The sequence below is a fragment of the Acetobacter malorum genome, assembly GCF_001580615.1.
Taxonomy (GTDB): domain Bacteria; phylum Pseudomonadota; class Alphaproteobacteria; order Acetobacterales; family Acetobacteraceae; genus Acetobacter; species Acetobacter malorum.
The window spans coordinates 345,098-385,480 of record NZ_LHZC01000057.1; the positions used below are offsets into that span (position 1 = coordinate 345,098).

General features: G+C 61.0%; 33 protein-coding genes (1 of these 33 running past the window's edge). 12 read left to right on the top strand and 21 right to left on the bottom strand.

Going from position 1 to position 40,383, the window contains the following annotated elements; translation table 11 throughout:
- Positions 1 to 493: the end of a tRNA (adenosine(37)-N6)-threonylcarbamoyltransferase complex transferase subunit TsaD gene (gene tsaD / locus AD930_RS17105; protein ID WP_061507138.1), read on the top strand. Its footprint begins 620 nt before the window's first position; only the last 493 of its 1,113 coding nucleotides appear in the window; the start codon falls outside the window, past its left edge; the stop codon is at positions 491 to 493.
- Entirely contained in the window at positions 490 to 1,311 is an 822-nt protein-coding gene (locus AD930_RS17110; RefSeq protein WP_061507139.1) for a 23S rRNA (adenine(2030)-N(6))-methyltransferase RlmJ, read from the top strand. The genes tsaD and AD930_RS17110 overlap by 4 nt, the downstream gene beginning before the upstream one ends.
- An 84-nt stretch (positions 1,312 to 1,395) precedes the next feature.
- Here AD930_RS17110 and AD930_RS17115 read toward each other — a convergent pair whose 3' ends face one another.
- The 3 genes from AD930_RS17115 to AD930_RS17125 are packed head-to-tail and all read right to left on the bottom strand — an operon-like array spanning position 1,396 to position 5,885.
- A complete protein-coding gene (locus tag AD930_RS17115) occupies positions 1,396 to 2,124 on the bottom strand; it encodes a MarC family protein (protein WP_043553238.1) in 729 nt (242 codons plus the stop codon).
- A gap of 47 nt (positions 2,125 to 2,171) precedes the next feature.
- Entirely contained in the window at positions 2,172 to 4,208 is a 2,037-nt protein-coding gene (locus AD930_RS17120) for a lysylphosphatidylglycerol synthase domain-containing protein (protein WP_244150645.1), read from the bottom strand.
- A gap of 54 nt (positions 4,209 to 4,262) precedes the next feature.
- Positions 4,263 to 5,885, bottom strand: a complete 1,623-nt coding sequence (locus AD930_RS17125) for a lysine--tRNA ligase (protein WP_043553235.1) — start codon at positions 5,883 to 5,885, stop codon at positions 4,263 to 4,265.
- Positions 5,886 to 6,050: 165 nt separating this feature from the next.
- Here AD930_RS17125 and AD930_RS17130 point away from each other — a divergent pair, with 165 nt between their 5' ends.
- A complete protein-coding gene (locus AD930_RS17130) occupies positions 6,051 to 6,806 on the top strand; it encodes a competence/damage-inducible protein A (RefSeq protein WP_043552116.1) in 756 nt (251 codons plus the stop codon).
- A 27-nt stretch (positions 6,807 to 6,833) separates the two neighbouring features.
- Here the strand turns inward: AD930_RS17130 and AD930_RS17135 are convergent, their stop codons facing one another.
- From AD930_RS17135 to AD930_RS17145, 3 genes are read right to left on the bottom strand one after another with little or no spacing between them, the layout of a single operon-like run.
- On the bottom strand, positions 6,834 to 7,790 hold the full coding sequence (locus AD930_RS17135; RefSeq protein ID WP_043552115.1) for an acetyl-CoA carboxylase carboxyltransferase subunit alpha: 957 nt from the start codon (positions 7,788 to 7,790) through the stop codon (positions 6,834 to 6,836).
- 59 nt (positions 7,791 to 7,849) lie between these two features.
- Entirely contained in the window at positions 7,850 to 8,788 is a 939-nt protein-coding gene (locus AD930_RS17140) for a tyrosine recombinase (protein ID WP_264820979.1), read from the bottom strand.
- Positions 8,785 to 9,174 (bottom strand): hypothetical protein, encoded by a 390-nt coding sequence (locus tag AD930_RS17145; RefSeq protein ID WP_082781976.1) that lies wholly within the window; start codon positions 9,172 to 9,174, stop codon positions 8,785 to 8,787. The genes AD930_RS17140 and AD930_RS17145 overlap by 4 nt, the downstream gene beginning before the upstream one ends.
- A gap of 64 nt (positions 9,175 to 9,238) precedes the next feature.
- Here AD930_RS17145 and aroB point away from each other — a divergent pair, with 64 nt between their 5' ends.
- The 6 genes from aroB to AD930_RS17175 all read left to right on the top strand — a co-directional run bounded on the left by aroB (position 9,239) and on the right by AD930_RS17175 (position 17,579).
- Positions 9,239 to 10,972: a 3-dehydroquinate synthase gene (aroB, locus tag AD930_RS17150; protein WP_081894525.1), complete on the top strand. Its 1,734-nt coding sequence runs from the start codon at positions 9,239 to 9,241 to the stop codon at positions 10,970 to 10,972.
- 339 nt (positions 10,973 to 11,311) lie between these two features.
- Positions 11,312 to 12,454, top strand: a complete 1,143-nt coding sequence (locus AD930_RS17155; RefSeq protein WP_043553226.1) for an OmpA family protein — start codon at positions 11,312 to 11,314, stop codon at positions 12,452 to 12,454.
- Positions 12,455 to 12,544: 90 nt separating this feature from the next.
- Complete coding sequence (locus AD930_RS17160; RefSeq protein WP_082781968.1) at positions 12,545 to 13,084, top strand: GtrA family protein; 540 nt, start codon at positions 12,545 to 12,547, stop codon at positions 13,082 to 13,084.
- A gap of 168 nt (positions 13,085 to 13,252) precedes the next feature.
- Entirely contained in the window at positions 13,253 to 15,898 is a 2,646-nt protein-coding gene (alaS, locus tag AD930_RS17165) for an alanine--tRNA ligase (RefSeq protein WP_061507140.1), read from the top strand.
- Positions 15,899 to 15,979: 81 nt separating this feature from the next.
- Positions 15,980 to 16,669, top strand: a complete 690-nt coding sequence (locus AD930_RS17170) for a phosphatidylserine decarboxylase (RefSeq protein ID WP_061507141.1) — start codon at positions 15,980 to 15,982, stop codon at positions 16,667 to 16,669.
- Between the two features lie 4 nt (positions 16,670 to 16,673).
- A complete protein-coding gene (locus AD930_RS17175; protein ID WP_061507142.1) occupies positions 16,674 to 17,579 on the top strand; it encodes a CDP-alcohol phosphatidyltransferase family protein in 906 nt (301 codons plus the stop codon).
- Here AD930_RS17175 and AD930_RS17180 read toward each other — a convergent pair.
- From AD930_RS17180 to AD930_RS17210, 7 genes are read right to left on the bottom strand one after another with little or no spacing between them, the layout of a single operon-like run.
- Positions 17,546 to 18,058: an NADH-quinone oxidoreductase subunit B family protein gene (locus AD930_RS17180; RefSeq protein WP_043552111.1), complete on the bottom strand. Its 513-nt coding sequence runs from the start codon at positions 18,056 to 18,058 to the stop codon at positions 17,546 to 17,548. The genes AD930_RS17175 and AD930_RS17180 overlap by 34 nt on opposite strands.
- 27 nt (positions 18,059 to 18,085) lie before the next feature.
- Positions 18,086 to 19,585, bottom strand: a complete 1,500-nt coding sequence (locus AD930_RS17185; protein ID WP_061507143.1) for an NADH-quinone oxidoreductase subunit D-related protein — start codon at positions 19,583 to 19,585, stop codon at positions 18,086 to 18,088.
- The gene (locus AD930_RS17190) at positions 19,585 to 20,706 is read right to left on the bottom strand and encodes a hypothetical protein (RefSeq protein WP_061507144.1); all 1,122 of its coding nucleotides are present in this window, start codon (positions 20,704 to 20,706) and stop codon (positions 19,585 to 19,587) included. The genes AD930_RS17185 and AD930_RS17190 overlap by 1 nt, the downstream gene beginning before the upstream one ends.
- The gene (locus AD930_RS17195; RefSeq protein ID WP_061507145.1) at positions 20,703 to 21,917 is read right to left on the bottom strand and encodes a hypothetical protein; all 1,215 of its coding nucleotides are present in this window, start codon (positions 21,915 to 21,917) and stop codon (positions 20,703 to 20,705) included. Before AD930_RS17195 ends, AD930_RS17190 begins: the two co-directional genes overlap by 4 nt.
- Positions 21,914 to 22,924 carry a hypothetical protein gene (locus AD930_RS17200; RefSeq protein WP_061507146.1) on the bottom strand — a complete coding sequence of 337 codons (1,011 nt, stop codon included), beginning with the start codon at positions 22,922 to 22,924 and terminating at the stop codon, positions 21,914 to 21,916. The genes AD930_RS17195 and AD930_RS17200 overlap by 4 nt, the downstream gene beginning before the upstream one ends.
- On the bottom strand, positions 22,921 to 24,726 hold the full coding sequence (locus tag AD930_RS17205) for a hypothetical protein (RefSeq protein ID WP_156477184.1): 1,806 nt from the start codon (positions 24,724 to 24,726) through the stop codon (positions 22,921 to 22,923). Before AD930_RS17205 ends, AD930_RS17200 begins: the two co-directional genes overlap by 4 nt.
- Before the next feature lie 42 nt (positions 24,727 to 24,768).
- Positions 24,769 to 25,569, bottom strand: coding sequence for a class I SAM-dependent methyltransferase (locus AD930_RS17210; protein WP_061507148.1), 801 nt, complete (start codon positions 25,567 to 25,569; stop codon positions 24,769 to 24,771).
- An 84-nt stretch (positions 25,570 to 25,653) separates the two neighbouring features.
- On the opposite strand from AD930_RS17210, the gene gloB reads away from it, so the two are divergent.
- Positions 25,654 to 26,379, top strand: coding sequence for a hydroxyacylglutathione hydrolase (gene gloB / locus AD930_RS17215; protein ID WP_061507149.1), 726 nt, complete (start codon positions 25,654 to 25,656; stop codon positions 26,377 to 26,379).
- Positions 26,380 to 26,451: 72 nt separating this feature from the next.
- Here gloB and AD930_RS17220 read toward each other — a convergent pair whose 3' ends face one another.
- From AD930_RS17220 to AD930_RS17230, 3 genes are all read right to left on the bottom strand, one after another.
- Complete coding sequence (locus AD930_RS17220; RefSeq protein ID WP_061507150.1) at positions 26,452 to 27,717, bottom strand: DUF2125 domain-containing protein; 1,266 nt, start codon at positions 27,715 to 27,717, stop codon at positions 26,452 to 26,454.
- A 57-nt stretch (positions 27,718 to 27,774) separates the two neighbouring features.
- Entirely contained in the window at positions 27,775 to 28,464 is a 690-nt protein-coding gene (locus AD930_RS17225; protein WP_061507151.1) for a class I SAM-dependent methyltransferase, read from the bottom strand.
- A 421-nt stretch (positions 28,465 to 28,885) separates the two neighbouring features.
- The gene (locus AD930_RS17230; protein ID WP_061507192.1) at positions 28,886 to 29,626 is read right to left on the bottom strand and encodes a lysophospholipid acyltransferase family protein; all 741 of its coding nucleotides are present in this window, start codon (positions 29,624 to 29,626) and stop codon (positions 28,886 to 28,888) included.
- Positions 29,627 to 29,801: 175 nt separating this feature from the next.
- On the opposite strand from AD930_RS17230, the gene ahcY reads away from it, so the two are divergent.
- Both ahcY and AD930_RS17240 read left to right on the top strand, forming a co-directional pair.
- Positions 29,802 to 31,091, top strand: coding sequence for an adenosylhomocysteinase (ahcY, locus tag AD930_RS17235; protein ID WP_043552099.1), 1,290 nt, complete (start codon positions 29,802 to 29,804; stop codon positions 31,089 to 31,091).
- A 240-nt stretch (positions 31,092 to 31,331) separates the two neighbouring features.
- Positions 31,332 to 31,730: a DUF3597 domain-containing protein gene (locus AD930_RS17240; protein WP_043552098.1), complete on the top strand. Its 399-nt coding sequence runs from the start codon at positions 31,332 to 31,334 to the stop codon at positions 31,728 to 31,730.
- Between the two features lie 103 nt (positions 31,731 to 31,833).
- On the opposite strand, the gene AD930_RS17245 is transcribed toward AD930_RS17240, so the two are convergent.
- The 5 genes from AD930_RS17245 to zapE form a co-directional block, all read right to left on the bottom strand.
- A complete protein-coding gene (locus AD930_RS17245; protein ID WP_061507152.1) occupies positions 31,834 to 32,850 on the bottom strand; it encodes a L,D-transpeptidase in 1,017 nt (338 codons plus the stop codon).
- 65 nt (positions 32,851 to 32,915) lie between these two features.
- On the bottom strand, positions 32,916 to 34,658 hold the full coding sequence (gene lpdA / locus AD930_RS17250) for a dihydrolipoyl dehydrogenase (RefSeq protein WP_061507153.1): 1,743 nt from the start codon (positions 34,656 to 34,658) through the stop codon (positions 32,916 to 32,918).
- A gap of 79 nt (positions 34,659 to 34,737) precedes the next feature.
- Positions 34,738 to 35,982 (bottom strand): 2-oxoglutarate dehydrogenase complex dihydrolipoyllysine-residue succinyltransferase, encoded by a 1,245-nt coding sequence (odhB, locus tag AD930_RS17255; RefSeq protein ID WP_061507154.1) that lies wholly within the window; start codon positions 35,980 to 35,982, stop codon positions 34,738 to 34,740.
- 114 nt (positions 35,983 to 36,096) lie between these two features.
- Positions 36,097 to 38,991 (bottom strand): 2-oxoglutarate dehydrogenase E1 component, encoded by a 2,895-nt coding sequence (locus AD930_RS17260; protein WP_061507155.1) that lies wholly within the window; start codon positions 38,989 to 38,991, stop codon positions 36,097 to 36,099.
- Between the two features lie 218 nt (positions 38,992 to 39,209).
- Positions 39,210 to 40,383 (bottom strand): cell division protein ZapE (gene zapE / locus AD930_RS17265; RefSeq protein WP_061507156.1); only part of this gene is annotated, 1,174 nt, incomplete at its 5' end.

Below are 40,383 nucleotides of genomic sequence, written 5' to 3' on the forward strand. Positions count from 1 at the left end.
GAAGGCCATCCCCCTGCCCCGCCCGCTAATGGGCCGCGCAGGGTGTGACTTCTCCTTCTCCGGCCTGAAGACCGCGCTCTCGCAAAAACTGGCCCCGTATGGGCTGGACCCCTTGCCCCACCAGTTTGCAGCAGACCTCGCGGCCTCCTTCCAGCAGGCTGTGGCGGATGTTGTGGCGGACCGGGTGAGCAACGCCCTGAAAATGATGCCCGAAGCCGGTCTGCTGGTCGCAGCAGGCGGTGTAGCCGCCAACAGCGTGCTGCGCGCCCGGCTGGAAGAGGTTGCCGCTAGTGCTGGCCTGCGCTTTGCCGCCCCGCCCCTGCGCCTGTGCACGGATAACGCTGTGATGGTCGGCTGGGCTGCTCTTGAAACCTGTCGGGAAGCTGCTGACCTCGGCCTGCCTCAGCCGGATGACAGCACCGTCCGCCCTCGCCCGCGCTGGCCGCTTGAAGACATGGCCGCCCGCTTTACCCCCCAAGAGAGTGTTGTATGAACTATCGCCACGCCTTCCACGCCGGAAACTTTGCAGACTGCATGAAGCACGCGCTTCTGGTCACGCTACTCGGCCATTTTCTGCGCAAACCCAGCCCGTTCATGGTGCTGGATACACATGCGGGCATTGGCCGGTATGATCTGACCAGCGAGGAAGCCGAGAAAACGCAGGAATGGAAAGAGGGCATCGGCCTGCTGGCTGAGGAAGGACCGGACAGCCCCCTCGCTCCCTGGCTGGATCTGGTCAAAAAAGCAGGATGCCCGCGCTATTACCCCGGCTCCCCGGTGCTGACATCCATGATGCTGCGCCCGCAGGATGAGCTGATTTGCTGCGAGAAACACCCCGACGATAAGCGCAAGCTCTACGGCCTGTTTACCCGCACCCCGAATGTGTTTGTGCATGAGCGTGATGGGTATGAAGCCCTTCGTGCCCTGCTACCGCCCAAAACCGCCAAACGCGGTCTGGTGCTGATTGACCCGCCGTTTGAAGAACCCGGGGAATTCGACCGGCTGCTTGAAGCCGTCCACACCATCCGCGCACGCTTCCCCACGGGCATGATTGCCATCTGGTACCCCATCAAGCATCGCACCCCCATTCGGGCCTTTTATACGGCCTTGCAGGATGCCGGTGTGCCCGATGTTCTGGCTACTGAACTGCTGATGCGCAAACCTGTGGACCCGGACCGGCTGAATGGCGCGGGGCTGATCGTCATCAAACCGCCTTACGGCTTTGCGGAACAGGCCACGGCCCAGCTTAACCGCCTGGAAACTCTGCTGCATGCGCAAGACGCCACAGTGACGCAGATTACGGCGGAATAAACCCGCCTGAAAGCCGCACAGAAAAAAGGGCAGTGCAACACAGTGTGTCGCCTGCCCTTCCAAAGACTACCCAAGAAAAATGCCTTAGCCAGCGGCTTTGATGTGCTGCCAGATGTCCACCACAAAGCCCTGCACACCGGCCGCCAGAATCTGCACACCAATGCAGAGCAGCACGAGGGCGGCCATCCGGCTGACAATACGGGTGCCTGTAACCCCCAGCATGGAAACCAGTCTTTCCGAGCCGGAATAGGCCAGCCAGACAATCAGCACCACGCAGACTGCTGCAATGGTAATGCCGCCTTCATACGCCAGAAAGGACGCCCCCGGCGGGCAGCCTGAGCCCAGCGCAATGGCGACGGCAATCGTCCCCGGCCCCACGGTAAACGGCATAGCCAGCGGGAAGAAGGCTGAGTCAGACCAGTTGGGAGACATGACGGTCTTGCCGCCCTGCAACGCCTGCTTTTCCTTCTGCGCTTCAATGCTTTCCGGGCTTTGCAGCAGGTCCCACGCGCGCACGGCTACTACGGTGCCACCTGCCACGCGCAGGGCGTTGACGGTCACACCGAAGAACACCAGCACCTTGCTGCCAAACCAGATGGACACCACCATCAGCGCAAAGGAATAGAACGCCACCAGCCGGGCCAGTGCGAAGATTTCCTTCTGCGAGCGGCCTGCCGTTGCCTGCGCAAAAATCAGCGAGGCCCCAAGTGGGTTGACGATGGAAAACAGGGCGGGAAATGCCAGCAGGAAGGAGGTTGTCGCCACACGGGCGGCCCCTCCGCTAAATAACGAGGCAGTAAAATCAGCCGACATGCGCGTATCCAGCAAAACCGGCCTCTTACGAAGCCCTGCATAAAACCTTATTGCCCGGCAGACGCCGGAGAATCCATTCTGCCGCCCTTATAGGTGGCAAAAAACTTGGATGCGAGAGCAATATCGTTCGCCGGATAGCAGAAATGTAGCCCTGTGCCATCGTCCATTGGCCAGACACTCAGGCCAATATCATCATAAATCCGCAAAAACGGTGTCCCGACCTGCCAGAACACGGGTTTCAGGCCGTCCTGTAAGGCCAGATCCCGCATACGCCAGATGGCGGACACACAATCTTCCTGCGCCCCGGCCGGGTCACCCAGCCCGACAAGAAAGGCCCCGCTCTGGCGGACCGGGATTACGGCCTCACCGCCCTCACCGGCCACAAAGCCTTCCGGCTTAAGGTCCTCGATGGTGGGCATGGCGTGATCGAGCGTGAGGTAATGCGCGCAGGCGTCCGCATCCCACTCCTTCACCGCAATACGGCCCGGCCACATCAGGCGGCCAATCACCAGCAGCGCCATCAGTACGGCCAGTGCAATGGTCCAGCGGGCAGCGCCTGAGGCCGGGAAGATGAACACCATCTGCCACCAGCTTCCGGCACCGTGCCGATTGGCCAGCGCAATCACGCACCCAAACAGCAGCAGCAGGCAGAGCAGCGTGGAGGTGGAAAGCGGCTCACTCAACAGGCGGGCGTGGCGGTAATAGCAAGCCCGGAACGGTGCGACCAAAAAGGCTGAAAGCCCCAGCATGACCGGCACAATCACCGTATTCCCACGCAGGAAGGTGAGGATGGCTGCCGTCACCAGCAGTGCCAGCGTGCCGCGCCATGCAAGCGTTACGCGCTGTGAAAGGCCGATCCCCAGACCAATTAGCGCAACACCCATGAGCGAGAGCAGATAGTTGCTCACAGACCCGGCGGCAGAAAACAGTCCCGCCTGCACCACACCAAACTTGGGCACAGGGTCCAGCAGCACAAGGCAAATGAGCATCAGGCCACAGAGTGAGACCGTGCCCGTTGCTACCGCCACGGAAAAATCGGCTTCACTTTCCCGCACTACCTGACTGGGGCGGGTCCGCACAGTTGTGGGGGTTTTCTGCTTCCGGCTCTTCTTTTCCGCCAGCGCAGCATCGCCCCGCAAGAACAGCTCATGCCCCGCGAACATGATCCCGGCCATGAAGAGCGGGATGATGTAGTAAAACAACCGGAAAATCAGCACGACGCCGAGGATTTGCGGTGCAGGCATATACGGCCCAAGGGCCAGCAGCATGGCACCATCAAACACGCCCAGACCACCCGGCACACTGGCAATCAGCCCGGCGGTGTAGGAGGCGATATAAATGGCCAGAAAAGAGCCGTAATCCACGCCAATACCGGGCGGCAGCAGCACATAGGCAATGCCCGCCGTCGCCGCTACGTCCGCCGCCGCGACCACCGTCTGCATCACGGCCATCCGTGGAGATGGCAGATCCACCGTCCATTTCCGGAAGGTAAAGGTGCGAACCTTGAAGGCCATGCCGATATAGCCCAGCACAGCAGCCCACAGCAGCACACCAATAACGGCCAGCACCCGGCTCGGCACGTGACTGCCCGCCATAGGGATAACCTGCGGTTCCCACACCAGCACGCCGCCAATTAGCACGGCGGCCCCCAACAGATAGGTCGCGGAACAGAAGGCGATAATCTGGGCTATAGCAAAGGAGCTGACCCCCCAGTTGCGATACAGCCGATACCGCACCGCAGCACCAGAAACAGCCGAAAACCCAAGGTTATGTGACAACACATAAGAGCAGAACGCCGCAAACGCCGTGCGGCGGAAGGAGATCTGCCTGTAGCCAACCTGTATGACGGCCAGCCGGTCATAAAACGACAGGATAAAGTACGAGAAAAACGTACAGGCCACACCCAGCCAAAGCTGACGGCCCGGAATGGCCATCATCGCCTGCTTGATGTCCGCAAGGCGCAGATGACGCAGCTCATGCTGCACCACCCCGATCGCGGCCACCATCAGCAGCAGCCCGATCAGGTGTGGCAGATGCTTAAGCCATCGCTTCCACCCCGGCCCTTCCGGCTGGTGCTTAGGCATCTGTCCTTGTGGTGATGACGACATGTTCTTCACCATGGAGACAAGATCCCGCGCTTACGCCTGAGACTCTCGCAGCAGAGCAGCCTCAATCAGAGCAACGGTTTCCGCCACCCCATACAGAGCCACAAAGCCACCAAAGCGCGGGCCTTCCTTCTGGCCCAGAAGCACTTCATACAAACAGCCAAACCAGCTGCGCAGCGGTTCAAACGCGTGGCGCTTGCCAATTTCGAACACAAGATTCTGCAGGGTTGCGGCGTCGGAAGCCTCGCCTTCATACCCACGCAGGGATTCGGCAAGGTCCACCAGAGCCGCACGTTCCTTGTCCGTCGGGGCGCGGAAGGTTTTGGCCGGACGCACGAAGTCCGCATAATAGGCAATCGCGTGGCTGACGAGGTTGGCCAGCATCGGGTGACTGTCCGGAGAAACGGACGGATCATACCGGCGGATAAAGCCCCACAGCACTTCCGGCGTTTCCGCATTGGCCACACTGGCCAGATTGAGCAGCATGCCAAACGGCACCGGGCTGCCAGCATCCGTCGGGATATGGCCTTTATGGATAAACCAGGCCGGGTTGGCCTTCAGGTCCACGCTCTCGCTATCGGCTGCCTGCAGCGCCTTGGCTTTTTCCACATGCGTCAGATAGTCATCCGCCGTTTTGGGGATCACATCAAAGAACAGGCGTTTGGCGCGCTGCGGCTGGTTGAACATGAACTGGCCGAGGCTTTCCTGCGGCGCATAGCGCAGCCATTCCTCAACCGAGAGGCCGTTGCCCTTGGATTTGGAAATCTTCTGGCCGTTTTCATCCAGAAACAGCTCATAGGTCAGGCCAGCCGGAGCCGTGCCACCCAGAATACGGCAGATGCGGCCAGACAGACGGACGCTGTCGATCAGGTCCTTGCCGGACATTTCATAATCGACGCCCAGAGCATACCAGCGCATGGCCCAGTCGGCCTTCCACTGCATCTTGGCGTGGCCGCCCGTTACCGGTGTTTCAAACGTCTCACCATCCGCATCGGTCCAGCGGACCGTGCCCGCTGCGGCGTCAATGGCGTCCATTTTCACCTGCATCACCTCACCCGTGCGCGGGTGCAGCGGCAGAACCGGAGAATAGGTGGCCCGACGGTCCGGCCCGAGCGTGGGCAGAATGACCGCCAGAATTTCATCATGCACTTCCAGCACCCGCTTCAGCGCGGCATCAAACCGGCCCGACGTATAGTAGGTGGTGGAAGAGGCAAATTCATACTCAAAGCCGAAGCTGTCGAGAAAGCTGCACAGGCGCGCGTTGTTGTGCGCTGCAAACGACTCGTGCGTGCCAAACGGGTCCGGCACGCGGGAGAGCGGCTGGCCGATATATTTTTCCAGCAGTTCCCGGTTCGGCACATTGTCCGGCACCTTGCGCAGGGCATCCATATCATCCGAGAAGGCCAGCAGGCGCGTCGGGCGGCCTGTCAGCGCCGTATAGGCCTGACGCACCCAGGACGTACGCGCCACTTCCCCAAACGTGCCAATGTGCGGCAGGCCGGACGGGCCGTAGCCGGTTTCCAGCAGCGCAGGGCTTGCCGCCGTGTCCGGTTTGGCAGCCGTGCGGGCATCCACATGCTCGGCAAGTTTTCGCGCTTCCTCAAAAGGCCAGGCGCGGGGAAGAATGGGTTCGGGGTTTGAGCGGTTCTCGGACATGGTGCGGAAGCTATGAACTGCACCGCTCCCGGTCAATCCAAAAACACGCACGGCCTTGCTCTCTTACAGAGTTATGAGGCCATTGACCGCAGGCAAACGCGGCCTCATTTTTCCAAAAGCCGCTTGCTCCCATCCAAGGGACCACGCTGAAAGGACCGGTTTTTCATGCGTCGCACCGCAGCCCTCATTCTGATTGGTAATGAGATTCTCTCCGGTCGCACCCGAGACGACAACATCCAGTTTCTGGCCACGCGGCTTGGAGAACTGGGCATTCCCCTGCGGGAAATCCGCGTTATTCCCGATATTCGTGAAACGATTGTTGAAACGGTGACGGAACTCCGCGCCAGATTTGATGAGGTTTTCACCACCGGCGGCATTGGCCCCACGCATGATGATATTACCGCACCATGCATGGCCGAGGCGTTTGGCGTGCCGTGGGAATTCCATCCAGCCACGTTCAAGCTGCTGGAAGATTTTTTTGGTGCGGAAAAATTCAATGCCGCCCGCCAGCGTATGGCGAAACTGCCGCGTGGGGCCACCCCCATCCCCAATTCCGTCTCCGTGGCACCCGGCTTTACCATCGGCAATGTGCATGTGATGGCCGGGGTGCCCCGCATCATGCGATCCATGTTTGAGGCTCTGGCCCCTTCCCTGAAACAGGGCGCGCCGGTCTTCTCCCGCACATGGTACACGCCGTCCCTTTATGAAGGCACTCTGGCCGAAGGCTTGGAGGCGATTCAGGACAAGTTCCCGGATCTGGATCTCGGGTCCTACCCTTTCCATCGTGAGGATGGCCGTCGGGGCGTGGCCCTAGTCGCCAAAGGGCAGGACAAGGCCGAGGTCGAAGCGGCGGCTCAGGCCATTTATGATCTGCTCAAAGAAAAGGGCGGCGCTCCCGTAGAAGGGGAACCACCGCCCTGAAACCTTAAAGCGTTAAGGCCTGTCCGTTCAGGACAGGTTTTCACGCCCCATGGCGAGGAACTTCTCGCGCCGCAGTTCCTTCAGCCGCGCCGGAGCCAGCGGCGTGAGGGTCTGCAATTCTTCCGCCAGCGCATCATGCACGGAGGCCATCGCCGCTTTCGGGTCGCGCTGCGCGCCGCCCACCGGCTCGGGGATAATCCGGTCAATCAGCCCAAGGCGGGACAGATCCTGCGCCGTCAGCCGCAGCGTTTCAGCTGCTGTGCTGGCCTGCTTAGGGTCACGCCACAGGATGGACGCACAGGCTTCTGGCGAAATGACGGAGTAGATGGCGTTTTCCAGCATCATCACCCGGTCACCCGCACCCAGAGCCACCGCCCCACCGGACCCGCCTTCACCAATCACGGTGGCAATCAGCGGCACCGGGGCTTCCAGACAGACTTCAATAGAGCGGGCAATGGCTTCGGCCTGACCGCGCTGCTCGGCATCAATACCGGGCCATGCGCCTGCGGTGTCGATAAAGGTGAGAATCGGCAGGTTGAAGCGGCCTGCCAACTTCATCAGCCGCTGGGCCTTCCGGTAACCTTCCGGGCGGGCCATGCCAAAATTGTGGGCCAGACGGGTTTCAAGGTCGGAACCACGTTCCGTGCCAATCACCACCACAGGCTGACCATCAAAGCGGCCCATGCCGCCAATAATGGCTTTATCATCCGCATACAGCCGATCCCCCGCCAGCGGCGTGAATTCGGTCAGCAAGGCGTTGATATAGTCCTGCGTGTGCGGGCGCTGCGCGTGGCGCGCCACCTGCACCTTCTGCCAGGGTGTGAGCTTGGCATAAATGGCACGAAGATGCTTCTCCGCCTTATCTGAAAGGCGGGCCGTTTCTTCGGCGATATTGACCCCGTCGGGGTCGGTCATTTGCCGCAGCTCGTCGATCTTGTTTTCAAGTTCGGCGACGGGCTTCTCGAAATCCAGGAACTGACGCATGGGCAAGCGGATAGCACAGCCACGCGTAAAACCAAGCCACTTCGTGCATGCCGCGTCGTTTAACCTGTTTTTTCGGTCTGCCCGGTGCGCTCTGCGGCCAGCGGATGGTAAGACTCCACGGCCTGTTTCAGCCGCTCTGTCTGCACATGCGTATAGATTTGTGTGGTGGCGATATCCGCGTGCCCCAGCAGCATTTGCAAGGCCCGCAGGTCCGCCCCGTGCGCCAGCAAGTGCGTTGCAAAGGAGTGGCGCAGCACATGCGGGGAAAGCCGCGCCGGGTCCAGCCCGGCCTGCAGGCCGACTTCATAAAGAATTTTATCAAAAGCCTGCCGGGTCAGCGGTCTTTTCGGGTCACGCCCCGGAAACAGATAGGGGCTGGCTTTGGGGGCATCCTGCGCCAGCAAGGCCTGCGCGGCCTCTCGCGCACTGTCCGACAAGGGCACCAGCCGTTCCCGGCCGCCCTTCCCTCGCACCACCAGCATCTGCCGCTCGCCTGCCAGCGCCTCGCGCGGCAGAGAGAGCAATTCTGAAATACGCAGGCCGGACGCATAAAGCAGTTCGAGCGCAGCCCGCGCCACCAGTCCACGTCGCTGTTTGGCCTCCGAGGCCTCGGGCGAGACCGCGCAGGCGTCGATCAACGCGACAACTTCCGATTCGGAGAGAAAATGCGGCAACGAGGCCTCAGGCCGGGGGGCGTCGAGATGCGCCGCCGGGTTATCCTCGCGCAGTCCTTCCCGCAGCAGAAACAGGTAGAACTGTTTAATACAGGAGAGCCTGCGGGCCACGGTGCGGCGGGACTGCCCGCTGCGGCCCATATCGGCCATCCATTCCGCAAGGCCTGCGGCACTGGCCTGCAGCAGGGTTTCCCCCTGCGCGGCCAGCGATTCTTCACAGCAGGTTAAATCCGCTGTGTACGCGGCCAGAGTGTTGGGTGCGGCGGCCCGTTCAGCCGCCAGCATTTCCAGAAACAGATCTGTGCCGCGTGCATCCGTGCTCACGGGTGCACGGGGGCAGCCGGAACAGGAACAGTGACAGGCGCGGTTGCCGGAGCAGACCCGGCAGCAGGAGCCTGCGCCGGAGCAACCGGTGAGGTCACAACCGGGCCACTCGGCCCTGCGGGCACCAGAGACGCAGCAGACGGACCCTGTGCGGCAGGCGGCACAGCGGCGGCGGGATTAGCCGCACCAACCGGAGTCACGGTCGGGCCTGCCGGCGGGACCGGCACCATAGCGGCGGCAGGTGTCGCGGCAGGCGGGGCCGCGAGCGGAATATCCCGATGCACAGCCTGCGGCACAGGCGGGTGTCCGGACAGGCCGAGGGCGGAAAGCCCCCCAACCAGAGCAACACAGATAACGGCAGCAACCAGAAGAACCGTGCGGTTCATATGTTTTGGCTCCATAACAACAGAGATAAGTACGTTCTCTCTGCTCTATGGTAAGCTGCGTTTCATGTCATCACGTATCTCGTACCCACCCCCCGACGCTGCGGAAAGCCCACCGATTCCCCTTGATCTGGAAAGAGTGGGGCGCTGGCCTGCAACCAGCCTCATTCCGTCCGGACGCAGCATTGTACTTGTTGGTCTTATGGGCGCCGGCAAAACCACCATTGGCCGCCGTCTGGCCACGCGGCTTGGCCTGCCGTTTGTGGATGCTGACGTAGAAATAGAACGCGCAGCCGGCTGCTCCATTGCCGATGTGTTCCGCCTGTATGGCGAGGCTGCCTTCCGCGATGGCGAACGCCGCGTGATTCGCCGCCTGCTGGAAGGACCGCCTATGGTGCTGGCCACCGGCGGCGGCGCGTTCATGAACGCCAGCACCCGCGCTCTGGTCCGTGCGCGCGCCATGTCTGTCTGGCTGCGCTGCCCCCTGCCGGTGCTGCTGCGCCGTGTGCAGGGCCGGACGCATCGCCCTCTTCTGAATGAAGCCTCTCCGCGCGATGTGCTGGCACGCCTTATGACGGTGCGTCACCCCATTTACGCCGAAGCCGATGTGATTGTTGATTGCGGAGACCACAACGTGGACCAAAGCACGACCCGGGTGATTGAAAGCCTGGCCCTCTCCCGCAGGCCTGTCCGCCTGCCCGTTGCCCTTGAGCATGCTGCTTATGATGTGGTGATCGGCACCAATCTGATCAGCCGGGCCGGAGCGCTTCTGGCACCAGTGCTGCCGCAGAAGAAGGTCATCATCATTACAGATGAGAATGTGGCCGCTCTGTATCTGCCCGCTCTGCAGGAAGCTCTGACGGAAACCGGCATTGAATTCCGCGCCCTGACCATTGCGCCGGGCGAGCACTCCAAGTGCCTGAAGACCTATGAACGCCTGACCGACGCGATTCTGGAGGAAGGCGTGGAACGCCGCACCACCATTATTGCCCTTGGCGGCGGTGTGGTGGGAGATCTGGCAGGCTTTGTGGCCGCCTCCACCCTGCGGGGGCTGCCGTTTGTGCAGATTCCCACCACCCTGCTGTCTCAGGTGGATTCGTCCGTCGGCGGCAAAACCGGCATCAACACTCGCTGGGGCAAGAATCTGCTGGGCGCGTTCCATCAGCCGCTCTGCGTTCTGGCCGATGTCTCCGCCCTCAGCACGCTCCCCCAGCGGGAACTGGTGGCGGGGTATGCGGAAATCGTAAAATCCGGCCTGATTGGCGACCCTGAGCTGTTCCAGTGGTGCGAAAAAAACGGGGACTCCGTTCTGGCGGCAGACCCCGATGCCCTGACAGAAGCGGTGCGCCAGGCCTGTGCCTTCAAAGCCCGCGTCGTTGCTGCGGATGAGCGCGAGGCTCAGGCCAGCAATGGCCGCGCCCTGCTCAACCTTGGGCACACCTTTGGCCACGCGCTGGAGGCCGAGCTGGGATATGACGGCCGCCTGCTGCATGGCGAAGGCGTTTCCATCGGGCTGAAACTGGCCTTTGCCCTCTCGGTAAAGCTCGGCGTCTGCCCGCCGGAAGATCTGGCACGGGTGGAAGCCCATCTGAGCGCCCTGAAGATGCCTGCAAGTATTACTGACCTGCCATACAGCTTCCGCGTAGCAGATCTTATGGCGCACATGCAGCGCGACAAGAAAATGCAGGATGGGCGCCTGTCTTTTGTTCTTGTGAACGGAATCGGAAAAGCCTTTACCAGCCGTGACGTACCGGCAGAAATGGTACGGGACGTTCTGATTGAAGATGGTTGTAAAGCCTAGAAAACTGCGCCTTCCGCGGCGGGTTCTCTCCAACAGCAGGAACCTGCCGCAATTCCGCCTTATTCAGAAACGAGACAGACGCGGCATTTGCAACCTGGCAATGTTGAACGCAAGCAGTCTTGAGCTGAATAGTTAAGTATGCAGCAGCAGCATCTTGGGATACCGAAATGAACTGTTGCAAATAAAACACGGTTATGGCTTCTAATCACCAAGAGCACGAAGCTTCGGGTTTCTATTTGGGAACCGATCGTTTTATACGGCTTTAGGCATCTTGCTGGCACTGACCGCTAAATGGTTAGCGGCAGAGTCGAACAGATGAAAAATATTGAGGACGAAAAAATGCGTCTCCGCACGGCGTTACTCGCAACGACACTGATGGCAGCGGCTCCGGCGGCCGCATTCGCCACCACGATCACGGGCCCTTATGTTGATCTGGGCGGTGGTTACAACCTGGTGCAGAACCAGCACGCTCACACTTCCGGCTTTGCCGGCGGTGCTGACAGTGCTCAGAACACCTCTTCTTCCCAGTTCCGTCACCATGACGGCTTCACCGGCTTCGGTGCATTCGGCTGGGGCTTCGGCAACGGCCTGCGCGCGGAGATCGAAGGGGTATACAACTACTCCCAGATCAACCACCAGGGCGGCACGAAGGTTCCGGGCAGCACCCGTGGCAGCGACCAGTCTTATGGTGGCTTCATCAACGTGCTGTATGACATCGATCTGAAGCAGTTCGGTATCGACGCACCTGTGACCCCGTTTGTTGGTGTTGGTGCAGGTTACCTGTGGCAGCATTACAACCCGACGCAGACCAACTTCGCTAACGGCAACACCAGCCGTCTGGGCGGCACGAACGGTGGGTTCGCGTATCAGGGCATCGTCGGTGCTGCATACGACACGGGCATCCCGGGCTTCCAGGTGACCACGGAATACCGCATGATCGGTCAGCCGGGCTCCTTCTCTGATGGTGCGTTCACCTCTACGGCGAACTACGCAAACGGCGGTCACGGTCGTGGCAACACGAACTTCGATCACCGCTTCAACCACCAGTTCATCCTGGGCCTGCGTTATGCGTTCGATACGGCTCCGCCGCCGCCGCCGCCGGCTCCGGTTGTAGCAGCTCCGGCTCCGCTGCCGGCTCGCTCCTACCTGGTGTTCTTCGACTGGGATAAGTCTGTCCTGACGTCTCGCGCTCGCCAGATCGTGGCAGAAGCTGCTCAGGCTTCCACCCACGTTCAGACGACCCGCATCGAAGTTAACGGCTACACCGATAACTCCGCTGCTCACCCGGGTCCGCGCGGTGAAAAGTACAACTTGGGCCTGTCCCTGCGTCGTGCTAACAGCGTGAAGGCTGAACTGATCCGTGACGGCGTGCCGGCAACCGCGATCGACATCCACGGCTATGGTGAATCCAAGCCGCTGGTGCCGACCGGCCCGAACACCCGTGAGCCTCAGAACCGTCGCGTGGAAATCATCCTCCACTAATCGACCGGTTCCTTGTGATCGGAAAAAGGGGTACCTTCGGGTGCCCCTTTTTTTTGCTCCGTTCTTCCCGCCCCGCCTGAGGGATTCTGCGTGACCCGTTCCCCATCCCCTGCCCCTTTCCAGCCGGACACACCTGCCCCGGCGTCTGGCTCAGCCCCCCGCGCCAAACTGATTCGCCTGCTGAAATTCGGCACGGTGGGCGGGCTGGGTCTGGTCTGGGATTCGGGCACCCTTTACGCTTTACGCCCGTTTATCGGGCTGACGGCAGCAACATTGGTGGCTTACTTTGTGGCCGCCACGATCAACTGGATGCTCAACCGGCTCTGGACCTTTAAAGGGGCGGGGCAGCATGACCACCCGGTGCTGCAATGGCTCCGGTTCCTGCTGGCCAACAGCCTTGGCTTTCTGCTGAATCGCGGCACGGTTTACACGCTGTTTTACACGGTGCCGCTATGCGTGACCTATCCGGTTCTGGCGCTGGCCGCCGGCTCTCTGGCGGGCATGTTCGCCAATTTCAACCTCAGCCAGAAAATGGTTTTCCGGGAGAAACCGCCAGCCTCTGTGGAAGAGCTGGCGGAAAGTGCCATCGCCTTTCCAACGTCACCCAAAAACCCCACAGCGGAGCCATAACGCGCTCTTCACCCCGCCCCGCGCGCTAACCCCTTTCAGAGCCGCGCCGGGTGCGCTACATCTGGCAACGGGTTAAAGAAGCCTTTCCGCTTTTCGCCTGGCCGTGAGGACTTTTCCTGCAAGGGAGATCACGCGCCCAACCAGTTTCAGGACCGTCTGCCTCACGCCATGCTCACAACAAACGATATTCGCACCACCTTTCTGGAGTATTTTGCCGGACAAGGGCATCAGATTGTGCCCTCATCGTCGCTGGTGCCGCGCAATGATCCCACCCTGCTGTTCACCAATGCGGGGATGGTGCAGTTCAAGAACGTCTTTACGGGGCAGGAAACCCGCCCCTACTCCCGCGCAACCACTGCGCAGAAGGTCGTTCGGGCAGGCGGCAAGCATAACGATCTGGATAACGTTGGTTATACGGCGCGCCATCACACCTTTTTTGAAATGATGGGCAACTTCTCCTTCGGCGATTATTTCAAGCCCGAAGCGATTGAACTGGCCTGGACCCTCATTACCCGCAACTTTGGCCTGCCTAAGGATAAGCTGCTCGTCACCGTGTATTCGGAAGATGAGGACGCGGCTGGCCTGTGGCGCAAGATTGCCGGGCTGGATGACAGCCGCATTATCCGCATCCCCACGTCCGACAATTTCTGGCGGATGGGTGATACCGGCCCCTGCGGCCCGTGTTCTGAAATCTTCTTTGACCATGGTCCGGATGTTCCCGGTGGCCCGCCCGGTTCCCCGGATGAAGATGGCGACCGCTTTGTCGAGATCTGGAATCTGGTCTTCATGCAGTTCTTTGAAGATCCGCCGGGCGTGCGCTCTCCGCTGCCCCGCCCCTCCATTGATACCGGCATGGGGCTGGAACGCTTTGCTGCCATCATGCAGGGCAAGCGCGACAACTATGATACGGACACCTTCGTTGCCCTGATTAAGGCCTCTGCCGAAGTCACGCAGCAGGCTGCCGATGGCCCGTTCAAATCCAGCCATCGCGTTGTGGCCGACCATCTGCGCTCCACAGCCTTCCTGATCGCCGATGGCGTTCTGCCGTCCAAGGATGGCCGTGGTTACGTGCTGCGCCGCATCATGCGTCGCGCCATGCGCCACCTGCACATGATGGGCACCAAGGAGCCGGTTTTCTACAAACTGCTCCCGGCCCTCATCCAGCAGATGGGCGGCGCGTATCCGGAACTGGTGCAGGGTGAAGCCCTCATCCGTGAAACCATGCGCAATGAGGAAGAACGCTTCAAAGCCATGCTGGATCGCGGTCTGGGCCTGCTGGAGGAAGAAACCTCCAAGCTGTCCAGCGGTGCGTCTCTCCCCGGTGATGTCGCCTTCCGCCTGTATGATACGTTCGGCTTCCCGCTGGATCTCACGCAGGACGCCCTGCGCGGCAGCGGTCATGGCGTGGACGTGGACGGGTTTGACGCCGCCATGAACGAACAGCGCCAGCGCGCCCGTGCCGCATGGGTTGGCTCTGGTGACACCGCGATGGAAACCGTCTGGTTTGAAGCACGGGACAAATTCGGGGCCACCGAATTCCTCGGTTACAGCACGGAACAGGCTGACGGTGAGGTTCTGGCCGTTATCGCCAACAACGGCTTCCTGAAAGACGCCGGTGTAGGCACGGAAGTTGCTGTGTTGCTCAACCAGACACCGTTTTATGGCGAAAGTGGTGGTCAGGCTGGGGATACCGGCTTCCTGACGGCGGCTGGCGTGCGCGTTGCCATTACGGATACGCAGAAAAAAGCAGGCGATCTGATTGTGCATTACGGTACCGTGACCGAAGGCACCCTGCGCCCCGGTCTGGCCGTAACGGCCACGGTGGATCATGACCGTCGCTCCGCCATCCGCGCGCATCATTCCGCAACGCATCTGCTGCATGAAGCCCTGCGCCGCCGCCTTGGCGACCATGTGGCCCAGAAAGGCAGCCTGAATACGCCGGACCGTCTGCGCTTTGACGTCAGCCAGCCCCGCCCCATCACGCCGGAAGAACTGTCGGAGATTGAGGCCGAGGTGAACCGCCGGGTGCGTGAAAACTCCCAGGTTGTCACCCGCTCCATGACGCCGGAACAGGCCGTGGAAGAAGGCGCTATGGCCCTGTTTGGGGAAAAATACGGCGATGAAGTCCGTGTTGTCTCCATGGGTGGCCCGGATGAGAACAAGTCCGCATGGTCTCTGGAACTCTGCGGCGGCACACATGTGGATCGCACCGGGGATATCGGCCATTTCCGCATCACGTCTGAAAGTGGTGTTTCCGCTGGCGTGCGGCGTATTGAAGCCGTGGCCGGCACCGCAGCAGAAGCGCTCGCCATTGCGAATGAACAGCGCCTGACGCAGATGGCCGCCATGATGAAAGTCAGTGTCGCCGATGCGCCGGAACGTCTGGCCCTGCTGCTGGAAGAACGCCGCACCATGGAACGGCAGATTTCTGCCCTTCAGCGCAAGCTAGCGGCTGGGTCTGTTGAATCTGCCGGTGTGGAACAGGTCGGTGCTGCGCGTCTCGCCACCCGCAATGTGGGTGAAACCGCGCCGCGTGAACTCAAGGGGCTGGCGGAAACCATCCTCAAGCAGGGCAATGCGGATGTGGTCGTGCTGATTTCCACCGCCGATGGCAAAGGCAGCGTTGTGGCTGCTGTTGCCCCAGCGCTGACGGAAAAAGTCGATGCCGTTGCCCTTGTCCGCGCAGCCAGTGCTGCGATGGGCGGCAAGGGTGGCGGTGGCCGGCGCGATATGGCGCAGGCTGGCGGCCCGGATGCCGGTGCCGCCGATGCCGCTTTTGCAGCCGTGCGGGAAACTCTGGCCGGTCTGGTCTGATCCTTCTCCGGCGCAGGGGAACGTCCGGCACGGTCCCCTGTTTTCTTCCCACACTCCGGCCTTTTGCATGAGGACCCCTCCATGTCCCTGATCGACTCTTTCAAACTTGTTCTGGCTCCGCCCCACCCGGAAGCGAAACCGTTCCTGCTGGCCTCTGGTGCCACAACGCTGGTCACCCGTTTTCTGGGCAAGAAGCTCTCCTGCCCGCTGCTGCGTCATGCGGGCACCGCCAGCGGCCTGTTCTTTGGCTTCTGCCTCTATTTCTTCCGGGACCCGGAACGCACCACCCCGGCCCGCAGCGATGTTGCTGTTGCCCCGGCTGATGGCCGCGTGGTGTCTGTTGAGAAAATCGCTCCCCCGGCAGAGCTGGGCATGGGCACGGCCCCGGTCTGGCGCATTGCCACGTTCCTGTCCGTGCTGGACGTGCATATCAACCGTATGCCCGCTGCTGGCACCGTGACGCGCATCGCCTACCACCCCGGCCAGTTCCTGAACGCCAGCCTTGATAAGGCGTCTGAACTGAACGAACGTAATGCCCTCAGCCTGACCCTGCCCGATGGCCGGATGATGGCCGTGGTGCAGATTGCCGGTCTGATTGCCCGCCGCATTGTGTGCAGTGTGTCTGAAGGCATGAAGGTGGAAGCGGGTGAACGCTTCGGCCTGATCCGCTTTGGCTCCCGCACGGACCTGTATCTGCCGCCGGGCGTGGAACCGCTGGTTTCCGCAGGCCAGACCATGGTGGGTGGTGAAACCGTGATGGCGCGCCTCTGATCCCGTGACAGATCCGCAGACACCAGCGCAGCTTCCGGCTGCCTCGCCATCTCAGGCACCGCTTACCCCCCGAGGGCTGCGCCGCAAACGGCTGCGCAAACGGGTGCGGACCAAAAAAATCCGTGGCCCGTCCTTCAACCGGCTGATCCCCAACATTCTCACCATGCTGGGGCTTTGCTCGGGCCTGACGGGCATGCGCTTTGCTGTGGAAGGTCGCTTTCAGGCCGCCGGGATCGCCCTGCTGCTTTCTGCCTTTATTGACGGGCTGGACGGGCGCATTGCGCGCCTGCTGCGGGGTTCCACACGCTTTGGCGCAGAGTTTGACAGCCTTTCAGACTTTGTCTGCTTTGGCGTTGCCCCCTCGTTCCTGCTGTTTTTCTGGGCGTTGCAGGATGGCGGTCGCTACGCGTTTCTGCCGTGCCTGATGTTTACGGTCTGTATGGCCCTGCGTCTGGCGCGTTTTAACGCCACGCTGGATGGTGAGGAAGAAAAGCCGAAATACGCCAGCAACTTCTTCACTGGCGTTCCGGCTCCCGCCGGGGCCGGGCTGGCGCTGTTCCCACTTTTTCTGGGGCTGGAAGCGCAGAAGCTGGGCATCGACTGGCTCTATCGCCTGACCCGCCTGCCCTGGCTGCCTGCATTCACACTCATCAGCACAGCGTTTCTGCTGGTGTCCACGCTGCGGGTCTGGTCTTTCAAAAACTTCAAGGTGCCGGCGCAGTATGTACTGCCCGTCATGCTGGGCACGGGGGCATATACAGCCGTGCTGGTGGCAGACCCCTGGGGCGCACTGGCCGCCGCTGGCGTGATTTATATGATCCTGCTGCCCCTCAGCCATTTCAGCTTTCTCAAGCTGAAAAAAGCGGCTGAAGATCTTCAGGAAGAGGTTGAGGACGAACCCTCAGCCTGAGCCCCTCTGGCGGGCGGCACACGCTGCCCGAACAGAGAACACAATCCGTCCAGCACCTGCTGGGGGGATGGTGGGCAACCGGGAATTTGCAGGTCGATCTTCGCCTTGCGGTCCAGCCCACCCAGAACGGAATAATTTTCCGGGAAATAGCCGCCATCCATGGCGCATCCCCCCACGCAAATCACCCCTTTGGGTTTCGGCATGGCCTGCCACGCCGCTTCCAGCACGGGGGCCATGGTGCGGGTGAGTGTACCTGTCACCAGCAACACATCCGCAGAGCGTGGGGACTGCACAAAGCCAAAGCCTGCGCCTTCCATATCATACGGGCCAGTTGCCAGAGCTTCCAGTTCCATGCCGCAGCCGCCGCAGCCGCCGGTATCCACATGGAACAGCAGCAGCGGCCAGCGCGGCCCAACGGGTTTCAGGCGCGGGCCACCCTGCCGAAAAGCGGCATCAAACACTGCGCGGATCAGCCCCATGACTGCAAACCCTTCCTGTCCTGTTCTCTAGCCATCAAGTGCCGCCGCATTCACCCCGAGGGACTGGCGCACAAGAGCCAGATCCGCCACATCCTGCCCTGCCAGCGTCTCTTCAAAGACCATCAGAGCGGCAGGGGCCGGGTCATGCACAAACACCTGCGCTACGCGGCCAGCATGCAGACGCACCCAATAGAGGACGTTACCCCACGGGCCTTCCGTCATCCCCAGCCCTTCCCCATCCTCAAGAGTAAGGTCCACACGGCCACCGGCAGTCAGCCCCAACCGGGGGCCTGCCTCGCCCAGCATGCGCAGGCTTTCACCAATTTCATCCAGCAGAACAAGAGCACGATCTTCCGCCGTGCCGCCGTGTCGGCCAGCGGTCAACCGCCAGAGGGTCTGGTAAACGCGCTGCGTGCGCCGTCCGTCACAATCCTTCCCACTGGCTCGTGCCACCGGTCCATCCAGCCCCACACGGTCAAGCAAGGTAGCATCCACCTTGCCTACCCCACTTAGACGAACAGAAAGTGCTGGATAGGTGCGCCAGAGTGTGGCCAGCCCCGGATAAATCTCTTCACCCAGCTTTGCCAGACTGATGCAGAGATCGCCCAGACCTGTCGCCTCGCGCAGACTGGTGCCGCCGGGCACACAATGGTCCATGAGCAAACGAGACCCGATGACCGGCGCGGACTCTGCAAGCAACTGTTCCCGAAACCACGCACAGCGCGACGCCACCACCAGCGCTCCGGCACCCCGCGCCAGCCCGGCCAGCGTGTGCAGATGCAGCAGAATGCGTTCCAGTTCCAGCAACACCACACGGATCAGCGACGTTTCCGGCCCCACTGCACTGCCACACGCGGCTTCTACAGCCTGACAGAAGGCCGCCTGATGCGCCACAGAGCATCCGGCCGCCACACGCCCGCTCAACCGGCAGGCATCTTCCAGACGGCTATTCCGCCAGCGGGCCGCAAGCCCGCGATGCGCATAGCCGGACACCGTTTCCGCCTGCGTGATGGTCTCGCCCGCCACGGCCATCGCCACATGCAAGGGCGTTTCCATGCCGCCGGTTGCTGGCCCCGCGCCGGCGTTCACACCGCCAGCCGCCAGCAAGGCGTCAGACGGCTGAAAACTGATCTGCCCTTTATGCCCCCCGGCAGGGCCGGGGGTGGCGGCCAGCGGTGCAGTCGCGGACCAGACATCATGGTCCACCAGCGGGCGCACATCGACTGCCCACATCCCTTCCGCGCCATACAGGTCATACGCCCTGCGCTCATACAGGCTGGAAACCGGGCGTACGGAAGAAAGTGCCGGATACCGTCCATCCTCGAGCGCCAGCGTGGCTGCCAGCGGCTGCGCGGGGGAGAGCATGAACAGGGCATGCACATCCGTGCCGTCACACCACAGCCCGACAAACGGCAGCGTATCCTTTTCAAGTGCAGCGACCATATCGCGCCAGCCGAGTTCATCCAGCCGGAAGCGCCAGGGGGTGTCCGTCTCCTGCCCGGCGCGGATCAGGCTTACAGCATCCATCAGAACGCTCCCAGCATCATGGCCAGCGGCACCAGAAATCCGGTCAGCACCAGCACGGAACAGGCCACCCGGCCCGCAGCATCTTCAGGCCACAAATCCTGCGTGAACCCTTCCACCGGCACGGAACGCACCACCGCGCACAAGATCCCGGCCACGGTCAGCACCGTGACACTCCAGGACCAGTCGCTCAGCATGGAGAGCAGCAGCAGACAGCCCACAAAAGGCGCACCCGGCGGGAAACAGGCCAGCGCCCGCGCCGCCCATGAGCGCCCGGAACGATTGCCCCCGGCCAGACACCAGCCACACAGGAACAGCAACGCCGCCACATCGGCGCCTGCCCCAACCGCCATCAGCGCCAGAGCGGACGGAAAAGTGCGGAACAGGCGCAGCCCCTCATCAGAACGACCAGCACAGGCCGTCAGCCAGACCGAGGCCAGACCTGCCGCGACCAGAGCCGTCTCAAACGCCTCACCGCCATGCACTCGCAGCCGCATGGACAGCAGCAGAGCGGCCCCGGCAAATGGCAGGAACAGGTAGGTGTCGTTTTCCTCACGCCATGACTGACCAAACGGCGTGAGCCCCGCGAGCATAACCAGACCGCACGCCATCATCAGCCCCGCAGGCGCTGAGCCTGAGGGCAGCAGCAGGCCAGACAGCACCAGAAAAATCCCCACAGACCCGGTGCGCACCAGCGCCCATCCGGCCCGCGCCTGCCCGGCGGGGCGGCTGAACACAAACACGCCGTAAGCCAGTGCGGCTTCCAGAATACCAAGCCCGATAATCGGGTCTGGCGCGACGCAGGCCAGCCCCGTCAGTGCGGTCGAAATGTGTGGCAGTCCGCGCAACAGGCGGTCCTGCAAGGTGCCATTTTCCATCACCGTCAGCAGCAGGCCAAACGCCAGCATCACACGGCCTGCGCGCTGGACCGGGTCATCATCCCAGCCCTCCGCAGCAGCACTTGTGGCGGGGAACAGGAACACGGCCACAGCCAGCGCACAGCCAGCCCCGGCCATCCAGATGGCAATCTCGCGGCTGCGCGGTGTGGGCGCGGCCATGACAATGGCAGCCCCCAGCAAAGGCCATGCAAAGGCCAGAGCAGCCAGAAAAACAGGAACGGTCATGCGTCCCTCCCGCGCTCGGTCAGATAGCCTCTCAACCAGACATCCCGCGCAATCATTTCCGGCGTGCGCGGCACAGGGTCGGCTTCTTCCGGGCCAAACGGCTCGGGCTGGTCCGTCGCGCTGGAAGCCTCAGTATCCGACGTATGTTCAGGCGCTTTGTCAGAGGCTTCGGCAGCAGAAACCGCCGCCGGATCCATTCCAGCCTTACGGTCTTCCGCGTCGTCTTCAGAGAGAGCGTCTTCAGAGGGGTCTGTTTTCAGCACGCCGCTTTCGGTGCTTTCCGTTTCTGTCGGTTTAGCAGCGTCATTACTGGCGTCCGGGACGTCATTCTGTTTCACCGTTTCAACATCATCAGAGGCAACCGTTCCTGCATACGAAGCCCTTTTGTCCTGCGGCTCGCTCGTCTCGGCTGGCGGCTGATCGACGTCTGCCTTTGCGTCTCCATCGGAAGGTACGGCTTTCTTTGTCGCCTTATCTGGCCGGGGAAGAGGCTCTTCGTCCTCAGCCGCTGCCTCGGCTTCTGTCCAGATGCGCGGGGCCACCACGGCTTCCGGCCCCAGCCCTCGCGGTTCCGGGCCAGTCGGCTCCACATCGCCCAGTTCAAACCCTCCGGATCGGGCTGAAGGGCGATCAGCACCCGCCCCGCTCTGCGCCGGTGCCACCGCCACCCGCAGCATGACGCGATGCACGCACATGCCACCCAGCAGAGCCACCACGCAGCCCGCCAGCGCTGTAACGCCCACTACCATGACCTGATTTTCAATCACGCCGGAGAGCATGACGCCATCCACACAGGCCAGCAGGCCAGCCCATTGCCAGACCATCGCCTGACGACAGGTTACGGCCACCAGCCCGGCAAGGGCTACGCACAATCCGGCAGGCAAATAGGCTGCTCCGGCGTGGCCCGGCGCTTCCCCCATAGCCGCAGGCGTGCCCGTGGCGAGTTGCAGAATGACCATCAGCCCCAGTGCCAGAAACGGCACCATCGGGCCGGTGCGTTCTCGTGCGCCATCATCCTGATACCGGCTGACAAACCAGACCGGCAGCACAGAAAACAGCACCACACAGACCGCGCCAAATTCCTGCAGGGGAGCCCGCGCATCCACCAGCATGGCCACCGCCGTGACCACGCCCAGCGCGGGCAGAAAGCCAATGCCTCGGGCCACAACACACAGCGCCAGCAGCGGCGCTAAAATGACAGCAAGCGTCATGGTGTTGTGTTCCCCTCATCACTCCACGCTGAGTCCTGCTCGTCCTGCGCGGAGGCCGTTTTGTCCTGTCCCACAGCAGCGGACTGGCCCGCATACGCGACCTGCCAGGCCAGCAGCCCCAGCAGGAACACCGCAGCCAGACGCACACGCGCCCGGCGCGGGAAGGTCAGCACCATCAGCTGCGTGCCAGCCAGCAGAAGGGCCGCAATCGCCAGCTTCGCCACCCAGAACGCGCCTCCTGCAAGACATTGCGCAAGCCAGGGCTCCACGCCGCTTTCACCCGGCAGAGCAAGGCTGCTGGCCCACGCCACATCCCCGGCCAGTGTAATCCAGACCAGTTGCACGCAATCGGTGGCCAGCATCCACAAGGCACGATCAGCCCCGGAAAGCTGGCACGGCAGTTCCGCCCCGGCCTGCCGCCCTTTCCAGGCCGTAACCAGAAAGAGGGCGACGCCCATCAGCACGAACGGTGCGCCATCCCCTACCGGAGAAAGCTGGCGCAGATGCGCAAGAAAGGCGGAAAAATCCTGACCACCTGCCATGACCAGCACCGGAACCAGCGCAGGCAAAAGCAGGCTATCTGCAAGCAGTGCCGCATACCCCGCCAGAGTGGTTGTGCCGCCCTGCACTACCAGCGGCAGACCCAGCAGAAGCGATGCGCCGACCAGTGCTGAACACAGCAGGAAAAAGCCCGGTGCCGGAAAACCTGCCGGAACCAGCGTGAAAACTGGTGTCATGCACGCAGCAAAAACGGCCAGAATCAACGCACCCCGGCAGGCCAGACTGCTCAGCCCATCCCCCCTCTGGCGCAACCCCGGCCTGCGGAACTGATGATGAATATCCTGCCAGCGCCCACCAGCCAGAAAACGATGCTCGCCCGTAAGGCGGCCCGCCAGACGATTGACCCAGCCACTAAACCAAGGGGCTGCCAGAACCATCAGAACAGTTTGCAGGGCCAGAGCCAGCAGGGCGGCAAAAGACCAGCCCCATGTAAGATCATGCGTCATTTTGCAGCAAACAGCCCCAGCAGCAGTCCGGCCCCCAGAAAGAGCAGGATGAGAACCATGCCCTGCGCCTCACACCATGCCACGGTTCTGAACAGCACAGCCTGAAGATAGCGCGCCCCGGCGCTCGTCTTTTCCACCACAGGCCAGTCGGTTGGCTTCTGCTCCGCAGCCCCCAGCAGAACGCCAAAAGCGGTCCAGACGGCAGGCATGGCGGGCTCGGAAATTGGAGCGGGGAGTACCTCGTCATCCTGCTGAACCACAGGCGCACCGTCTCGCCATGCGGCGGCACCGGGCACTGCCGGACGCAGTGGGAACACGCCGAATGCCCGGCCTAGCAATCCGGCTCCCACCACACAAACCGCCAGCGCAAGCACGGAGAACACAGGCGTCAGCGTGATATCAGACCCGGCAAATTGCACCCGCGCCAGCGTCTTCCAGGCAAAATCACGCGGTGTATCTCCTGCAAACAGATGGTCCACCAACGCCAGCCAGCCACCGGGCAGTAAAGTAATGAGTGCCGCACCGCCTGCGCAGATCCATGCTGGCAGCAGAAGCACACTGCTGAGAGACGGGGCATCGCCCCCTGTCAGGGCAGCCTGTGGCCCAGCACCCCCAACAACAGGCTGTTGCTGCACAAAGGTCGCGAACCCCACCCGCAACAGACCGATCATCCCCAACGCCATGACGCAGGCCGCCCCGACCAGAACCAGTAAAAGGCACAAAGCCTGCGCAGGGTGCGTATGAGCGGCGGCCACTTCGCCCGCGTTCAGCAGGCACCAGAAAACAGAAAAGCCCCCCAGCGGCGGCACAGCGGAGAGCAGCAAAAGGCTGCCTCCCAGCGCAAGCCGGCTACCACGGGCCTGCGCTACAGCACTGTTTGGCGTAAACAGCCCACCATCCTGACGTGAGAGCCAGAGGGCTGCCAGCAACGCCAGAAACGGCGCGCCCGTTGCCAGAAGTGTTGCGGTGCGGAAAAACTCTCCGCCTTTTACGGGGGCAGCCAGAGCGAGGGTCAGCATGACCACCAGCCCGCCATAGCCAGCACTCGCCACGCCCGAAAGGATGCCACATGCCGCTGGACTGCGGACCGCCTGCACAGCACCCCAGAGCGCCACGGCCCCACCGCTAACCATCAGCAAGCCCTGCTGCACGGGCGGCAGAACACCCACTTCCGCCAGCAAGCGCCCAAGCAGAAACAGGCCAATGCCTGCAGGCAACACAGCCTCCGGCCCTTTTTGGGAAGAAACCGCCCAGCCCAGCAACAGCACCATCAGGCACAAGGCGGGCGGGGAAAGCGGGCTGTCTGCGGGAATACAGGCCGGGATCACAGCAAAAGGCAGACACACACCTTGCCGCCCACGGTCGGCCAGCAGCACCAGCGCGGTGCCGGCAAGAAGTCCGAAAACCAAGGGAGAAAGCGCTAAAAACGCCAGACCGGTGAGCGCGCAAGCCAGACCGCGCTGCCCCACGCCCATCAGTCCGCCGGTAAAGGCCAGCAGCACCAGCATGGGCAAAGCCGGTCCATCCATGCCGAACACCGGGAACCAGCTTACCCCGCCCTCCAGCCTGCACACCGCGCCGACCAGCGCCAGCAGGCCCAGGCAGCCCCAGACCCCGGCCAGAATTTCAGAACGCCAGGGGGCGCACCGTCGCAACAGGCGCTCGGGCATCACAGCCAGAACCCCCGCCACCACAAACAGCACGAACAAACTGCAAAGAACAAAAGAGGTGAAAATGGAACTCTGGCTCCAGACGTGATGTAAAGACGGGCGGATAACACCATGAGCGCGGTTCTGTGGCAACGCTCACGCCGGAAGGCAAGGTCATGCGCGGGTAATTTGCCGTTATGTCTCCGGCATACGGGCCGCACTCTCCGGCGGCGCGCCGTTCTTTTGGGTTGCCGTCTCCTGCGCCGGGCAGAGCATTTTTTTAAACCATGTCCGGGGCGAGCGGACGGGGAGCGGCGTGGCGGAAAATACATCCTTCACGGCTTCCACCAGCATCAGGCTCCCCAACCCCGGTGAGAGAACTTTTCCGGCAATATCGGACCGTCGCCCCCGGCCCATGCTGGTGCAGGCCTGCCGGGCGGGCAGAAACAAAGCCTCATCCCGCCGCTCCGGCAGCAGCATGGCATGGCCCAGCAGGGTGCGCAGCCCTGTGCGGGAGCAGGCGACATCCTGCGCAAAAGGCGTATTTTTCTGCCGCAACCGCCCGCCCAGTCTGTTGGGCAGAATCATCAATAGCCGTCCGTCATCTTTCAGCACCCGGCCTGCCGCCCGCAACAGAGGCACCATCTGGTCCTCCTCCGCGCAGGCATGCACCAGTATGATCCGGTCAAATGCGTCTTCGTCAAACGGCAGGGCATACGGGTCGACCACGCATTCCCGGTCAGACGCTGAGAACGGCATGAGGGATTGCGCGCTGGCACTGTCAGGCCGGTGGTTTGGCGTCCGGGCGGAAATGCAAAGCGCGCCGCGCCCGCGCCATGCCCCCAGATACGGCCCGGCATAGCCCAGCCCCAGCACACGCTGGCCGCGCAGATCAGGCCAGAACCATTGCAGCCGCTCACGCAGCAAAGCCGCGCAGGTCTGGCCCTCATGGGTCTGATAAAAGGCGTCTGCCGAGGGAGGAATGGCCTTATGCATAGCGGATGTGTACCATGATATCCGCTCCCGGCGCCATGACTGCGCACGCGTCCCCTCAAAGTTTCCACTCTGGAGAATTGCCCCATGTCTCTTCAAACCCGCGCCATCCCGGTTTTGTCAGACAATTACAGCTGGCTTCTGCGAGACACGGAAACCGGCTGCACCGCTATTGTGGACCCCGGAGAAGCCGCCCCCATTCAGGCCGTGCTGGATGAGACCGGTGGGCGACTGGACCTGATCCTACTCACCCACCACCACGCCGACCACGTTGGCGGCACGGATGCCCTGCGCACCCGCTACAACGCCCGCGTGGCAGGCCCTGCTTCCGAAGCCGCCCGCATGCCTGCGCTGGATATTGCACTGCACGATAATGAGACGATTGCCGTTGGCCAGTCTCAGGGCCGTGTCATTGCCGTGCCGGGCCACACACGCGGCCATATCAGCTATTATTTTGCGGAACCGCCGACCCTGTTCTGTGGGGACACCCTGTTCAGTCTGGGCTGTGGCCGCCTGTTTGAAGGCACGGCCGAGCAGCTTTTTGAAAGCCTGAAACGCTTTGCCGATCTGCCGGATGAAACGCTTGTTTGCTGCGGGCATGAATATACCGAAGGCAACAGCGCCTTCGCCCTCTACGCCGAACCAGACAACGCCGCCCTGAAAACCCGGGTGGCGGAGGTCAAACACCTGCGGGCAGAAGGCCGCGCAACCGTGCCTTCAACGCTTGGCGAAGAACGCGCCACAAACCCGTTCCTGCGCGCGCCTGATGCGCCGACCCTAGCCAGATTACGGCGTGAGAAGGATACGTTTTAAAGGCGGATGATAAGCGCAACGAGTACTACCTAAACATGGTAAGGGTCTCAACGTGCATAACCCTACGTTAAATCAGGGCGCTGCCGCACCCGATAGCGAAACACCGTGCAGCGTTGCCAGCACAGACAGAAGCGGCACACCGCCAAGTTGCGCTGCGCCATCTCTGACTTGCAAAGGAACGCTCAACGGCCCCTCTGTGCCGCCAGTGCGCTGCTCGAGTTGATCGGTTAGTTTGGACAAAAGCGCTGTCTGCGCCGGATTTAGGGTTTTGTCCTGCTGCAGGCGCGCCAGAAAGGGTCGCCAGTTACTCAAAGTCAGCCACGTCTCGCCCAGCGGTGCGCCTCCGGGGGCCATGATCAGTCGCCCCGACCATGCAATTCCCAGACCGCGCCAGCGTCCACCTACATGCTGCACCAGAATTTCCGCGTAACCGGGCGCGGCTCCAGAAGGCGGTGACTGCGAAACCGAGGGAGGCCGGGGATCCGTCACCCCATGATCGGACGATTCAGACTGGTCCTTAGGTGTCGAACCCATCGCACCGTCAGCTCTCTCCCTCCCGCCCAGATTTCCAGCATCTGAAGTCGGTGGACCATTGGAAGCCGTCTCATCTGGCGACCACAGCGCCGCAAGCCTCGCCGTCGGACCGGGGATGGAGACCGCGCCCTGCACATCGTCCACGCTGTCCGCCCAGGGCGCCACCACGACGCGTTGGGCAGCAAAAGACAGAGCAAGGGCGCTGGCCTGCGCATCCGCGTGGCCATTCCAGACCAGCTTCCCGCTCACACCCCGTGCGGTAACCCGATGCGCTTCCGCCACGCCGCGTTGCGGCACCAGATGCAAAAAGTCCGTGTGGAACTGAAGAGTGCCAGCCTGCGCCGCACGTATAGGCAGAGAAATCTGCACAGGCGCGCCATCTGTTTTAAGCAGGAGATACCCCGACTTTTCGCCGCCCGCAGACTCCTGTTCTGCTTGCACAGCCAGTGCCTGCCCACCCTCCAGCATGCCCTGCACTGTCAGCGGATGCCATGGAGCCAGATCCAGCACAGCATGACGCACAGCATAAGACGGGCCGTCCTGCCCGGCAGGCGCGCCGCACGTTACCTGCACCCCCTCCAGCGACACCTGCGCCCGAAAGGGCCAGCCGCCCCGTTCTTTGTGCTGAAACACCACCGGACAGCCGACAGACTGCGGCGCGCCTTCTCCACCGCTATTACTGGCACTGGCACTGGCACTGGCAAGTCGATGCTCCAGAAACTGAACGCCACCCCACCACAGCAGACTATCCAGCGCGAGCACACTCACACCGGCACAGGCCAGCAGTCCTAAAGATTTACGCATTCAGCCCCCGCCCAGACGAAGCGCTGGCATAGACAGAAAAGGCCGGAAAAGCCGCACTCAAAAGCGTCCCAGCTTTGTATAACCCATCTTCTGCACTAGCCTTTGCAGAATACGACGTGGGCGCGTTGCAGGATGTTTGCGCAGGACGACATCGCAATACATATATTCCTGAAGCGCAAAAACGACCATTTCCCACCCATGACGCAGCATGAACTCATGGGCCGCCTGAATGACGCCGTAAGGGCCGCCACCATCCGCCATGATGTAATCATTAAGGATCAGCAGGCCGGTATGCGGTTTCAGCTTGCGCTCGCATAGCTCCAGATCCCGCACAACGGCCTGATAATTGTGGTCGGCATCCAGATAAATCACGTCCACACCATGGTCTGGCAACTGGTCCAGCATCACGCCACTATCGCCCGCCAGAACCTTGACGCGCCCGCGCGCAATCTCTTCCGCAAAGCGGGCTTCATAGAAAGCCTGCTGCGTTTTATTATCGAACATTTCAGCAGACGGGCGGCCCCAGACTTCCGGCAGTTCATGCACATTGAAAATATCCAGCGCGTAAAACTGCCGGGGTTTGCAGATATCAAGAATTTTCTGTGAGAAATCACCCGTCATTACCCCTACTTCCGCAATCACAGCGTTTTTGGGCAGAAGCGGCAAAATATCATCCCGGTTCGGCAGCATCCGGACATTGCGCAATAAAAATGCTGGAAGGGGTGCTGCGGGCATCATCTGAGACATGAAAAACTCTGGCTGAGCGAAGAAGACGCTCAGCTTACCAGACTTTCATGTCCCCTCAAATGCAGGCCCATATTCGCGAGATTCCGCTACAGGAACTGCCAGCGCCCCACTGATTTTTCGGAAAAGCCGGCATTTCGTCCACATTGGTCTACCGTTCCTGCAAGGGGCAGAGCGTCTGAATTGTGTTTCAAAAATGACAGTTTTCAGACAGTCCTTCATAAAAATTTAAAAATTGAAACAGGCTTATTTTTCAAGGACTTTCTTGATTTTCAACAAAAATCTATTTCGTTTCTCTGCCAGTATTCAGACTACTCTTTACTGGAATGCCACAGAAAAAAGGATGTTTTACCTGCGGCACTTCAAAGCACCGCCTCCGGCATCCACAAAGTTATCCACAGGATAGACTGACTTATCCCCGCCCTCAGACCACTTTACCCTCTACAATCCGGTCCTGCGCGGCAAAGTCCTGCTCCAGCCCGCGCCAGCTCTTTTCAATCTCACCCAGTAAAAGCTTCCTGTTCATGGGGGCCAGAGGTTTGCCAATGGCAACATGCAGCACGCCGGAGCGCTTGAGGAAGGCATTGCGGCCCCAGAACAGGCCGGAATTGGTCGCCACCGGCACAACCGGTAATTTGGCATGGGCTGCCATGGCCGCAATACCGGGTTTGAGCGCCACATGCTCGCCGGGGGCGGTCCGGGTGCCTTCCGGGAAAATGATAATCTGCTTACCTGCCGCAACCGCTTTTTCCGTCTCGCTCAGCAAGGCCCGCATGGCCTTGGCTCCGGCCGCGCGCTCAATCGGCATCATACCCGCCAGAATCAACATCGGCCCCAGCAGTGGAATGCGGCGCAGCTCGCCTTTCATAACGTAGGACGGATACGGCACCAGCAGCATCCAGATCAGCGTATCAAAGGCGGACTGATGCTGGGAGGCAATCAGCAGGGGGCCTCCACCTGCCGCGGCCAGATTCTCAAGCCCTGTAATACGCACATCCACCCCGCAGATATCGCGGAACAGCATCAGCACCAGCCGGCTCCACAGCTTGGCGTAAGGCAGCGCCAGACGCTTGGCGAACCAGCGAATGGGAAACGCGCCAACCCCCATAATCACGGTCAGCACAAAGGCCATAACATTGAACAGGATGGAGCGAAGCAGAGCCATAAGCGAGCCAGACCAGCAAAATTCAAAGGGATAATCTGCCCTGTGGAGACCAGAAAACAGGCCGTCTTGCAAGCTGTGCCCCAGCTTTACGCATCAAGGATGCGGGTTACGGCTGGCCTGCCCGCCTCCCACCCTGTATAGAAACCCTCGATTTTGATCAGGAAGCAGGACAATCATGACCGATTACAAGGTTAAGGACCTCTCGCTCGCAGAGTGGGGCCGTAAAGAAATTTCCATCGCAGAAGGCGAAATGCCGGGCCTGATGGCGCTCCGCGAGGAATACGGTGCCAGCCAGCCGCTGAAGGGCGCACGTATTGCGGGCTGCCTGCACATGACCATCCAGACCGCCGTTCTGATTGAAACGCTGACGGCTCTGGGTGCCACGGTGCGCTGGTCTTCCTGCAACATCTTCTCCACGCAGGATCAGGCTGCGGCTGCCATTGCTGCTGCCGGCATCCCCGTGTTCGCCTGGAAAGGCCTGACGGAAGACGAATTTAACTGGTGTATTGAGCAGACCATTCAGGGCCCCGATGGCTGGACCCCGAACATGATTCTGGATGATGGCGGTGACCTCACCGTTATGATGCACGACCAGTTCCCGGAACTGCTGAAGAACGTTAAGGGCCTTTCTGAAGAAACCACAACGGGTGTGCATCGTCTGTGGGAAATGCAGAAAAAAGGCACGCTGAAGGTTCCGGCCATTAACGTGAATGACAGCGTCACCAAGTCCAAGTTCGACAATCTGTATGGTTGCCGTGAGAGCCTTGTTGACGCCATCCGCCGTGGCACGGACGTGATGATGGCTGGCAAGGTTGCCGTTGTTGCTGGTTATGGTGACGTGGGCAAAGGCTCCGCTGCCTCCCTGCGCAACGCAGGCTGCCGCGTGCTGGTAACGGAAGTTGACCCGATCTGCGCTCTGCAGGCCGCCATGGAAGGCTATGAAGTTGTGACCATGGAAGAAGGCGCCCCCCGTGGCGACATCTTCGTGACCGCAACCGGCAACGTGGACGTCATCACGCTGGACCACATGCGCGCCATGAAGCACCGCGCGATTGTGTGCAACATCGGCCACTTCGATTCTGAAATTCAGATCGGTGCCCTGCGCAACTTCACGTGGGACAACATCAAGCCGCAGGTGGACGAAGTTGTGTTCCCCGATGGCAAGCGCCTGATCATCCTGTCCGAAGGCCGTCTGGTGAACCTCGGCAACGCCACAGGCCACCCGTCCTTCGTGATGTCTGCGTCCTTCACCAACCAGACGCTGGCGCAGATCGAACTGTGGACAGCTCCGGAAGGCAAGTACGAAGCCAAAGTCTACACCCTGCCCAAAAAGCTGGATGAGAAAGTGGCCTTCCTGCACCTGGCCAAGGTTGGCGCGCAGCTGAGCAAAATGTCTCAGAAGCAGGCTGACTATATTGACGTGCCGGTTAACGGCCCGTTCAAGCACGAAGAATACCGCTACTAAGACGACCCCGGAGCAGAGCAGCCGCCCCTAGCCTTCCGGCTGGCGGCTGCTTCCCTCCCCCGCATTACCCTGCTCTGCCCATCTGGCAGGCAGGGAATGCTTCCCAGATATGCAAATCGTTCATCACACTTCTTTGCAACCATTCCTATTGGTGTATGGTTTGTAAGAAGATGATTCAGTATGCGGACACGCTTTCGTGTTGGCAGCTGAGCGTTATCTGCTGCGAAAGGACTTTTTAGAATGAGCATTTTCGGCACCATTCTCTCCACCATTTTCCACCGCGCCAATGCGGCTACGCCGTCTGCCGCTCCGGCTGACGCACCTGCCACGCAGGCTGCTGCACCGTCTGCTTCCCCGGAAGCCGCTGCTGCCGCTGCCCCGGCTGCTCCGGTGGACATTGATGCCGTTCTGACCGGTCTGGCTGCCCAGAACGGACAGAACCTCAACTGGAAAGAGTCCATTGTTGACCTGCTGAAGCTGCTGGGCCTGGACAGCTCTCTGGACTCCCGCAAGAAGCTGGCTGGCGAACTGGGCTACACGGGCGATACCAATGATTCCGCCAGCATGAATGTCTGGCTGATCAAGGAAGTTCGCGCCAAACTGGCTGCCAACGGCGGCAAGGTTCCTGCTGGTCTGTAAGTCTTACAGCCAAACGGACACAAAAAAGGCGTGCGGGGGAAACCTCGCACGCCTTTTTCTATGGAAGACCGGGCATCTCGCAGCCCGGGCCACCCAGTGTCTTTTAGCTATGAGTTTGCGCTGCGTGATGCGTTGCGGCGGTCTTGTTCTCGCTAATATTCACATGCGCCAGTTCAGGCCGGTTGGCACTGTCCACCACAATCACAGCAGAGCCTGCCAGCGGAGACGCCACACGGTCTGGCCGCAACAGTGCGCGGAAGCGATTGTCAATTACCGCCATCTGCTCATCCTCCACATCAATCAGCCCGTGCTTGTCGATAAACACATTCAGGGATGATGGGATACGGATACAGCCCTCGGACGCCACATGGCCCAGACGGCTTTCCAGATAGACCGGGTCCGTTGCATGCATTTCCAGTCGGATCTGCCCTTTTTCACGCGGCACAGGCAGCCAGCCTTTTTCGGCCCATTGCCAGCCGAAATCCCACACCCGCATGCCCTTGGTGCCGTTCCCCATAATGCCGTTCTCGTTCTTGGTGCCCAAAGCCCGATAGCCGAGAATATCCGCCGTATTGTTAAACACGCCGGTGGGGGTGATGTAGTAAAATTTCCGCCCGGTTGTGCCGGTGGAAACCTTGGTGCTGCCAATGACCTGCCAGTCTGACTGCCCCGGCAGGGCCAGCATCAGGCACATGCGCTGCACGGCAGGGTTCCGGTCCACCACCAGCACCACCTGCGGGCGGTCCAGCGGGAAAGACGCCTGCTGGATCTGTTCCTGCGCCAGCATAATCCATGCGGCTTTTTGGGCTGATGAGACTTTAAGCGCCACGGGCACTTCATGCCGGAATGCACTGTTCAGCCGCGTGGCTTCCGCCCGCGCATCGTCCTCATTCAAAACCGGGATCTCCGGCAGTGGCGGCGCTTCTTTCAGCACCGGCTCCGCCGGAGTGAGCGTGGGGGACGGTGCCCCTTCCTGATCAGGCTGTGCGGGCTGAACGCTTGCCTGCCCGGGCGATGGAACAGGATCGGAAGACCCTGTTCCCGCTGCGTATGCCAGTCCCGGCACAAGGAGCAAACTGCCGGCTATAAAAAGAAGTGTCGGACACCTTGCCCCTGACATACCAAGTCTCTCCTGACTAATGATCAAAAGAGATTATGGCATTCCTTCCCGCAGGAAGGAAATCGTCAAATATTGATGGAGCGATTATCTGCACCCAGAGCTGCTTCCTTCACAGCTTCACTCAGCGTGGGGTGAGCATGGCAAACCCGACCGATATCCTCAGCGGACGCACCAAACTCAATGGCCATGGTGGCTTCGGCAATCAGCTCACCCGCACACGGGCCGATGATATGCACGCCCAGAACGCGGTCTGTTTTCTCACAAGCCAGCACTTTGACGAATCCGTCCGTCATGCCCAGCGCCCGCGCACGGCCATTGGCCATGAAGGGGAATTTGCCGATTTTGTAGCCGGTGCCCTTTTCCTTGAGTTGCTCTTCCGTGAAGCCCACGGAGGCCACTTCCGGCCAGGTGTAGATCACGCCCGGAATGGCATCGTAATTCACATGGCCAGCCTGCCCGGCCAGAATTTCGGCCAGAGCAACGCCTTCTTCCTCAGCCTTGTGCGCCAGCATCGGTCCGGCAATCACGTCGCCAATGGCGTAGATGCCCGGAATGTTGGTGGCAAAGTGAGCGTCAGTCACTACGCGGCCACGTTTGTCCAGCTCAATCCCGGCTTCTTCCAGCCCCATGCCTTTGCTGGCGGCAGTGCGGCCGACAGCCAGCAGCACAATGTCAGCTTCCAGCGTTTCGGCTGCGCCACCTGCTGCGGGTTCAACCGTCAGCACCACGCCTTTTTTGGTTTTTTCGGCCTTGGTAACCTTATGGCCCAGCTTGAGCTTGAAGCCCTGCTTGACCAGCAGCTTCTGGAACTGCGAGGCGACCTCGTTATCCGTGCCCGGCACCAGACGGTTCAGATATTCAATGACCGTGACTTCTGCACCCAGACGCTGCCAGACGCTGCCCAGTTCCAGACCAATCACGCCGCCGCCAATCACCACCAGACGCTTGGGTACTTCGGAGAGTTCCAGCGCACCGGTTGAGGTGACGATAGTTTTTTCATCCACCTCAATGCCCGGCAGGTTGGCGCTGTCACTCCCGCTGGCGATGATGATGTGCTTGGCCGTAACCGGCTTGCCATCCACCGTAATGCGGCCCGTGCCTTCAACCTTGCCGTGGCCTTTCAGCCAGGTGATGCCGTTTTTCTTGAAGAGGTATTCAACACCCTTCACGTTCGCGCCGACAATATCGGCCTTACGGGCCTGCATGCGGGCGAGGTCCAGCTTCACGCTGTCAATCACCACGCCGTGCGCTGCAAAATCATGGCCTGCGGCATGGTAGTTTTCAGAAGACTGCAACAGCGCCTTGGACGGAATACACCCCACGTTCAGACATGTGCCGCCCAGTGTGGCGCGTTTTTCCACGCAGGCCACTTTGAACCCAAGCTGCGCAGCGCGAATGGCGCACACATAGCCACCGGGGCCAGCGCCAATCACCAGCACATCATAATCTGTTTCGGCCGGAGCTTCTGCCTGCGCCACAGCGGGTTTAGCTGCCGCTGCGGGCTGAGCCGCAGGCTTGTCCGCTTTTGCTGCCGCCGGAGCCGCCTTGGCCGGTGCAGACGCACCAGCAGCACCCTGCTCCAGTGTTGCCAGCACAGCCCCCACGTCCACTTCATCCCCTTCTGCAACCGCGTGCGCAGCCAGCCGACCATCCGCCGGAGCGGGCACTTCCACGCTCACCTTGTCCGTTTCCAGCTCCACAACCGGCTCATCCGTTTTCACGGCATCGCCCGGCTGCTTCAGCCATTTCCCCACGGTGGCGGTAGTAACACTCTCTCCAAGGGACGGAACTTTGATTTCAATCGGCATGGCTTTGCTCTCGTTCGCATTCAGGGGTCAGAAAAAGAAAAAGGCTGGCCGACTATGTTCCGGCCAGCCCTGAGCAGTCTCAGACGTCAATCAGAAGACGACGCGGGTCTTCCACATTCTGCTTGATGCGGACGAGGAAGCTGACCGCCTCCTTCCCGTCCACAATGCGATGATCATAAGACAGCGCGGTATACATCATCGGGCGGATCACCACCTGGCCGTTCACTGCCACCGGGCGTTCCTGAATGGAGTGCATGCCCAGAATACCGGACTGCGGTGCATTCAGAATAGGGGTGGACAGCAGAGAACCGTAGATCCCGCCATTGGTGATGGAGAACGTGCCACCAGCCAGATCATCAATCTTCAGCGTGCCTTCACGCGCAGCTTTACCAAAACCGGCAATGGTTTTTTCAATTTCGGCATAGCCCAGCTTGTCGGCGTTTTTAATAACCGGCACGACCAGCCCGTTCGGGCCACCCACGGCAATCCCGAGATTGACGAAGTCACGATAAATCACGTCATCGCCGTCAATTTCAGCATTAATGGCCGGGAATTCTTTCAGGGCCGCAATCACAGCGCGGGAGAAGATGGACATAAAGCCCAGCTTCACACCATGCTTTTTCACAAATGCGTCCTGATATTCCTTCCGCAGCGCCATGGCTTCGGAGAGATCAACCTCGTTAAAGGTCGTCAGAATAGCAGCGGTGTTCTGCGCATCTTTCAGGCGGCGGGCAATCGTGCGGCGCAGGCGCGTCATCTTCACGCGTTCTTCACGCGGGTCATCATTACGGGCCGGTTTGGGGGCGGCAGGAGCCTGAGCCACCGGCGGCTGGGAGAGGAAGCCCAGAACGTCGCCTTTGGTAATCCGTCCATCCTTGCCGGTGCCGGAGCCAAGCTGGTCTGCGCTCAGGCCGTTTTCCGCCATTATCTTGCGGGCAGCAGGCAGAGCCGCAGCCGCATCCACTGCGGGGGCAGCGGCCGGGGCGGCTTTGGGGGCTGGTGCTGGTGCGCTCGGCGCGGAGGCAGCCGGGGCGGCCTTCTTTTCAGCCGGAGCGGCTTTGGCTGCGGGCTTGGCGGCACCTGCGGCACCGGGTTCCAGTGTCGTCAGCAGCGCGCCGACTTCCACTTCATCCCCAACCTTGGCCACTTCCGAGCCCAGTACACCAGCCTGCGGTGCCGGAACTTCCACGCTCACCTTGTCGGTTTCCAGCTCAACAATCGGCTCATCAGCCGCCACGGTGTCCCCTGCTTTTTTCAGCCATTTGGCCACCGTAGCCGTTGTTACGCTTTCACCCAGTGTCGGCACCTTGATTTCGACTGACATCCTATGTCCCCATTTCCTTCAAACACTCCCCGGCAGATCGGTCTGTTTTTTAAAATCTGCCGGGCTGTCATGCCTGCCGTTATGCGGCAGGCGGTCTTTTCAGATGGTCTGTTTTCAGTCCGTTTTTTTCAAACCCAAGGCCCTTTCCACAAGGTTCGCCTGTTCTGCCGCATGGATGCGCGCCAGACCTGTGGCCGGGCTGGCCGCTGCGGCACGCCCCACATAACGCGGGCGACCCGCCTTATGCTGTGCGGCCTGCAACGAGCCCTCAATCCGACGATCCACAAAATGCCAGGCCCCGCCATTTTCTGTTTCTTCCTGGCACCAGATCACTTCGGCTTCAGGATAACGCTTCAGCTCGGCGGCGAGGGCTGCTTCCGGGAACGGGTAGAGTTGTTCCAGACGCAGGATCGCCACATCTTTCAGCTTGTTATCGCGGCGTGCCGCCAGCAGGTCATAATAGACCTTACCAGAGCAGATGACGACGCGTTTGATGCTGGCATCAGGCGCCATGCCGTCCAGTTCCGCATCATTCACATCCGCCAGCACCGGCTGGAAGCGCGTGCCCGGCCCGAAGTCGGACAGAGCAGAGACCGCCAGCTTGTGACGCAGCAGAGATTTCGGCTCCATCAGGATCAGCGGCTTGCGATACTCCAGCTTCAACTGGCGGCGCAGAGCGTGGAAGTAGTTGGCCGGGGTCGTGATATTGCACACGAACATGTTGTCTTCAGCGCAAAGCTGGAGATACCGCTCAAGCCGTGCGGAAGAATGTTCCGGCCCCTGCCCTTCGTACCCGTGCGGCAGCAGCAGAACCAGACCGGACATGCGCAGCCACTTGGTTTCCCCCGAGGCGATGAACTGGTCGATAATCACCTGTGCACAGTTGGCAAAGTCACCAAACTGCGCTTCCCACAGCACCAGCGTTTTCGGGTTACGCAGGGAGTAACCATACTCAAAGCCCAGCACGCCATATTCCGAGAGATGGGAGTTCCAGATCTCGATTTTGGCCTGATCGTCTTCAATATGGTTCAGCGGTGTAAACGGCGTCTGGTTTGTCTGATCAATCAGCACCGCATGACGCTGGCTGAAGGTGCCGCGCTGGCAATCTTCACCCGAGAGACGCACACGGTGGTTTTCCACCAGCAGCGAGCCAAAGCCCAGAGCCTCACCGGTTGCCCAGTCAAACCCTTCACCGGAGGAGAACATTCCCGCTTTTGCTTTAAGCTGACGCGCAATTTTGGAATTAAGGTCAAAATCATCCGGCACTTTGGTAATGGCCGCCCCAATTTTCTGGAGCGTTTCAACAGCCACACCTGTTTCCGGATAAGCGGCATCCACTTTGCCCGATGTCGGGGCGATCAGGCCGGACCAGCCACCTTCCAGCCAGTCTGCCTTGTTCACCTTGTAGGACTGAGCGGCCTTGTAGTCTTCATCCAGCTTCTGGAAGAAGGCATCCCACTGGGCCTTCACGTCGTCTTCCGTCACAACACCAGCAGCAACAAGGCGTTTTGAATAAAGCGTGTGCGGCGTTTCATGGTTCGCAATCGCTTTATACATTACCGGCTGCGTGAAAGCGGGCTCATCCGTTTCATTGTGCCCGTGGCGACGGTAGCAGACGATATCCAGAACGATGTCACTGGCAAAAGCCTGACGGTAATCTTCTGCCAGACGGGAGGCGTAAATCACTGCCTCGGCGTCATCACCATTCACATGCAGCACGGGGGCTTCAATGGCTTTGGCAACGTCGGTGCCGTAAATGCCGGAATGGCCGTTTTTCGGGTCGGTGGTAAAGCCCACCTGATTGTTCACCACCATATGGATGGTGCCACCCGTGCGGTAACCGGGAAGCTGGGACATGGAGAGGGTTTCATACACCAGCCCCTGCCCTGCAAACGCGGCGTCACCATGGATAATCACGCCCATATGGCCGGTGCGGGTTTCCGTATCGCCCGCATCATCCTGAATGGCGCGCACTTTACCGCATACCACAGGGTCAACCGCTTCCAGATGGGACGGGTTGGGTTGCAGCGCGATATGGACGGACTTACCGCTGACTTCCACATCCGTGGAGGAGCCGAGGTGATATTTCACATCGCCTGAGCCAGCCACATCATCCGGTTTGAAAGACCCGCCGGCAAATTCATTGAAAATGGCCACATACGGTTTGCGGACCACATTCACCAGCGTGTTCAGACGCCCACGATGCGCCATGCCGATGGTGACAGAGGTCACGCCCTGTGCGGCGGCCTGATCAATAATGGCGTGCAGGGAGGGGATGGAAATTTCCCCGCCTTCCAGACCAAAACGCTTCGCGCCCACGTAGCGTTTCTGGCAGAAGCTTTCAAAACCTTCGGCTTCCGTCAGGTTTTTCAGGATGGCTTTCTGCTCATCCACCGTCACCTGCGTGCGCCACTGGTCGCCTTCCAGCCGGGTGCGGAGCCAGTCACGCTGCTCGGCGTTGCGGGCATACATGTATTCCGCGCCGATGGTGTCGCAATAGACCGCACGCAGCGCGTCTACCACTTCGCTCACTTTGGCGGTGGTGCGGCCTTTCAGTAGCGGTGCCATCAGGGAGCCGATAAAGACCTCGCGGCCCAGATCTTTCTGCGCAAAGCCATACGTGGCCGGGTCCAGTTCCGCGGTTGCATGGGGTTCATGCAGGCCCAGCGGGTCCAGCCGGGCTTCCTGATGCCCATAAACGCGGAAGGCGCGGATCAGCCGGGCAATGGCCAGACTGTCCGTTGCGGCCAGCCCACCTGCGGGGCTGCCTGCCACACCTTTGGCCGGTGCTGCCGGCTCTTCCCCCGTAATGATGGACGGGCGCGGGGCCCAGGAGGCTCCCACGGCGTCTTTCAGCACAGCGGCTTCATCATCATCCAGAGAGCCGAAAAGCGTATCGAATGACGGATCAACGCTTTTGGGGTCCTGCGCCCAGCGGGCATACAGGTCCGCCAGATACGCGATATTCGCTCCGTTAAGCGCGGTTGTCAGCACGTCTGAAGCTGCCATGATCAGAGTCCTCCCTGCTGCCGGGCAAGCCCGTTCTGGCAGCCAGCGGTTGTGTTAGTCCCGAACGTAAGCCGGTTCATTTTTTCTCTCACCCTGCGGCGTCGCAGGGTGCCCTGCCCGCATAGTCTGAATTCCGTGAGGCTGAAGACCTTACTGCCCTCAGCCGCTCTGATGATTTTGCTAGACCGCGCCAGAAGCGGGGACAAGAGAGCCGGCTGTCACGGTGTGGAGAGGCGATGCGCGGCCTGTGCAGCCGCCGCCCCACGCGCCAGCCAGCTTTCACTTCCCATCTCTGCGAGGCGTGATGCGGTACGGGCAAACGCGTCAGATCCCTCACCCGTGGTAAAAAGCTGGTCAGGTGCTGCTTCTGCCGAGGCAAAAAGCAGGTTTCCGTTATCGTATAGCGCATCTACGAGGGTAATAAACCGCCGGGCGAGATTGGCCTCGTCCTGCCCCATGCTGGGAATTCCGTCGATAATCAGCACGGGGAAGCGTCTGGCCAGCGCCAGATAATCGTTTGGCCCGCGCGGCGTGCCACACAAAGAGTTGAAATCGAACCGGGCCACGGAACCCGCTGCCTGATCGACCTCAAACGTCCGCCCACTGAATTCCAGCGTGACCGGTGCGGCCTTCTCGCCCTCCGCATAGCGGGTGAAAATAGCGTCCAGCCGGGCACGCGCCTGTGCATCTGCGGGAACCAGCCATGTCTCCCGGTCCTGCTGCCGCCCACGCCGGTAATCCCGCTGGGAGTCCAGTTCCACCGTATCCAGCTCCCGCCGGATGATGGCGATAAACGGTTTGAAGGCATCCGCCCCGGGGCGGTTCTGGAACAGCTCACCCGGCTCGGTGTTGGATGTGGCGACAATGACCACACCCTGCGCAAACAGGGCTTCAAACAACCGCCCCAGAATCATGGCATCGGCAATGTCATTGACCTGAAATTCATCAAAGCACAGCAGCCGGGCGCGGGCGGCAATGGCGGCGGCCAGCGGCGGGATAGGGTCCGTCATGCCGGGGTTGGCGGCTTTCAGGTCATGCAGTTTCTGATGCACATCCTGCATGAAGCGCAGGAAATGGATGCGCTCCTTTTTCTGCACCGGCGCGCAGCTGAAGAACAGGTCCATCACCATGGTTTTGCCACGGCCAACCCGCCCCACAATATACAGCCCGCGCGGACGCTGCGGCGGAGCCTGTGGCTTCAACCTGCGTGCAAGGCCCGCCAGCAGCCCGCCCTTAGCGGGTGGGGCCGTTGGCGGCATGGTGGCCAGCTCGTGCCAGAGCTGGTCCAGCCGGTCCACCACGCGGGCCTGATCCGGATCATTCTTCAGGTCTCCGGAGGCAATACGCTCCCGGTAGACAGCAAGAGGCCCGCGCCCGCTTAAAGACGAGGCC

Excerpts from the sequence above, each read along its gene's own strand:
- AD930_RS17110 (WP_061507139.1), top strand. The coding sequence starts at position 490 with ATGAACTATCGCCACGCCTTCCACGCCGGAAACTTTGCAGACTGCATG.
- AD930_RS17115 (WP_043553238.1), bottom strand. The coding sequence starts at position 2,124 with ATGTCGGCTGATTTTACTGCCTCGTTATTTAGCGGAGGGGCCGCCCGT.
- AD930_RS17120 (WP_244150645.1), bottom strand. The coding sequence starts at position 4,208 with ATGCCTAAGCACCAGCCGGAAGGGCCGGGGTGGAAGCGATGGCTTAAG.
- AD930_RS17125 (WP_043553235.1), bottom strand. The coding sequence starts at position 5,885 with ATGTCCGAGAACCGCTCAAACCCCGAACCCATTCTTCCCCGCGCCTGG.
- AD930_RS17130 (WP_043552116.1), top strand. The coding sequence starts at position 6,051 with ATGCGTCGCACCGCAGCCCTCATTCTGATTGGTAATGAGATTCTCTCC.
- AD930_RS17135 (WP_043552115.1), bottom strand. The coding sequence starts at position 7,790 with ATGCGTCAGTTCCTGGATTTCGAGAAGCCCGTCGCCGAACTTGAAAAC.
- AD930_RS17145 (WP_082781976.1), bottom strand. The coding sequence starts at position 9,174 with ATGAACCGCACGGTTCTTCTGGTTGCTGCCGTTATCTGTGTTGCTCTG.
- aroB (WP_081894525.1), top strand. The coding sequence starts at position 9,239 with ATGTCATCACGTATCTCGTACCCACCCCCCGACGCTGCGGAAAGCCCA.
- AD930_RS17155 (WP_043553226.1), top strand. The coding sequence starts at position 11,312 with ATGCGTCTCCGCACGGCGTTACTCGCAACGACACTGATGGCAGCGGCT.
- alaS (WP_061507140.1), top strand. The coding sequence starts at position 13,253 with ATGCTCACAACAAACGATATTCGCACCACCTTTCTGGAGTATTTTGCC.
- AD930_RS17170 (WP_061507141.1), top strand. The coding sequence starts at position 15,980 with ATGTCCCTGATCGACTCTTTCAAACTTGTTCTGGCTCCGCCCCACCCG.
- AD930_RS17180 (WP_043552111.1), bottom strand. The coding sequence starts at position 18,058 with ATGGGGCTGATCCGCGCAGTGTTTGATGCCGCTTTTCGGCAGGGTGGC.
- AD930_RS17185 (WP_061507143.1), bottom strand. The coding sequence starts at position 19,585 with ATGGATGCTGTAAGCCTGATCCGCGCCGGGCAGGAGACGGACACCCCC.
- AD930_RS17190 (WP_061507144.1), bottom strand. The coding sequence starts at position 20,706 with ATGACCGTTCCTGTTTTTCTGGCTGCTCTGGCCTTTGCATGGCCTTTG.
- AD930_RS17195 (WP_061507145.1), bottom strand. The coding sequence starts at position 21,917 with ATGACGCTTGCTGTCATTTTAGCGCCGCTGCTGGCGCTGTGTGTTGTG.
- AD930_RS17200 (WP_061507146.1), bottom strand. The coding sequence starts at position 22,924 with ATGACGCATGATCTTACATGGGGCTGGTCTTTTGCCGCCCTGCTGGCT.
- AD930_RS17210 (WP_061507148.1), bottom strand. The coding sequence starts at position 25,569 with ATGCATAAGGCCATTCCTCCCTCGGCAGACGCCTTTTATCAGACCCAT.
- gloB (WP_061507149.1), top strand. The coding sequence starts at position 25,654 with ATGTCTCTTCAAACCCGCGCCATCCCGGTTTTGTCAGACAATTACAGC.
- AD930_RS17220 (WP_061507150.1), bottom strand. The coding sequence starts at position 27,717 with ATGCGTAAATCTTTAGGACTGCTGGCCTGTGCCGGTGTGAGTGTGCTC.
- AD930_RS17225 (WP_061507151.1), bottom strand. The coding sequence starts at position 28,464 with ATGTCTCAGATGATGCCCGCAGCACCCCTTCCAGCATTTTTATTGCGC.
- AD930_RS17230 (WP_061507192.1), bottom strand. The coding sequence starts at position 29,626 with ATGGCTCTGCTTCGCTCCATCCTGTTCAATGTTATGGCCTTTGTGCTG.
- ahcY (WP_043552099.1), top strand. The coding sequence starts at position 29,802 with ATGACCGATTACAAGGTTAAGGACCTCTCGCTCGCAGAGTGGGGCCGT.
- AD930_RS17240 (WP_043552098.1), top strand. The coding sequence starts at position 31,332 with ATGAGCATTTTCGGCACCATTCTCTCCACCATTTTCCACCGCGCCAAT.
- AD930_RS17245 (WP_061507152.1), bottom strand. The coding sequence starts at position 32,850 with ATGTCAGGGGCAAGGTGTCCGACACTTCTTTTTATAGCCGGCAGTTTG.
- lpdA (WP_061507153.1), bottom strand. The coding sequence starts at position 34,658 with ATGCCGATTGAAATCAAAGTTCCGTCCCTTGGAGAGAGTGTTACTACC.
- odhB (WP_061507154.1), bottom strand. The coding sequence starts at position 35,982 with ATGTCAGTCGAAATCAAGGTGCCGACACTGGGTGAAAGCGTAACAACG.
- AD930_RS17260 (WP_061507155.1), bottom strand. The coding sequence starts at position 38,991 with ATGGCAGCTTCAGACGTGCTGACAACCGCGCTTAACGGAGCGAATATC.